Annotated in this window: 43 protein-coding genes and 1 tRNA gene (1 of these 44 cut by a window edge); 12 read left to right on the forward strand and 32 right to left on the reverse strand. The window is 56.1% G+C overall.

Going from position 1 to position 44914, the window contains the following annotated elements; all coding sequences use genetic code 11:
- Nucleotides 1-511, forward strand: partial view of a D-lactate dehydrogenase gene (gene dld / locus HUO07_RS04920; RefSeq protein ID WP_176302629.1) — the 3' portion only. It extends 1175 nt beyond the left edge of the window; the window shows 511 of its 1686 coding nt (coding positions 1176-1686); its start codon lies off the left edge, out of view; the stop codon is at nt 509-511.
- Nucleotides 512-751: 240 nt separating this feature from the next.
- Here the strand turns inward: dld and HUO07_RS04925 are convergent, their stop codons facing one another.
- From HUO07_RS04925 to trmJ, 17 genes are all read right to left on the reverse strand, one after another.
- Entirely contained in the window at nt 752-1012 is a 261-nt protein-coding gene (locus tag HUO07_RS04925) for a hypothetical protein (protein WP_176302630.1), read from the reverse strand.
- A 17-nt stretch (nt 1013-1029) separates the two neighbouring features.
- Nucleotides 1030-1833, reverse strand: a complete 804-nt coding sequence (locus HUO07_RS04930) for a M48 family metallopeptidase (RefSeq protein ID WP_176302631.1) — start codon at nt 1831-1833, stop codon at nt 1030-1032.
- 123 nt (nt 1834-1956) lie between these two features.
- On the reverse strand, nt 1957-2565 hold the full coding sequence (locus HUO07_RS04935; protein WP_176302632.1) for a hypothetical protein: 609 nt from the start codon (nt 2563-2565) through the stop codon (nt 1957-1959).
- A 239-nt stretch (nt 2566-2804) separates the two neighbouring features.
- A complete protein-coding gene (gene der, locus HUO07_RS04940) occupies nt 2805-4208 on the reverse strand; it encodes a ribosome biogenesis GTPase Der (protein WP_035564598.1) in 1404 nt (467 codons plus the stop codon).
- Nucleotides 4205-5389: an outer membrane protein assembly factor BamB gene (gene bamB / locus HUO07_RS04945; RefSeq protein WP_176302633.1), complete on the reverse strand. Its 1185-nt coding sequence runs from the start codon at nt 5387-5389 to the stop codon at nt 4205-4207. The genes der and bamB overlap by 4 nt, the downstream gene beginning before the upstream one ends.
- The gene (locus HUO07_RS04950; protein WP_101147317.1) at nt 5386-6042 is read right to left on the reverse strand and encodes a YfgM family protein; all 657 of its coding nucleotides are present in this window, start codon (nt 6040-6042) and stop codon (nt 5386-5388) included. The genes bamB and HUO07_RS04950 overlap by 4 nt, the downstream gene beginning before the upstream one ends.
- Nucleotides 6043-6143: 101 nt before the next feature.
- Nucleotides 6144-7445 carry a histidine--tRNA ligase gene (gene hisS, locus HUO07_RS04955; RefSeq protein ID WP_101147316.1) on the reverse strand — a complete coding sequence of 434 codons (1302 nt, stop codon included), beginning with the start codon at nt 7443-7445 and terminating at the stop codon, nt 6144-6146.
- Between the two features lie 61 nt (nt 7446-7506).
- A complete protein-coding gene (gene ispG, locus HUO07_RS04960) occupies nt 7507-8622 on the reverse strand; it encodes a flavodoxin-dependent (E)-4-hydroxy-3-methylbut-2-enyl-diphosphate synthase (protein ID WP_101147315.1) in 1116 nt (371 codons plus the stop codon).
- A gap of 8 nt (nt 8623-8630) precedes the next feature.
- The gene (locus HUO07_RS04965; protein ID WP_176302634.1) at nt 8631-9695 is read right to left on the reverse strand and encodes a RodZ domain-containing protein; all 1065 of its coding nucleotides are present in this window, start codon (nt 9693-9695) and stop codon (nt 8631-8633) included.
- Nucleotides 9696-9742: 47 nt separating this feature from the next.
- On the reverse strand, nt 9743-10477 hold the full coding sequence (gene pilW / locus HUO07_RS04970) for a type IV pilus biogenesis/stability protein PilW (protein WP_101147313.1): 735 nt from the start codon (nt 10475-10477) through the stop codon (nt 9743-9745).
- Nucleotides 10478-10584: 107 nt separating this feature from the next.
- A complete protein-coding gene (gene rlmN / locus HUO07_RS04975) occupies nt 10585-11784 on the reverse strand; it encodes a dual-specificity RNA methyltransferase RlmN (protein ID WP_101147312.1) in 1200 nt (399 codons plus the stop codon).
- 89 nt (nt 11785-11873) lie between these two features.
- Complete coding sequence (gene ndk / locus HUO07_RS04980) at nt 11874-12299, reverse strand: nucleoside-diphosphate kinase (RefSeq protein WP_008959763.1); 426 nt, start codon at nt 12297-12299, stop codon at nt 11874-11876.
- A gap of 213 nt (nt 12300-12512) precedes the next feature.
- Nucleotides 12513-12839 carry a HesB/IscA family protein gene (locus HUO07_RS04985; RefSeq protein WP_176302635.1) on the reverse strand — a complete coding sequence of 109 codons (327 nt, stop codon included), beginning with the start codon at nt 12837-12839 and terminating at the stop codon, nt 12513-12515.
- A gap of 30 nt (nt 12840-12869) precedes the next feature.
- A complete protein-coding gene (locus tag HUO07_RS04990) occupies nt 12870-14036 on the reverse strand; it encodes an aminotransferase class V-fold PLP-dependent enzyme (protein WP_176302636.1) in 1167 nt (388 codons plus the stop codon).
- 39 nt (nt 14037-14075) lie between these two features.
- Nucleotides 14076-14543 (reverse strand): Fe-S cluster assembly transcriptional regulator IscR, encoded by a 468-nt coding sequence (iscR, locus tag HUO07_RS04995; RefSeq protein ID WP_035564577.1) that lies wholly within the window; start codon nt 14541-14543, stop codon nt 14076-14078.
- 78 nt (nt 14544-14621) lie between these two features.
- Entirely contained in the window at nt 14622-15509 is an 888-nt protein-coding gene (gene cysE / locus HUO07_RS05000; protein ID WP_176302637.1) for a serine O-acetyltransferase, read from the reverse strand.
- Nucleotides 15510-15638: 129 nt separating this feature from the next.
- Entirely contained in the window at nt 15639-16391 is a 753-nt protein-coding gene (trmJ, locus tag HUO07_RS05005; protein ID WP_176302638.1) for a tRNA (cytosine(32)/uridine(32)-2'-O)-methyltransferase TrmJ, read from the reverse strand.
- Nucleotides 16392-16589: 198 nt separating this feature from the next.
- Here trmJ and HUO07_RS05010 point away from each other — a divergent pair, with 198 nt between their 5' ends.
- Nucleotides 16590-17384 (forward strand): inositol monophosphatase family protein, encoded by a 795-nt coding sequence (locus HUO07_RS05010; protein WP_035564573.1) that lies wholly within the window; start codon nt 16590-16592, stop codon nt 17382-17384.
- Nucleotides 17385-17497: 113 nt separating this feature from the next.
- Here the strand turns inward: HUO07_RS05010 and secF are convergent, their stop codons facing one another.
- The 5 genes from secF to queA form a co-directional block, all read right to left on the reverse strand.
- Nucleotides 17498-18424: a protein translocase subunit SecF gene (secF, locus tag HUO07_RS05015; RefSeq protein ID WP_176302639.1), complete on the reverse strand. Its 927-nt coding sequence runs from the start codon at nt 18422-18424 to the stop codon at nt 17498-17500.
- A gap of 34 nt (nt 18425-18458) precedes the next feature.
- On the reverse strand, nt 18459-20312 hold the full coding sequence (gene secD / locus HUO07_RS05020; protein ID WP_176302640.1) for a protein translocase subunit SecD: 1854 nt from the start codon (nt 20310-20312) through the stop codon (nt 18459-18461).
- A 132-nt stretch (nt 20313-20444) separates the two neighbouring features.
- Nucleotides 20445-20771 (reverse strand): preprotein translocase subunit YajC, encoded by a 327-nt coding sequence (gene yajC, locus HUO07_RS05025; RefSeq protein WP_071695382.1) that lies wholly within the window; start codon nt 20769-20771, stop codon nt 20445-20447.
- Between the two features lie 143 nt (nt 20772-20914).
- On the reverse strand, nt 20915-22033 hold the full coding sequence (tgt, locus tag HUO07_RS05030) for a tRNA guanosine(34) transglycosylase Tgt (protein WP_101147437.1): 1119 nt from the start codon (nt 22031-22033) through the stop codon (nt 20915-20917).
- A gap of 93 nt (nt 22034-22126) precedes the next feature.
- Nucleotides 22127-23158 carry a tRNA preQ1(34) S-adenosylmethionine ribosyltransferase-isomerase QueA gene (gene queA, locus HUO07_RS05035; protein ID WP_176302642.1) on the reverse strand — a complete coding sequence of 344 codons (1032 nt, stop codon included), beginning with the start codon at nt 23156-23158 and terminating at the stop codon, nt 22127-22129.
- Nucleotides 23159-23272: 114 nt separating this feature from the next.
- Between queA and HUO07_RS05040 the strand changes: the two genes are divergently transcribed.
- Nucleotides 23273-23359, forward strand: a tRNA-Leu gene (locus tag HUO07_RS05040).
- A 115-nt stretch (nt 23360-23474) separates the two neighbouring features.
- Here the strand turns inward: HUO07_RS05040 and HUO07_RS05045 are convergent.
- Nucleotides 23475-24815, reverse strand: a complete 1341-nt coding sequence (locus HUO07_RS05045) for a glycosyltransferase (RefSeq protein ID WP_176302643.1) — start codon at nt 24813-24815, stop codon at nt 23475-23477.
- A 197-nt stretch (nt 24816-25012) separates the two neighbouring features.
- Between HUO07_RS05045 and HUO07_RS05050 the strand changes: the two genes are divergently transcribed.
- The 6 genes from HUO07_RS05050 to HUO07_RS05075 all read left to right on the forward strand — a co-directional run bounded on the left by HUO07_RS05050 (nt 25013) and on the right by HUO07_RS05075 (nt 30361).
- Nucleotides 25013-25780, forward strand: a complete 768-nt coding sequence (locus HUO07_RS05050; protein ID WP_176302644.1) for a helix-turn-helix transcriptional regulator — start codon at nt 25013-25015, stop codon at nt 25778-25780.
- 166 nt (nt 25781-25946) lie between these two features.
- Complete coding sequence (locus HUO07_RS05055; protein ID WP_176302645.1) at nt 25947-26303, forward strand: RidA family protein; 357 nt, start codon at nt 25947-25949, stop codon at nt 26301-26303.
- 1 nt (nt 26304) lies between these two features.
- Entirely contained in the window at nt 26305-27252 is a 948-nt protein-coding gene (lhpI, locus tag HUO07_RS05060) for a bifunctional Delta(1)-pyrroline-2-carboxylate/Delta(1)-piperideine-2-carboxylate reductase (RefSeq protein WP_176302646.1), read from the forward strand.
- Between the two features lie 21 nt (nt 27253-27273).
- On the forward strand, nt 27274-28305 hold the full coding sequence (locus HUO07_RS05065; protein ID WP_176302647.1) for a histone deacetylase family protein: 1032 nt from the start codon (nt 27274-27276) through the stop codon (nt 28303-28305).
- Complete coding sequence (locus tag HUO07_RS05070) at nt 28302-29408, forward strand: class II histone deacetylase (protein ID WP_176302648.1); 1107 nt, start codon at nt 28302-28304, stop codon at nt 29406-29408. The genes HUO07_RS05065 and HUO07_RS05070 overlap by 4 nt, the downstream gene beginning before the upstream one ends.
- Nucleotides 29405-30361: a branched-chain amino acid transaminase gene (locus HUO07_RS05075; RefSeq protein WP_176302649.1), complete on the forward strand. Its 957-nt coding sequence runs from the start codon at nt 29405-29407 to the stop codon at nt 30359-30361. Before HUO07_RS05070 ends, HUO07_RS05075 begins: the two co-directional genes overlap by 4 nt.
- Here HUO07_RS05075 and HUO07_RS05080 read toward each other — a convergent pair.
- The 6 genes from HUO07_RS05080 to HUO07_RS05105 form a co-directional block, all read right to left on the reverse strand.
- On the reverse strand, nt 30358-31476 hold the full coding sequence (locus tag HUO07_RS05080) for a pyridoxal phosphate-dependent aminotransferase (RefSeq protein ID WP_176302650.1): 1119 nt from the start codon (nt 31474-31476) through the stop codon (nt 30358-30360). The genes HUO07_RS05075 and HUO07_RS05080 overlap by 4 nt on opposite strands.
- A gap of 72 nt (nt 31477-31548) precedes the next feature.
- Nucleotides 31549-32928, reverse strand: coding sequence for an FAD-binding oxidoreductase (locus tag HUO07_RS05085; RefSeq protein WP_176302651.1), 1380 nt, complete (start codon nt 32926-32928; stop codon nt 31549-31551).
- A 27-nt stretch (nt 32929-32955) separates the two neighbouring features.
- Nucleotides 32956-34596 carry an ABC transporter ATP-binding protein gene (locus tag HUO07_RS05090; RefSeq protein ID WP_176302652.1) on the reverse strand — a complete coding sequence of 547 codons (1641 nt, stop codon included), beginning with the start codon at nt 34594-34596 and terminating at the stop codon, nt 32956-32958.
- 9 nt (nt 34597-34605) lie between these two features.
- Nucleotides 34606-35439 (reverse strand): ABC transporter permease, encoded by an 834-nt coding sequence (locus HUO07_RS05095; protein ID WP_113268633.1) that lies wholly within the window; start codon nt 35437-35439, stop codon nt 34606-34608.
- Complete coding sequence (locus HUO07_RS05100) at nt 35436-36416, reverse strand: ABC transporter permease (RefSeq protein ID WP_176302653.1); 981 nt, start codon at nt 36414-36416, stop codon at nt 35436-35438. The genes HUO07_RS05095 and HUO07_RS05100 overlap by 4 nt, the downstream gene beginning before the upstream one ends.
- Nucleotides 36417-36492: 76 nt before the next feature.
- Complete coding sequence (locus HUO07_RS05105) at nt 36493-38049, reverse strand: ABC transporter substrate-binding protein (RefSeq protein ID WP_176302654.1); 1557 nt, start codon at nt 38047-38049, stop codon at nt 36493-36495.
- Between the two features lie 227 nt (nt 38050-38276).
- Between HUO07_RS05105 and HUO07_RS05110 the strand changes: the two genes are divergently transcribed.
- From HUO07_RS05110 to HUO07_RS05120, 3 genes are all read left to right on the forward strand, one after another.
- Nucleotides 38277-38975: a GntR family transcriptional regulator gene (locus HUO07_RS05110; protein ID WP_176302655.1), complete on the forward strand. Its 699-nt coding sequence runs from the start codon at nt 38277-38279 to the stop codon at nt 38973-38975.
- 20 nt (nt 38976-38995) lie between these two features.
- A complete protein-coding gene (locus tag HUO07_RS05115) occupies nt 38996-40033 on the forward strand; it encodes a histone deacetylase family protein (protein ID WP_176302656.1) in 1038 nt (345 codons plus the stop codon).
- A gap of 537 nt (nt 40034-40570) precedes the next feature.
- Entirely contained in the window at nt 40571-41500 is a 930-nt protein-coding gene (locus HUO07_RS05120; protein WP_176302657.1) for a LysR family transcriptional regulator, read from the forward strand.
- 162 nt (nt 41501-41662) lie between these two features.
- Here the strand turns inward: HUO07_RS05120 and HUO07_RS05125 are convergent, their stop codons facing one another.
- The 3 genes from HUO07_RS05125 to HUO07_RS05135 form a co-directional block, all read right to left on the reverse strand.
- Nucleotides 41663-43087 (reverse strand): amidase, encoded by a 1425-nt coding sequence (locus HUO07_RS05125; protein WP_176302658.1) that lies wholly within the window; start codon nt 43085-43087, stop codon nt 41663-41665.
- A 66-nt stretch (nt 43088-43153) separates the two neighbouring features.
- Nucleotides 43154-43855: a cyclase family protein gene (locus tag HUO07_RS05130; RefSeq protein ID WP_176302659.1), complete on the reverse strand. Its 702-nt coding sequence runs from the start codon at nt 43853-43855 to the stop codon at nt 43154-43156.
- A 49-nt stretch (nt 43856-43904) separates the two neighbouring features.
- Complete coding sequence (locus HUO07_RS05135; RefSeq protein WP_340162489.1) at nt 43905-44819, reverse strand: TRAP transporter large permease subunit; 915 nt, start codon at nt 44817-44819, stop codon at nt 43905-43907.
- Nucleotides 44820-44914: the final 95 nt, after the last annotated feature.

Raw genomic sequence — 44914 nt, forward strand, 5'->3', positions numbered from 1 at the left:
GTGTATCGAGGAAATGCGCGCCTATCTGGCGGAGCGTTTCCCAGCCGAGCACGGTGACTTCTTCGAGTGCACCGATGAGGAGGGCAGTGCCGCGTTTCTCAATCGCTTTGCCTCAGGGGGGGCCGTGGTGCGCTTCCGAGCCGTTCACACCCGTACGGTCGAGGACATTGTGGCCCTCGACGTGGCATTGCCGCGGGATGCGCTCGACTGGTTCGAGACCTTGCCGCCTGAGATCGAGGCGCGGATCGAGCGCAAGTTCTATGTCGGCCACTTTCTCTGTCATGTACTGCATCAGGAGTATCTGGTGAAAAAAGGCGTGGATTGTCACACCTTGGAGCAGGAAATTTGCGCGCTGCTCGATGCCCGGGGAGCCGAATATCCAGCCGAGCACAATGTGGGGCACCTGTATCATGCCAAGCCAGCGCTACGTGATTTCTATCAGAAACTTGACCCCACTAACCAGTTCAACCCCGGTATCGGTAAAACATCAAAACAGCGTGATTGGCGGTAAAGCGAGCCTGCAAAAGAGCATCGTGGGGATGGCTCTGTGTCTTAGGAGCTAACATACCCTGCTACAGACCTAAGTCCTGAACATGCCACTCTATCCGTTAGGCCTACGCCTAATGCGCCTCGTCAAGTGGCGGAGGTTTTGTCGTTTCGTTATTGGCATGAAACTCGTATAGCTCGACTAAAAAAGCGGGGGCGGATACAGTATCCGCCCCCGTTGTTTAGTGACACTGCTAAATACGCTTCACTTAGCGCGCTTAACGTACAACCCCACCGTGCACATCGCCAGCCCCACTACTGAAAGCAGCATGCCGCCATTGACTAACAGCGGCGAGCGCTGAAGCCAGGAGACAAACGGCTGTGGCGTGTCGCGACAGACCCTCTCGAGATAGTCCCAATGGCCGCCATCAAGCTGGCACGCTCGCACGTCGTTGAGCTCCCAAAAGTAGACGCCCATCAGCACAAACAGCGGCAGTACCAGCAGCAGTAAACCCAGCTTAATCATTTAAACCTCAAGCGTCGTTAAGGACGTGGGCAGTTGGGAGTGCGACCACTGCTGCGCGCCTGTTCATAGCGGGCCAGGGCACGATCCATGTTGGCTTGCAGGCCTTCAATGCGTTGGCCTTGGCCTGGGTGGGTCGACATCCACTCGGGCGGCGCACCGCCGCCTGTGGCTGCCTGCATATTTTCCCACAGGGTGACGCTCTCACTTGGGTTGAAGCCGGCCTGTGCCATTAGGTCCAGACCAATGACATCGGCCTCGCTTTCATGCGCCCGCGAGAACGGCAGCACAATGCCATACTGCGCGCCCATACCGAGCAAGCCCATGAGCTGCTGGCCACCAGCGGACTGCATGCTAGAAGTGCTGGAAATCACTGACAGGCCCAATGAGGTAGCGCTCTCGGTAGAAGCGCGTTCATTCGCGTGGTTCGCCAGCACGTGACCAATCTCATGGCCGATGACGGAAGCCAGCTGATCCTGTGTGGTCGCGATATCCAGCATGCCAGTGTTGACGCCCATATAGCCGCCGGGTAAGGCGAAGGCATTGGGCTGTTCCGATTCAAATGCACGAATCTGCCAATCTAGCTGCTGCTGCTCGGCGGGCAATTCCGCGACGATGGCATCGGCAATGCACTGTACATAGCGCTGGCTAGCCTGGTTGGCAGTAGGAAGCTCCTGCTGATATTGAGAAAATGCCTGCCGTCCCATCTCATTAAGCTCACCATCAGAAAGCAGCAATAGCTGCGAACGTCCGGTGGGAGACGTGGTACAAGCGGCGATAGAAGCGCATAGCGCGGTAACGGCGATAGGGCGAAGCCAGCGCATGAGACGGTTTCCTTATAGACGAGTGGGTTTCTTGCTCACAAGATAACCGCTGATAACAGTAAATCAATCCCTCCCATCATAACCTACCTGGTGGGTGAGATTGGAGGTTGAACTGTGCAACCCTCAGCGCTGAGGGACTAGCTGCCCATCGGCACCCACGTTTAGGCGAATTGTGGGCGTCAACAAACCTGCAGGGAGCCGCATACCTAAACCGCGCAGATCCCCTGGCGTAATCGCCAGTTGGCTACCGGGCGGTAGCTCGCCTTGAGACGCCAGCTGACTGGCAAGCTCAGGCATCGGCGCCATTTTTTGGGTGTCGGTTCCCAGCACATCGAAGACAACCGGCAGACGTAAATTAGCATCGTCGCCGGAGGTCAGCGTGACATTCTGCTCATAGTTACCCTGCACAGGATCAACGCCCGGCATATCCAGCGACCAGCGAAAGCCTGACATCTCAACCGGCGGCATGCCAGCGGGTAAGCCAAGGCCCATGGCAATGGTAGCTTGTATGGGCAGGCTGCCCGCGCCCAGGCTGGAAGCAATCAGGCTGGTTAGGTCACTCGTATCCAATCCAGCATTAATGCTGTAAGGGCCAATGCGTACATCTTCGACCCCCAGGGAGGTCACCGCCAAACGAAACGCAAAGAGGCCAGTTTGGGGTAGGGCTAGACAGCCCGTTAACAGGCTGATTAAGCCCAATAGAATTAACCAGCGGCGAGCAGCATAAAGCATAACGTTCTCCCCCTACGCAGCGCAAAAGCAGCATACAAGTAGGGCAGCAAGGGTGGTGATGGGGGTGGGTGATATGGAGTGGGCATGAATGACAGCCCAGTAAAATCGCGGCTATTTGAGGGCTGAAAGCGGGCGCTGTCAAGCGAAACTATTATCGTGAGTGTTACTTGGAAAAGGGGTTAACCAAAACGCCCGCTTGACGGTGCAAACGGGCGAATTTAAATAACCAAGATAGCGAATTAACGACGGCTCTTGCGGGCTTCTTTAGTGCGGTTCAGCTCGCGCTTTTTGGCTTTCTCTTTGTCGCTGGCGCCCGCCATGGTGTCAAACGGGTTGCTGCCCGAGCGAAACTCAAAGCGAATAGGCGTGCCGCGTACCTTCAATACCTTGCGGAACGTATTGGTGAGATAACGACGGTACGCTTCAGGCAATGACTCTGTTTGGTTACCGTGGACGACGATAATCGGCGGGTTGCTGCCACCCTGGTGAGCCATGCGCAGCTTGATCCGTCGGCCTTGTACCATCGGCGGCGGATTCTGGCTGACGGCATCCTGCAGCAGGGTGGTTAAACGGTTGGTCGACCAGTGAGCGTTAGCGGCATCAAAGGCGCGGTCAATCGACGGGTAAAGATCACCCACTGCCGTGCCGTGCAGCGCGGAGATAAAGTGAAGCTCGGCGTAATCGGCAAAGCCCAGGCGGCGCTTCACTTCGGTGCGCATCTTGTCCTTGGCTTCGCTCTCCAGGCCGTCCCACTTATTCACTGCCAGCACCAGCGCGCGCCCGGTGGTTAACACGTAGTCGAGCAGGTGCAAATCCTGCTCCACCAAGCCGCTGGAACCATCCAGCACCATGATCACTACATGCGACTCTTTAATCGCATCCAGCGTTTTGATGATGGAGAACTTCTCGGCGATTTCGCTCACGTTCTTACGCCGCCGGATACCCGCGGTGTCAATCAGTACGTAAGGCTTGCCGCGGCGCTCGAAGGGGATCTCGATAGCATCACGGGTCGTGCCCGCCTCATCAAAGACCACCACACGGTCTTCGCCCAGCAGGCGATTGACCAGGGTCGATTTCCCGACGTTGGGGCGACCAATCACGCCGATACGAACGCCTTTGCTGCCGGTGTCGGCAGGGATGCTGGCATCGCGTTCGGGAAACGGTTCAAGTACCACGTCCATCAGGGTAGAAACATTGCGCCCGTGGGCAGCGGCAATCGGCCAGGGGTCGCCTAAGCCCAGCGACCAGAAGTCGCCCATCGCCGAGTGCTCTTCCAGCCCGTCGGTTTTATTCACCACCAGCCAGGTTTTTTTCTGATTAACCCGCAGGTGGTTGGCAATCGCCTGGTCTGCGGCGATAAGGCCGGCGCGAGCGTCGACCATAAACAGGACGATATCGGCTTCATCAATGGCAGCAAGCGACTGCTCGGCCATGGCGGCGTCGATACCCTCTTCGTCACCGCTGATACCGCCGGTGTCGATAACCGTATAGACCTTATCGCCCAGCATGCCATTGCCGTACTTGCGGTCGCGGGTGAGGCCGGGAAAGTCGGCCACCAGTGCATCACGCGAGCGCGTTAGGCGGTTAAACAACGTCGATTTGCCCACATTGGGGCGACCGACTAAAGCAATGACGGGTGTCATGGAGTTACTTCCAGGGTTTCCAGGCGACCATTGTTGGCCTGGACATGAATGGTGCTGCCTTCAGTGACCGGGCGAACGGTGATGCCCGAGCTGTGCACGCGAGTGCGTCCTACAATATTGCCTTCACGAGCGTCAATCAGGTGAAGATAACCGTCAAAATCGCCCACGACCAAGCGGCCATCGGCAAAGGCGGGCGCGGTCAACCAGCGGTCTTGCAGGTCGTCATTACGCCAGATTTCACGGCCACTGTTAGCATCTAACGCGACTACTTGGCTGTTATCGGTAACCACAAACAGTAAATCGCCGACCAGGATGGGCGTATGGCGGCTAGACAGGTTCGCTTCCCAGAGTAGATCGCCTTGGGTAGCTTCAAGCGCTACAACGCGACCGTTGTAGCTGGTCACAAACAGGCGGCCATCGGGGCTGATGATCGGCTGGCCGGAAAGATCAACCAGGCGCTCAACTTCGCTACGCCCCTGCGGCGTGGCAATCTGCATATCCCATAGCGGTTGGCCACTGCGGTTATCCAGCGTGGCAAGACGGCCATTGGCCAGGCCAACAAAACTAACCGGGTCAATTACCATCGGCGTGCCTGTACCGCGCAGGGTGAGTGAAGGCTGTGAGCTGGTGTATACCCAGCGCTCTTCACCAGTGGCGCGATCCAAGGCAGTGACACGGCCATCGACACTTTGCACGACCAGCAGTTGCTGGTTGGCCTGGGGCGCGGCAAGCACTTCACTAGAGACCCGTGACCGCCAGCTTTCGCTGCCATCATTTTGATCCAGCGCAATGACCTCGCCGTTACCGGTCGCCAGGTAAACCTGACCGGCAATCGCCGTTAACGCGCTGGAGATGGTGGTATTGAGATCGATTTCCCACTCAACATCGCCACTGTTGGCATTCATGGCCATCACCACGCCTTCAACGTCGGCGGCAAATACGGTGTCGCCTTCACGGGAGGGTGCAATGGGGTAGCGAGCGTGGCCTAAGCCATCGCCTACAGTACGTTTCCATTGGGTGTTTAGCGAGGAGGTCTCGTCGAAGCTACGCAGCTCTTTGGGCGTAAAAGCGGGGTCGACTTTGCTGGCGCAACCGGCCAACAGTGCCAGCGTTAGTGCACCCACGCTTACTCGTGCCAGCTGTTTGGAAATACCCCGATTAATTACAGTGCTAATAGTCATTGTGTCGCCTCCTCAGCGCCGAGATCATCAAGCTTGAACTGCACGCCGTAAAGCGGCTGGTCTTGGGTTTGAGACACTTCTAAAGCGGTTTCCCATGCCTCTCGAGCCGCCTCAGTATCGCCTTGGGCAGCAAAGGCATCGCCGCGCACGTTCGCCCGTTGGGCCGCCAGTGCGTCGCTGATCGGTTCGTCCAGCAGCGCATGCGCCTGGGTGGGGTTGCCGTCAGCGAGTTCGACCCGAGCTAGGCGCAGCCACGCCAGGCTCTGCACATAACGCCGCGATGAATCGGCAGCGCTTTCCAGCGCAGTACGCGCACCTTCCAGGTCGCCTTGCTGTACCGCCAGGCGCGCATCAAGCAGCAGGGCGAGTTCGGCATACAGCGTGTCGCCATGCTCTTCGGTCAGTTCGACGACCATTTCACGTGCGCTTGCCAGTTGGTCGTCTTCAAGCTCGTTACCAGCGGTCATGTTGACCAACTGCTGATAACGCATGGAGGCGGCTTCAGCTTGACCCTGCTGATAGTTCTGCCAAGCATTCCAGCCGAATACCCCCGCCGCCGCCAGGACAGCGCCTGCAATCAACGACATGCCGTTCTCTTTCCACCAGCGCTTTACCGCGTCTAGCTGCTCTTCTTCGCTTCTCAGCTCCACCACGGGCGGGCTCCTATTTCTCAATTGTCGTAGGCACAAACAGTAGGCAAAAACAGTCGTATGTAGCAGGCACGGCGCCTGCAGGGGTTACGCGAGACGTGGGCTTAAGCGCCAGGGGCTAATAGCTCACGCAGCGTGGACCCTAGTTGGGCTAACGGTACACGCTGCTGTTCGCGGTCATCACGTAAAAACTTGAGCGTTGCCGACTGCTGTGCAATCTCATCTTCGCCGAGTAGGATCGCCATGGAGGCGGTACTCTTATCGGCTTTTTTGATCCGGCTTTTAAAGCTGCCGCCCCCGCAGTGAAGTTGCAGTTGCAGTTCAGGCAGTTCACCGCGCAAATTCTCAGCCAGCGTGATTGCCGCCGTGGTAGCGTTATCGTCCATCGGGAGCACATACACATCGCAGCCGCCGAGCGCATCCTGAGGAATCAGTTCCAGGGTGTCGAGCAGCAGAATTAGCCGCTCAATGCCCATGGCAAAGCCAACCGCCGGGGTAGGTTTGCCGCCCAGCTGTTCGACCAAACCGTCGTAGCGGCCACCGGCGCAAACAGTGCCTTGGCTGCCCAGTGCGGTGGTGGTCCACTCGAACACGGTGCGGCAGTAGTAATCGAGCCCACGCACTAGGCGGGGATTGATTACATAATCTATACCTGCCGCTTCAAGCATCTTGGTGAGCTGCTCGAAGTGTTCGCGGGATTCCACGTCCAAGTGATCCATCAACTGCGGCGCGGCATCCAGCATCTCGGCCATGGCCGGATTTTTGGAGTCAAGAATGCGCAGCGGGTTGCTGGTCAAACGGCGTTTGGAGTCTTCATCGAGGACGTCATGATGCTGCTCAAAATAGGCCACCAGCGTGTCGCGATAGGCCGCACGCGCTTCAGATGAGCCCAACGAATTAAGCTCAAGGGTAACGTGCTCCATTAGCCCCAGCTCTTTCCAAAGCCGCGCTGAAAGCAGAATCACCTCAGCGTCGATATCCGGGCCATCAAAACCGAAGGCCTCGACACCAATTTGATGAAACTGGCGGTAGCGGCCTTTTTGCGGGCGCTCATAACGGAACATGGGGCCCTGGTACCACAACCGCTGGGTTTGGTTGTACAGCAGGCCGTGTTCCATTGCCGCGCGCACGCAGCTGGCGGTGCCCTCAGGGCGCAGCGTCAAACTTTCGCTGTTGCGATCGTCGAAGGTGTACATCTCTTTTTCGACGATATCGGTCACTTCACCGATAGAGCGCGCAAACAGCGCGGTTTGCTCAACAATCGGCGTGCGAATTTCATTGAAACCGTAGCGCAGCATGAGCTGGCGTACTTTGGCTTCAAAAAATTGCCAGCGCGGGCTGTCGCTGGGCAATAAGTCGTTCATACCACGGATGGCTTGAATCTTTTTAACGGCGGACTTGCTCAATGAAAACTCCTTATTCTGCCGTTTAGCGCTGGTTGCCCAGGCTGGCAGCTAACCCCAGCGGTTAAACGCTGCGGGCGATCATAGCGTCTTGCTGCTGCTGTTTTTCGCGCACTTTCTCACGAATCAGCTGCTCCAGGTCGTCGACCAAGTGGTCGTTACGTAGCTTGCTGGCCGGTTTGCCATCGATATAGACCAGGTTGGCGGGGCTGCCGCCGGTTAGGCCGATGTCGGTCTCTTTGGCTTCGCCGGGGCCATTAACCACGCAGCCAATTACCGAGACGTTCAGCGGCGTCATCACGTCTTCTAACCGCTCTTCGAGCTGGTTCATGGTGCTGATAACATCAAAATTCTGGCGTGAGCAGCTAGGGCAGGCAATAAAGTTAATCCCTTTAGAGCGCAGCTTGAGGCTTCGCAGCATATCGAAGCCGACTTTAATCTCTTCCACTGGGTCAGCGGCAAGCGACACACGGATCGTGTCGCCGATTCCGTCCATCAGTAGCATGCCCAGGCCAATCGATGATTTCACCGTGCCTGAGCGCAGTCCACCGGCTTCGGTAATGCCCAGGTGCAGCGGCTGTTCAATGCGCTCGGCAAGGTCGCGGTAGGCGGCGACCGCCATAAACACGTCTGAGGCTTTTACGCTGACCTTAAAGTCTTGGAAATCGAGGCGATCAAGGTAGTCAATATGGCGCATGGCAGATTCCACCAGCGCGGCAGGCGTTGGCTCGCCGTATTTCTTTTGCAGGTCTTTTTCAAGCGACCCAGCGTTGACGCCGATGCGAATCGGAATCCCATGGTCACGGGCCGCACTCACCACCGCGCGTACTCGGTCTTCGCGGCCGATGTTGCCTGGGTTGATGCGCAGGCAGTCGACGCCCAGCTCAGCAACACGCAAGGCAATCTTGTAATCGAAGTGAATGTCGGCAACGAGGGGGACATTGACCAGTTTTTTGATTTGGCCAAAGGTTTCGGCGGCGTCCATGTCGGGGACAGAGACGCGCACGATATCCGCACCGGCTTTTTCCAACTGCTGAATTTGCGCTACGGTCGCGGCCACGTCCAGGGTGTTGGTGTTGGTCATGCTTTGTACGGCAATGGGCGCATCACCGCCCACGGCTACATTTCCAACCTGAATCTGACGGGAATGGCGGCGTTTTATCGGAGAAGGGGCGTGCATAGGACGGGTCACTCTCCCAAGGTGAATCGGGCAACATTGTTGGCGCCTGCGCGGGCGGGAAGATCAACTACCTCGCCTTGGTAGCGCAGTTCAACGCCGGTGGCATTACCCACGGTTAAACGAAAAGGGGGTTCACCTTCGACACTTGTCGAGGTGCCGGGCGTTTGTAAGCCAACGAAAATGCGCTGGTTGGTGGCATCAAAAATTTCAGTCCACGACTGCTCGTTAAACGTCAGCTCAAGCACATTGGCATTGGTGGCTGGCTCTGCAGCGGCGGTTTGCTCGCTGTCAGCGTTACTCTCTTGTTCGGTTGCGAGATCTGCACTGTCATTCTGCTCGGTACTGTTCGCTTCATCGCTTTCTGCGGCAGTGCTGGACGTGCCGCTGTCACTATCCAGGATTGATTCGTTAAGACCCGCAACGGCGTCAGCGTCATCCTGCGCGCTGGGGGCTTGATCCTGGGCAACTGACGACGAAGACGACACGTTAGTGGCATTGCTCGGCAGCGTTGCGTTCTCATCGCCACTGGTGAAGCTTGAGCCAGCCGTGGAGTTTTCTGCTTCAGCTGGCTCATTAGCTGGCTCCGCCGAGGCATTGGCGGTTTCTTCCGTGGAAGTTGAGCCAAAGCCCGGTGGCTCGTTGCCGCCTCGGCTTTGCCACCACATCACGGTCACGGCAATAAGGCCAGCGATTACTAGTAAAGTAACCAGCTTAAATAGCCAAGCGCCAACGCGGGAGGGCGGCCTGGCGGTGGAGACCGGCGTCACTTTGTGTTCGGTGTCGGTGCCGCCACTACGGGCTTGGTATGCCTCAAGCACCAGCCGGTCATCCATTCCCAGGTATTTGGCGTAAGAACGCAGATAGCCGCGCCGATAAGCGGCGACGGGGATTTCCTGATAATCATCCTGCTCAAGCCCTTCCACCACAGCGGGGCGCAGATTCAGCGCCCGGGCCGCATCGGTGAGTGGAATGCCGAGCTGCTCGCGTTGGCGAGCAAGAAGTTCGCCAGGCGAGGCGCTACCAGTAGTGTTAGGACTATCGATAATATTATCTTGTGACTGTGTATCGCTCATGGCTGAGCATCCTTCATTAAATAAGCGGTGATCCGGGCGTCAATCAGTCAGTCGTTGCCTAGCAAGCGCTGGTATTCGGCGGCAACATCATGCTCGCCGCGTGCGTGGGCGATATCAACCGCCATTCTTAGCGCTGCTTGGTTGGGCTCGGCGAGCTGTAAATAGGTTTGCAGCGGCGCCCAGGCCTGAGTGTAATGGCCCTGCGAATATTCGAGTTCAGCTAACATTAAATAACCGCGTGAATTACGCGGATCAATACTCTGCGCGCGCTCCAACCGAGCACGTGCTTTATCAAATTCTTCCAGTGCCAGATAACACTGCCCTAAATTGGTAAATAGCTGGGCACGGTTGGCGTACTGGGCATCCTCGGATGCGGTCTCTAACTGTTCACAGGCAGCGTTGAACTGGCCCTGCCCGTATAAAAACGCCGCATAGTTGTTGCGGGCGCGTGTGTAATCCGGCTCAGCGTTAACCGCCTGTTGAAAATAGTCGTTGGCAAGCGCGCGCTCGCCCTGGCGTTGGTAAACCAGCGCTAGTGCTTGCAGTGCTTCTGCATGGCGTGGGGCAATCTCTAGTGCCCGGTCCAGTGCATTGAGTGCGCGAGGAAGGTTATTACGTTCCAGGTAAGCAACGCCTAACTGCGTGTAGGCGTCAGCCGCTTCTGGATTGGCTTGAGGTGTCTGAGTACTGGACGAAGCACAGCCGGCTAGCCACAAGCTGCCGATAAGAACGGCTAGCATGGGCACCCGTGATGGGTGTAGGCGCCTGCGGTGAGCGATCATGTAAATCCTCTTGTGGTGAACGTCCAACAACTAACCTGATGCTACATAAAAACCGTGACCATCAAAGCGCCGTGCTAGGCGGAAGTCAAGATAAGCCCTGTTTACGTTTAGTCAGCATCAAGCTGTACCGACTGAATATAGCGTTCGCTGCGCTTGGTACGGTCTTTCACGCGACCAACGAGTTGACCACAGGCGGCGTCGATATCTTCACCGCGGGTCGTTCTGACCGTAGCGTTGTAATTCAAGTCATACAACCACTGCTGAAAACGCATGACTTGGTTGCGCGATGGCTTTTCGTACCCTGAGTTGGGGAACGGATTAAACGGGATCAAGTTAATCTTGCACGGCAGCTCTTTAAGCAGTGCCGCGAGCTGCTCGGCGTGTTCCTGCTGATCATTGATGTCTTTGATCAGCGTATATTCGATCGTGACCTGACGATTGTCCGGGCACTTGGCAAGGTAGCGGTGGCACGCATCCAGCAGCGCACGGATATTATATTTGCGGTTGATGGGCACCAGCTCGTTGCGCAACTCGTCAGTGGAGGCGTGCAGCGAAATCGCCAAGCTAACGTCCATTTCATCGCCAAGCTTGTCGATCATCGGCACCACACCGGAGGTCGACAGCGTCACGCGGCGCTTGGACAAACCATAGCCGTTGTCGTCAAGCATCAGCTTCATGGCGGGGACGACGTTGTCGAAGTTGAGCAACGGTTCACCCATTCCCATCATTACCACGTTGGTGACCGGGCGGTTGGCCGTATCGCGACGCGGGCCAACGCTACGCTGGGCGACCCACACCTGGCCGATAATTTCAGCGGCGGTCAAATTGCGCTGAAACCCTTGCTTGCCGGTCGAGCAAAAACTGCAATCAAGCGAGCAGCCCACCTGTGAAGAGACACACAGCGTACGGCGTTTACCATTTTCGGCCGGAATCAACACCGTTTCGACGTAGCTGCCATCTTCTACTTCGAGCACCCACTTGCGCGTGCCATCGCTAGAGGTGCCTTCGTAGATCACCGCTGGGCCACGAATTTCAGCTACCCGCGCCAGTTTTTCACGCAGCGGCTTGGAGAGATTCGTCATGGCAGCAAAGTCATCACTGCCTTCCTGGTGAATCCACTTCATCAGCTGCGCAGCACGGAATTTCTTTTCGCCGATGGACAAAAAGAAGTCTTCCATCTGCTCGCGGGACATGCCAAGCAGGTTGTGACGTTCAGGCGTCGCTTTGGCAGCAGGCGTGCTGGCGGCGTCTGAGCTATCAGCGTCAGTACGGGGGGCGGGCGTATGTTGGGCTACAGTGGTGGTCATGGCGGTCAGCGTTTTAGAAAGGGGCGGGGGCGAGGCCCCCGCAAAATGGCCGGCAACGGAAGTAGATGCGGCGGCGCTACCTGAAAGGCTTAGCGCGGGCAGATTTCGTCGTTGCCAAAGAAGTAGCTAATTTCGCGCTCAGCGCTTTCCGGAGAATCAGAACCATGGACAGCGTTCGCATCGATTGTTTCCGCGAAATCAGCGCGAATAGTGCCAGGTGCGGCTTCTTTCGGGTTGGTTGCGCCCATCAGATCACGGTTTTTAGCGATGGCGCCTTCACCTTCAAGCACTTGTACAACGACCGGGCCAGAGGTCATGAAACCGACCAGGTCTTTAAAGAAAGGACGCTCTTTGTGCTCTGCGTAGAAACCGCCAGCCTTCTCTTCAGAGAGGTGAACCATCTTCGCGGCAACAACGTTCAGGCCGGCTTTTTCAAAGCGGGCGATGATTTCACCGATCGCATTTTTAGCAACGGCATCAGGCTTGATAATAGAAAGAGTGCGTTCAGTAGCCATGTAAATGGTCTCCATAAATGGGGGCTAAGCAAAATTGCCGCCCCAGTAAAGCCGGGGCGGCCTAGAAAATAATTCGGCTAATAGCGTTTCAGCAGCTAGCGTTTTACAAGCGCACGGGAGTACCCGGCTGCCTGATGTTAGGTATTCAGGGGCGCGATTATAACGCTTAAGCCGGGGAATGAATACCGGCGATGAGAGCTGTCCGCGCAAAGGCTAAACAGTAAAGCTTTCGCCGCAACCGCATTCGTCTTTGACGTTAGGGTTGTTGAAGCGGAAAAAGCGGTTTAAACCTTCGCTGACATAATCCACTTCGCTGCCATTGAGCATCTCGACCGCATCGGGGGAGACATAAACGCTAGCCCCGTGCTCTTCAAAATGGACTTCTTCTTCGCTAACGGTGTCGGCGAAATCGAGTACGTAGCTGTAGCCGGAGCAGCCGCTTGGCTTGACCGAAACGCGCAGGCCTAGGCCTTGTCCACGCTCATCAAGCACGTGACGAATCTGTTGTGCGGCAGCCGGGGTAATGTTGAGTGTTGCCATGAGGCGTTCTCCTTAAAAATAGTCAGCCGCTTAACCGGGCGGTGTACGTAAACCGCTCACCGCGTGGCGTATGAGCGTTAGCGCATGATCGATTTCTGCTTCGGTAGTAAAACGCCCGAAGCTAAAGCGCAGCGACGAGAGCGCCAGCGAGCGGGGCGTGCCGATGCCAAGCAGTACATAAGAAGGGTCAACGCTTGCCGAGTTGCACGCGGAGCCAGTAGAGACCGCTACATCGCGCAGCGCCATCAGTAATGACTCACCGTCGACGCCTTCAAACGCCAGGTTGAGAATATTGGGAACCGCATTATCTAGCGGTGTGTTAGCAAAAACACCTTCAACGCCTTCAAGTCCGCGCAAAAAACGCTGCTGCAAACGGCTAATGTGAGCGTTGTCGTCATCGTACTGCTGTTGCATTAGCGCGAAAGCTTCGCCCATGCCTGCAATTTGGTGCGTTGGTAGCGTGCCGGAACGCATGCCACGTTCGTGACCGCCGCCATGAATTAACGCCTCTACGCGGATATCCGGGTGGCGCTTCACATATAGCGCGCCGACGCCTTTAGGGCCGTAGGTTTTATGGCCGGACAGCGACATCAGGTCGATCTGCTGGGCCGCTACGTCTAAGGGAATACGCCCCACCGCCTGGGCAGCATCGGTATGAAAGGCCGCCCCAAACTCATGAGCAACGGCCGCCAAAGCGGCAATATCGTTGATGCTGCCCAGCTCATTATTAACCGCCATGAGTGAGACCAGTGCAGTATCGTCGCGCATGGCTTCGCGCAGCTTTTCAGGCTGAATACAGCCGTCACGCCCAGGCGTGAGCCACGTTACCTCAAACCCCTCTTTCTCCAGCGCATGGGCCGTGTCTACGATGGCTTTATGCTCAATCGTCGAGGTCACCAAGTGTAGGCCACGCTCGCGGTTAGCGCGCATAAAGCCGATCAGCGCCAGGTTGTCCGCTTCGGTGGCACCGCTGGTCCAGACAATTTCTCGTGGGTCAGCGCCAATCGCGTCGGCCACTTGGCGGCGGGCCTGCTCAACCACCTGTTCTGCCTGCCAACCTAACATATGGCTGCGCGAAGCCGGGTTGGCGAACAGTTGGTCAACCGTTAGGTAGCGCTGCATAACCTCAACCACGCGGGCATCCGCCGGCGCAGTGGCGGCGTAATCTAGGTAAATGGGCAGCGTGGGTGTGGTCATCGTTATGTTCCAGCAGTTTGTCGGTCAGGGAGCGTTGGGTCAGGGTGAGGAGGCAAGAATACCCGCCTCGGCACGCTGTTTCTGTCGCGATGCAATACGTATGACATCAGGGCGCAGCATCAGTTGTGCCAGCGTCATCTCGTCAAAGAAATGGCGTATCTGAACGGAAAGCTCGCACCACAAGTGGTGTGTCAGGCAGGTGTCGCCCTGCTGGCAATCGGAAAGCCCCTGGCAGCGCGTGGCATCAACGCTTTCATTCACCGCGTCAATCACCTTGGAAACGCTAATCTCTTCCGCAGGTTGTGACAGCAGATACCCGCCGCCTGGGCCGCGTACGCTGTTGACCAAGCCTGCACGGCGCAGGCGAGCAAAAAGCTGCTCTAAATAGGAGAGCGATATCTCTTGGCGCTGGGAGATATCGCTTAGGCTGGTCGGGCCGTTGTGGGCATGCAAGGCTAAATCGAGCATGGCGGTAACGGCGTAACGGCCTTTGGTGGTCAAGCGCATGGCAAGCCCCTCGACGCTGAACGCTCAGCGCACTGACGGCAAATGTGTTGCCATTATGGGAAAACCTGAGTGCTTTGGTCAACCATTACGCGGCGGCAGTGCTTCTTGCTCGGTCTCTTGCCCAGCCTCTTGCTTAGCTGATGGCGGTGTGGCCGAGCGTTTGCCAACGCCTGGGCAGCCGGTGTCGTGCTCATCCAGAATGCCGGCAAAATCTTCTTCGCGTAGCGCCGGTAGCTGGCCGTCACGGTAGTTGTCATCAAGCTTGCGCAGGGTCGAACACATGCGCTCAATTCGTTCATCCACGGCGTGCATATGGTCGAGCATGGCCTGCATCGAGCGGGCTACGGGGTCGGGCATATCCTGGCTGACACCATAAGCATCAAAGCCAAATTTCTGGCAGATAGCCTCGCGACGGGCGGGGTCGACATCCAGCGCCTCTTCCACATCAGGGTCGGTGCGTTTGACAATTTTGCCGGGAATGCCAACCACCGTGGCCCCCGGCGGTACTTCTTTCGTGACCACCGCGTTAGAGCCAATTTTGGCTCCCGCACCCACGGTAAAGGGGCCTAGTATCTTGGCGCCCGCGCCGACAATCACCCCATCGCCCAACGTTGGGTGGCGCTTGCCTTTGTTCCAGCTGGTGCCGCCCAGCGTAACTCCCTGGTACAGCGTGACGTTATCGCCGACCTGAGCCGTTTCACCAATCACCACGCCCATGCCGTGGTCGATGAAAAAGCGCCGTCCGATGGTGGCGCCCGGGTGGATCTCGATGCCGGTCAGCCAGCGTGAAAACGTCGATAGCGTCCGCGCTAGCCATTTGAGGTTTTTTTTCCACAGCCAGTGGCCGCAGCGATGCAGCAGTAGAGCGTGCAGGCCGGGGTAGTTGGTCAGCACCTCAAGAAAGTTACGTGCGGCTGGGTCGCGGTCAAATACGCTGTTGATGTCTTCACGTAGACGTTGAAACATGAGGTGATCCTTGGGCGGTAGAGGTGCAGTCACTCAACTGAAAGTGCATCGCATGAAGATAACTAAACAGACCTTCAACGTGGGGGCGTTAGGTAACGTCTTCAAGTCAGCATCTTCAAGCCTAATAAATTATGACTTGGTTTGCTTGGTGTTGGCGGCCTTCTCGGTGGCCGACAGTATGCCACGCAATATATTCATTTCCATTCGCTCCGGGCGGGCGCGCAGATAGAGCCGGCGCAGTCTCGCCATCAGTTGCCGCGGCTGGTCAGGGTCGTGAAAATCAATACCGATCAGCGTACGCTCAAGGTGCTCGAAGTAACGCTCAAGCTCCGCGTGGGTAGCCAGTTCAGCGTCATCGCTCGGCGTCGCTGAAGGCGCATCTTCCTGGCTTAGCCAAGCCATCCGACACTCATAGGCTAGCACCTGCACTGCTGCGGCCAAATTGAGCGAGCTGAAATCGGCATTAGTCGGAATATGCACGTGGGCATGGCAGCGCTGTAGCTCAGCATTGGTCAGGCCGCTGTCCTCGCGGCCAAACACTAGCGCCACGCGTGACTCAGCCGCTTGGCACTCGGCGGGCAGCCGGTCGGCTAATTCCCTGGGCGAGAGCATTGGCCAGGGCAGGGTGCGTGAGCGCGCACTGGCACCCACGGCCAGGGTGCAATCAGCCACTGCGTCTTCAAGAGTAGCGTGCACACTGGCTTGATGAAGCAGGTGGTCAGCGCCGGAGGCGCGGGAAATACTGTCCTGGGTAATGACCTCGCAGCGGGGGGCAACAAGGGCTAAATCTGCCAAGCCCATATTGTGCATGGCGCGTGCCACGCCGCCGATATTGCCAGGGTGGCTAGTGCCGATAAGAACAATGCGAATGCGCTCAAGCATGAATAAGGCTCGGTGAATAAAAAGGCTCGGTGAATAAAGAGGGTGATGATTATCGCGTAAAACGCGCAGTCTAGCATGAGTCGATGGCATGCCCGAGAGTGGTCTGCTAGAATTGCGCGCCAAAGGCGGCACCTGCGCCTACTTAATGCTCTATTGTTAGCATCACGTTCTTTAACATCACTGTCACAAGGCCCAACCATGAATCCGATGGTCCAATTTACGCTGCGCGCTGCGCGTGGCGCTGTTGAACACTTCCTGCGCGTACGCGAACGTATTGAAAACGCTCACGATGAATTTAACCTTGACCGCCTGCTCGATGAGACAGCGCGCAAGGCCGAAGCGACGATTGTTCAGCAGTTGGAACGCGGTTATCCCCAGCACGGTGTTACCGGTCGCTTTACGCCGCACCGCGCGGGTGAAGGCGAAGGCGCGGATACCGTCTGGAAAATTGAACCGATGCACGGTTACTCCAATTTAGCCGTTGCTGGTAAGGGCTTTGCACTCTCAGTGGTGTGTCTTATCAAAGGTCGTCCCGAGCACGCAGTGATTATCTGCCCGTTCGCCGACGACGAATATATCGCCAGCCGCGGTCGCGGTGCCCAGCACAATGACAAGCGCATGCGTGTGAGCAAACCTACCGCCATTAGCGGTACGCGCATGGCCATGAGCCTGCCGGAAGTTTGGCTGCGCCCCCGCAATTTGCCTGCCTATCTAACCGTTTCACAGCAGCTTGCCCCACAGGTAGAAAACCTGCTGGCAACAGGCTGTGGACTGCTGGATTTGTGTGAGTTGGCCACTGGGCGAGTAGACAGCGCTTTTGTGCTCGGCTTGGAAGAGCAGGACATGCTGGTAGGCACGCTGTTCCTGAAAGAGTCGGGCGCCTTGATGGGAACGCCAGACGGCCAGCCCACGGTGAAAGTGGAAGGACAGCTAATGGCCGCCGGACCGCGTCTTTACAAGGCACTGATCAAGCAGCTAACGCCGCACTTTTAAGCAGCAATGCTGAGCTTTTAAAGATAAAAGCTGTAAAGATGAAAAAAGCCCCTGCTGGGTTACCAGCAGGGGCTTTTTTGTCGGCTAAAGAAGCCATCTAAATGGAGGAGCCGTTAAGGCAACTCCTCCTCTTCTTCATCAAGCTCTTTCTTGGTGGGAATCAAATCTTCCCGCGACAGCTTCAGCGGTAGCAGCAGCGCCGCGGCAATATAGATAGAAGAGAACGTACCCACCACGATGCCGACCAGCAGCGCAATGGCAAAGTTTTCAATCATATCCCCGCCCAACAGCAGTAGCGCGAGCAGCACTAGTACGGTCGTGCCCGAGGTTGCCAATGTACGCGAGAGCGTAGCGTTGATCGCTTCGTTGAAGATCTGTGGCATGTCGTCGATACGCGAGGTGCGGATGGCTTCGCGAACGCGATCGTAAACCACGATGGTATCGTTCAAGGAGTAGCCGATCACCGCCAGGATGGCCGCCAGTACCGTGAGGTCGAAATCGAGCTGAAATAGCGCGAAAACGCCGACCACGATCACGACGTCGTGCAGCAACGCCAGCAGTGCGCCAATCGCAAACTTGTACTGAAAGCGAAAGGCCACGTAGAGCATCACCACGCCAAGGGCCACCAGCAGGCCAAGGCCGCTCTGATCGCGCAGCTGGTCACCGACTTGGGAACCAACGAACTCAGAGCGCACTAGGTTGACCGTATCGCCATCAGCGCGCAGCAAATTGACGACTTCGCCACCAACATCGGCATCAAATGCTTGCTGTAAGCGGATCAATACTTCTGTTGATGCACCGAAAGTTTGCACGGAGACATCTTGGAAGCCGCTCTCTTCAAGCAGCACACGAATAGCATCAAGTGAGGGCGATGCGCCGTAGCGCACCTCAATTAGCGTGCCGCCGGTGAAATCCAGGCCCAGGTTGAGCTGCTGGAACAGGATGGCGCCAATCGACACGATCAATAGCAAGGCGGAGACGGCAAACGCGAATTTGCGCCGTCCCATAAAGTCGATTCGCAGGTGTGATAGGGGTTTCATTACCACCTCTTAAGTTCTGGGCTAAGCATGCGGATTAGATCCACAGCTTTTTGACGGGTTTGCTGCCATAGGCCAGATTGACCATGGCGCGAGTCACCATCAGAGCGGTGAACAGCGACGTCAAAATGCCGATAGAGAGCGTGACGGCAAACCCTTTCACCGGGCCGGAGCCAATCGAGAACAGGATAACGGCCACCAGCAGCGTGGTGATATTGGCGTCGACGATGGAGGTAAAGGCGCGCTCGTAACCGGCTTGAATCGCCTGTTGCACCGACATGCCGTTGCGCAGCTCTTCGCGTATTCGCTCAAAGATCAGCACGTTGGCATCGACCGCCATACCCAGTGTCAACACGATACCGGCAATACCCGGCAGCGTCAGCGTGGCGCCCAGCATCGACATTACCGCGACCAGCAGCGTTAAGTTCAGCGCCAGGGCGATGTTGGCAAACACCCCAAACACCTTGTAACGCACCAGCATGAACAGCACGACCAGCAGCAGACCGATCTGCACCGAGAGCAAACCGCGCTCAATGTTTTCAGCGCCCAGGCTTGGCCCAATGGTACGTTCCTGCACAAAGTAGATGGGGGCAGCGAGTGAGCCTGAACGCAGCAGCAGCGCCAGTTCAGCGGCTTCTGTCGGCGAGTCCAGACCGGTGATCCGGAAGCTGTTACCCAAAGCGCTTTGAATCGTTGCCAAGCTAATCAGGCCGCGCTCAACATAGGGCTCGCGCTCAATGGTTTCTTCACCCGTTTCCGGGTCGGTCACCACGGTATCTTCGCTCTTGTGCTCAATGAACAGCACCGCCATGTTGCGACCAATGTTGGTGCGCGTGGCGCGGTTCATCAGCGTGCCGCCGGTGCCATCCAGGTCAATATTGACCTGAGGGCGGCCATTTTCATCGAAACTGTTGCTGGCGCTGGAAACGCTATCACCGGTAATGATCACATCGCGCATTAGCTCAGCAGTGCGCCCAGGCTCGTTACGAAACGTCAGGGTTTCTGTTTCGTTTTCCGGGGTGTCAGGGCGGGCTTCCAGACGGAATTCCAGGTTGGCGGTGGCACCCACGATCCGCTTGGCGGCCACGGTGTCTTGAATGCCGGGCAGTTCAACCACGATTTGGTTGGGGCCCTGGCGCTGCACCATGGGCTCCGCGACACCCAGTTCGTTGACCCGGTTGCGTAAGGTGGTCAAGTTCTGGTTGATCGCGTAATCCTGAATTTCGTTCACCGACTGATCGCTAAGCGTCATGATCAGCGTGGAAGCGCGGCCATCGCCTTCACTGCTGTACTCAAACTCAGGGAAGTCACGGCTAATCAGGCTACGTGCCGTATCACGATCTTCTGCACTGGCGAAATCGATCGACAGCGAGCGCTCTTCGACTTCAGTATTGCGGTAGCGGATACGCTCATCGCGCAGTAGCTCACGCATGGCACTGCCGTTGACTTCAAGGCGCTGGGTTAACGCGGCATCCATATCCACTTCCAGCAGGAAGTGCACGCCACCGCGCAAATCAAGGCCTAGCGTCATGGGGGAAGCAGAAAAGGCCTGTAGCCACTCCGGCGTTGCTTCAGCAAGGTTTAGCGCTACCGTTGCCTCATCGCCCAATAGGTCGGCGGCAATGTCGCGTGCGGGGAGTTGATCATCGTCTTGGCGCAAACGAATGAGCCACTGACCGTTCTCTTCTTCGAGTGCTTTGATCGCAATACCGTTTTCGCTGAGCGCGGTTTCAACACGGTCTATCTGTTGCTCATTCAGCGAATCGCCTTGGGCGCTGCTGATTTGAATAGCGGGATCTTCGGGGAACAGATTGGGAAGCGAGTAGATAAGGCCAACCACCAGGACGACCAGTATCAGCAGATACTTCCACAGGGGGTAACGGTTGAGCATGCAAGCCCTGCCTTCAATTACAAACGGAATGCTGTGCACGGACTCGCCGTGCACAGCAAAGTTCACCATCATTTATACCATGTCACCCCTGCCGGGGTGGCTGGCACTGGCTCGGCAGGGGTACTACAAGGTTTAGATGGACTTGATGGTGCCTTTAGGCAGTACGGCGGCAACGGCGTTCTTCTGCACGTTAACTTCGGTGCCTTCAGAGATCTCGATGGTCAGGAATTCGTCGCTCACTTTAGTGATACGACCCACCAAACCGCCGCCAATGACGATCTCATCGCCTTTGTCCAGGTTGCTGACCAGTTGCTTGTGCTGCTTAGCGCGCTTGGCTTGCGGGCGCCACAACAGGAAGTAGAAAATCAGCACGAAGCCGACCAGCATGACGATTTGCGCAATACCACCGCCAGCGGCGGCTTCTTGGGCATGGGCTGGTGAGATGAAGAAATCCAGCATTGTAGAGAGCTCCTGAGTTAGAAAAAGCTTAGGTTTTTAGATGCCTGGTTTTGAAAGGCTTAGTTTTTAAAAGCTTGGTTTTTAAATATGACCAAACAGTTTAAACCACCCGCCATGGCGCGTGGCGATTAATTCGCTAGGTTTTAGGTAGCAAGGGGAGGCACCGGCAGGCCGCGCCGTGCATAGAAGCCTTCCACAAAGGTCGTCAATGTACCCGCTTCAATTGCCGCGCGCAAATCAGCCATCACACGCTGGTAGTAACGTAAGTTGTGGATGGTGTTGAGCATTGAGCCAAGCATTTCATTGCAGCGGTCTAAGTGGTGCAGGTAGCCCCGCGAGAAACGCTTGCAGGTATGGCAATCGCACTCTTCGTCAAGCGGGCGGGTGTCAAAACGGTGCTTGGCGTTACGAATTTTGACCGTGCCTTCCGAGGTGAACAGGTGGCCGTTACGCGCGTTGCGGGTGGGCATCACGCAATCGAACATATCCACACCGCGACGAACGCCTTCCACCAGGTCTTCGGGTTTGCCGACACCCATTAGGTAGCGCGGCATCTCATCCGGCATCCAGGTGGGCAGGTAGTCGAGCACCTTGATCATCTCTTCTTTCGGTTCGCCGACAGAAAGCCCGCCAATCGCCAAACCATCAAAGCCGATCTCCAGCAGCCCTTTGAGCGAGCGTTCGCGCAGCTCAGGGTGCATGCCGCCCTGAATAATACCGAACAGCGCGGAAGGGGAGTCGCCGTGGGCATCCCGCGAGCGTTTGGCCCAGCGCAGCGACAGCTCCATGGATTTCTCGGCTTCCTCAAAGGTGGCCGGGTAGGGCGTGCACTCATCAAAGATCATGACCACATCGGAGCCCAGCGAACGTTGAACCGCCATGGACTCTTCCGGGCCCATAAAGACTTTGCTGCCATCCACCGGCGAGCGGAAGTGCACGCCCTGCTCGGTGATTTTGCGCGTTTCGCCCAGGGAAAAGACCTGAAAGCCGCCGGAGTCGGTCAGAATCGGTTTATCCCACTGGGCGAAGTCGTGCAGGTCGCCGTGAGCTTCAATCACCTCGGTGCCGGGGCGCAGCCATAGGTGAAAGGTATTGCCCAGGATGATCTCGGCGCCGATCTCTTTGACCGAATCCGGCGTCATGCCTTTTACCGTGCCGTACGTGCCCACTGGCATAAAGGCTGGGGTTTCGACCGTGCCACGGGGAAAGTGGAGGCGGCCACGGCGGGCGCGGCCATCGTCGGCCAAGCGCTCAAAGCGCATAAAGCATTCGTTTCGCATAAAGGTAACTCGTTAATCTCGTTCGTTTGGCGCGACTGGAGCAGGGCAAGCGGGGCAACAATCAGCAGTCAGTAACTAGCGGGTCAGCAGCATGGCGTCGCCATAGCTAAAAAACGCATAGCGCTCGGCCACTGCCCGTTGGTAGGCGTGCATGGTGGTGTCGTAGCCCACAAAGGAGGACACCAGCATCAACAGGGTCGATTCAGGCAGATGGAAGTTGGTAATTAAAGCATCCACGCAGCGCCACTGGTAACCGGGATAGATAAAAATATCGGTATCGCCACTATAAGGCGCGATCTGGCCATCGCTACTTTTCATGCAGGCGCTTTCCAGGCAGCGCACGCTGGTGGTGCCTACAGCGATCACTCGCTTGCCGGCTGCCAGGGTCTCGCGCACTTGCTGGCAGGTGGCTTCCGTGACCTCAATCCATTCGCTGTGCATGTGGTGTTCAAGGATGTTGTCGACGCGCACCGGCTGAAAAGTGCCCGCGCCCACGTGCAGCGTCACAAAGGCACGGTTAATGCCTTTATCTGCCAGCGCATCCAGCAGCGGCTGATCAAAATGCAGCCCAGCGGTCGGCGCCGCAACGGCACCGTCACGCCGAGCGTAAACCGTTTGGTAGCGCTCACGGTCGCTAAGCTCGTCTTTGCGGGTGATATACGGCGGCAGCGGCATATGGCCGTGTTTTTCAAGCAGCGCAATCATCGGCGTATCGCCTAAAAATCGCAGCTCGAACAGCGCGTCACGGCGGCCTTCTACGATGGCGTGAACGTCACCCTCGAAAATCAGCTCCGTGCCGGGCTTGGGCGATTTACTCGAGCGAATATGCGCCAAGCCGCGGTGGGCATCCAGCGGGCGCTCCAGCAGCATTTCCACCTTACCGCCACTGGCCTTATGGCCGTGCAGGCGCGCCGGAATCACGCGGGTGTCGTTAAACACCAGTAGGTCGCCCGGCTCTAAAAGCTCAAGCAAATCAGGAAAGCGGCGGTGCTCAAGCGCGCCGCTCTGACCATCCACGCACAGCAAACGGCAGTCGCTACGCTGTTCAGAAGGGTAGCGAGCAATTAATTCGTCGGGTAGTTCGTAATGAAAATCCGCGCGCTGCATGGCGTATAACTCTTAACGTTGATCAAACAGGCGGCATAGGATAGCGCTTTGGCTGCATAAAGTCAGTCAATGTGATTGACCTACCTAGAAATTTACGTATACTACGCACGCATTGCCGGTATGGCGGAATTGGTAGACGCAGCGGATTCAAAATCCGCCGCCTTTACGGGTGTGCCAGTTCGAGTCTGGCTACCGGCACCAAATATTAAAAATCAGGCGCTTAGGCGCCTTTTTTTGTGCCTGCAATTTGTGTTTTACCTTCCTGAATCCCTGAATGTGTCCACACAAATTTTAGCGCTTACTTTCTCGCATTAACTCAACGCTCAGCCGCAAGCTTTCGATAAAGATGAACAAGCTCCGCGCTCTTCGCATCTTCGTGCCAGCTAGCGGCGTAGGTCTGAGCGCTTTCGGCAAGCTGTTGGCGCAGGGTTTCATCGCTTAATAGCCGGTTAACCTTGCTGGCGAAGTCGTCATGGGTATCCTCGGCGATCAGGCAGCCTTCTCCCTCTTTTAATATATCCAGCGTGCCCATCATGGCGGTGGAAACCACCGGCGTGCCGAGTGCCATCGCTTCCAGCAGGACTAGCCCCTGGGTTTCCGTTCGTGATGCAAACACAAAAACGTCGGCGGCGCGGTAGGCGGCTTGCAGCGGGCCGTTGCGGTCGAGATAGCCGAGGAACAGTACAGCGTCTGCCACGCCCATTTCTTGGGCGCGTTTGACGAGTGTTTCTTGGGCGGGGCCTTCGCCGGTAATGATTAGCCGGGTGGTGGGGTGCTTATCCAATACCTTGGGCAGCATATCGATCAGAAAATCGATGTTCTTCTCAAAGGCGGCGCGGCCGACATAGAGCAGCAGCCTCGCTTCTTGCGGCAGGTCGTAGTGAGCACGAAAGTCGCTAGCCTCCTGGGCTCCTTGGGGGTGGCAAAACGCCTCCAGCGCTAAACCCGTAGCAATGACCGTGATAGGCGTCGTCACGCCGTAGTGGGTGAGTGCCTGCTGCATTGCCCGTGAAGGAGCGACCAAGGCGTCGAGCTGCTGGCACTGGTGCACCGAAAGCCGGCGTGCCGCAAAACGCAGCCAGCGCCGCGGAAGCCAGCGGATATAGTGATGAATGTACTCCTCAAAAAGCGTGTGATAGGTCGCCACCACCGGTATCCCAAGCCGACGCCCCAGCGCTACACCAGCATAGTGGGCGGTAAAAGGCGTATGCACATGAATCAGATCAAAGGCCTCATCTGCCAGCGAAGGTGCCAGGGCGAGCAGATCACGGTAGCGCATCATGCGATCTTCAGGGTCGCCGGGTACGCCGCGGGAAGGAATACGCAGCACACCAGGCTCATCCACTTGGCCCACCGGGTAGTCGGGGCAGATCAGCGTGACCGAGTGGCCCAAACGTTCCAGGGCACCGCGAAAGCTAGCGATGGAAGTGGACACGCCATTAACGCGAGGAAAGTAAACATCCGAAATCATGAGCACTTTGATGCCTCCCAGCGGCATCGCAGTTGCGGATGCCGTTGAGTGAAACAGCGTTAATGCTGATGCCAGTCGCGCTTCACGCTCTGCTTCGCGCTGCTGGATTATGGCGTTGCCATGGGCTAGCTGTGTGAGCGCCGCGATTTCTGATTCGTTAAGAGGATAGCGTCTGCGCTGTGACATGTTGTTTAGACTCTTATAGCAGCTTACGAACACGCTATCTTGAGTCCATGACTGGCGGATGACAGCCAGCGCCTTAACACCTGCCCGTCCACCTTTCCGGAAGAGCGTTAACGCACAGTTGGCCGCTTCCTCGCTTTTTGTTGCTGGGCCGTTTTATAGTGCTGAAATAGCATTCGACGTACAGACGGTACCCCTCTATGGCCCTTTTTGAGCTACATAGCCGCAATTTAGCCCATGAGCAGGTGGCCCATACCCACGACTTCCATCAACTGATTCTGGCCACTTGTGGCGTGACAGAGCTTTCGATGGAAGGCCAGGGGGAGCGGGTTACCGCTCGTCGCGGGTGTTTGATTCCTTCGTCGCGCCATCACGAGTACCAGGGCGATGGCAGTAACCGCACCTTGGTTTTAGATATTCCCGTTGCGCATTTGGCGTCGCTTGAAAAGGGCAGTGAGATTGAGCGCCTGTTTGATAAGCCACGCTTTTTCAGCGTACCTCCCGCGCTAAACCAGCTGACCCACGCCCTGGCGAATCAGCTTGAGCAGTGCCCCGCGCTGCAGAATGAAATCGCGATTCTGTTGTTACGGGCGCTGACCATGTACCTGCATGATGCTTCTCCTACAGCGGTTGGGCAGTTGGGACAACACTGTATTAGCGAACGCCTGGATCTTGCTCGTTTGGATGTCTGGTTGGATCAGCATCTTGCCGATGAGATCCGTGTGGAGCAGTTAGCTGCTTTGTGTGCCTTGAGCCCTGGGCATTTTCACAGCTGCTTTCGCGAGCTGACCGGCGTAACGCCGCTGGCCTATGTGCAGCGCAGGCGCTTGGAGCATGCCCGCACCTTGGTTCGCCACAGCACGCTCAGCTTAGGGCATATCGCCATGCTGGTCGGCTTTCGCGATCAAGGCAGTTTTTCCCGCGCCTATCGGCGTTATTTTGAGCTTTCCCCTTCTTCAGATCGCTAGTCCCTCGTCTGACCGTTAGTGATAAGATTTTCCTGCCTGCATGACTTGCGGGCAAAACTACCTCAGCTTCGGGCAAGTAATTTGTCTGCTAGCGCTTTAGTCTTTGAGTAATCCATTTATATCAGCACCCTTTACATCAGCAGCACCGCTTTCAAGGAGCAACACCATGAGCGTTACCTATCAAGACAGCAATGCACGCATGAGCCAAGTGGCGATTCACAACGGCACCGTTTATCTCGCAGGCCAGGTTCCACCTGATGCCACAGCGGATATGCGCGGCCAAACCGAGCAGGTGCTGGCGCGTATCGATCAACTACTAGCCCAAGCGGGTACCTCGAAAGAGCACCTGATTTCAGCGCAAATCTGGGTCACCAGCATGGCGGAATTCGATCAAATGAACGCTGCCTGGGATGCCTGGGTCGTGCCCGGTCGCCCGCCGGTGCGTGCAGCGCTTGAAGCCCAGCTAGCCAAGCCTGAGTGGAAAGTGGAGATCATGGTGGTAGCCGCGCTGCCGGAGGCCTGATATGCGGGTTGTTTCTGCCGAAGAGGTCTCTCGCCACCTAACGTGGGATGGTTTGATCAAGCGGCTACACACAACGTTCGTGAACGGCGTGGAGTCACCTCCGCGCCATCACCACGCGATGCACCGGCCAGATGGCGAAGCCACCATGCTGCTCATGCCCGCCTGGGAAGCGGCGGGCTATATCGGCGTGAAAATGGTCAACGTGTTTCCGCAAAACGCCGACCACTGTATCCCGGCGATCTCTGGGCTCTATTTGCTCAGCGAAGGTAAGCACGGCCAGCCGTTGGCCTGTATTGATGGCAGCGAGTTAACCCGGCGCCGCACCGCGGCTGCTTCGGCGCTGGCCGCCCAAGCGCTGGCGAATGAGAACGCAGAAACGCTGCTAGTGGTGGGTACCGGTAAGTTGGCGCCCATGGTGATCGAGGCCCACGCCAGCGTGCGCCCCATCAAGCGCGTGCTGATCTGGGGGCGTAATCCCGGTAAAGCAGCCGCCATCGCCGATGAATACGCCGAACGCTTTGAGACCCACGTGGTGGAAGATCTGGCGGCTGCTGTGGCGGACGCGGATATCGTCAGTTGTGTGACGCTCTCTACCCAGCCGCTGATCAAGGGCGAGTGGCTGACGCCTGGCACTCACCTGGATTTGATCGGCGCATTTCGGCCACAGATGCGCGAAACCGATGCGCTGTGCCTGCGTCGCTCAGAGGTGTTTGTAGACACCTACGCCGGCGCCAAAGGCGAAGCGGGCGATGTTCTGCAAGCCATTGAAGAGGGCGAATTTCAGTTCGACCAGATTCAAGCGGAGCTTGCAGAGGTACTAGCAGGGACGAGATCGGGTCGCTCTGGGCCGGAGGCCATCACGCTATTCAAATCGGTAGGCGCTTCGCTGGAAGATCTGGCTGCTGCCATTGAAGTGTGGGAGTCATTGCCTGAATCTACTGCATCATAGCTTCGCTAAGGAATGCGTACCATGAAATGCTTTTACCATCCCGACCAAGCGTACCACGCGCCGCCGACCTTCCTGCTGCGCGGTCAGCCCGTGCCCTCGCCGGAGGGCCCGGTGCGCGCTGAATTGCTTACTCAAGGCTTGGCGCGTGCAGGGCTTACCTTGACCGCGCCTAGCAAGGCCGATTCGCCTACGCTGCGCAAGCGCCTGGAACAGATTCATACGCCGCGCTACCTCACGTTTTTGGACACTATTTACGCCCGCTGGCAGGCGCTGCCTAACGCGTCGGAGTTTGTGGCACCCAATATCCACCCCTGCGGCGGTGGCCACCACTACCCGCGCCACCCCATTGGGCAAGCGGGCTGGCACCTGCACGATATGGCCTGCCCGCTGAGTGCGACGAGCTTTCAAGGCGCGCTGGCCTCGGCGGCAACGGCGGAAGCGGCCGCAGAAGAAGTGCTTAATGGCGCCCCAACGGCCTACGCGCTGTGTCGCCCGCCGGGTCACCATGCTGGGCCGGAACGCGCCGGCGGTTTTTGCCTGCTGAACAATTCCGCACTGGCAGCCACCGTGCTGCGTGAGCGCTACGGTAAAGTTGCGATCATCGATGTGGATCTGCATCACGGCAACGGCACCCAGGATATTTTTTATTATCGTAGCGATGTGTGGACCGGCTCACTGCACGCTGATCCTAGCGACTTTTACCCATTTTTCTGGGGCGGTGCAGAGGAAGAGGGCAGCGATGAAGGCGTTGGAACCAATGTGAATCTGCCCCTGCCGGTGGGCGGTGATGGCGACGTTTATCTCGATGCCCTGGCGATCCTGATTGATCACCTGCAACGTTATGAGCCGGGTGCCGTGGTGGTGGCGCTGGGGTTGGATGCCCATAAGGATGATCCGTTGGCGGGTCTAAAGGTGGAAACCGAGGCGTTCATTGAAGTAGGTAAACGCCTGGCGGCGCTTTCGCTGCCCATGGTGATTGTCCAAGAAGGCGGTTACCCCACTGAACACCTAAGCGCCAACCTGACCGCCTTTATGCAGGGTTTTACGGCATGAGCAAAACTGGTTTCTACTGGCACGAGCGCTGCTTTTGGCACGACCAGGGTGCAATTGGGGTGTTCTCCGCACCGGGCGAATTCCTACAGCCCCAGGCCGCTTCGGAAAGCCCAGAAAGCAAACGACGTCTGAAAAACATTCTCGAAGTCAGCGGGCTGATCGATGAGCTTCACGTGGTGAAGCCAGCCGCCGCTTCACTTACTGACCTGCTGCGTTTTCACACGCCGCGTTACCTGGATGAGCTGCAGGCGGGAGATAAAGCGCGGGGTGGCAATGGTGGCGACTGCGCCCCTTACATGCCCGGCAGTTGGGCAGCCGCCACGCAGTCCGCAGGGCTTGCCGTCGCCGCAGTCGAAGCCGTGGCGTTGGGCGAGGTAAGCAATGCTTATGCCCTGTGTCGCCCACCGGGGCATCATGCCGAAGCCGATCAAGGCCGCGGGTTCTGCCTGCTGGGCAATATCCCCGTGGCGGTGATGCGCGCCCGGGCCTTGGGGCAGGCTAACCGCGTGGCGATACTCGATTGGGATGTTCACCACGGCAACGGTCAGCAGGCAGCGTTTTATAACGAGCCTGAGGTTTTTACCGTTTCGATGCATCAAGCGGCCAACTACCCGCTGGAAACCGGTGGCTTTGACGAGCAGGGCGAAGGCGCAGGCCTGGGTTCCAATCTCAACCTGCCGCTTCCACCGGGCTGCGGCCTGGGCGCCTACGCCTATGCCATGGAAAAACTGGTGTTGCCCGCGCTCGAGGCGTTCAAACCTGACCTGATCGTGGTGGCGTGCGGTTACGATGCCTGCGCCAAAGACCCATTAGGCAAGATGTTGCTCAACAGCCAAGCGTTCGCCACCATGACCGCCCAGCTAAAAGCCCTGGCCGAGCGCTGCTGCGAGGGCAAGCTGGTGTTCGTCCATGAAGGCGGTTATTCAGAAGGCTATGTGCCGCTCTGCGGCCACGCGGTGATCCAGACGCTGGCAGGTAGTCAGATTGCCGTGCCCGACCCGCAAAACGATGAAATTGCCGCTTGGGGCTATCAGGCCCTGCAACCGCACCAGCAGTCGTTGATAGACGACTGGTGCCAACAGTGGGAGCAACGCAAACAATGACACCGCTTTATGATCGCGATGGCTGGATTTGGCACGATGGCGAATGGCTGGAGTGGCGCGAGGCCAAGGTGCATGTCTTCACCCACACGCTGCACTACGGCATGGGCTGTTTTGAGGGCGTACGCGCTTACGCTGGCCCTTCGGGCACGCATCTATTTCGTGCTGCTGAACATACCCGTCGCTTGGCAGAAAGTGCTCATTCGCTGGATATGCCGCTGCCGTTTAGTGAAGCGGAGTTGATCAATGCCCAGCGCGAGTGCCTGACCAAAAACGACCTGAGCAATGCCTATCTGAAACCTACCGTGTTTTTTGGTGCAGAAGGTTTAGGACTTCGTGCCCAAGGATTAACCACTCACGTAATGGTCGCCGCCTGGGATCTAGGCCCCTACATTTCGTCCCAGGCCGCTACCCACGGCCTGCGCGCGCTGACGTCATCTTGGGCGCGCCACCACGTCAATATCAGCCTGTGTCGTGCGAAAACCAATGGCCACTACGTCAACTCGATACTGGCGCTGAATACCGCGATCAAGGCCGGGTTCGATGAAACCATCATGCTCGACCCAGAAGGCTATGTTGCCGAGGCCTCGGCGGCGAACGTCTTTTTGTTGCGGGATGGCGTGCTGCATACCCCCGAAGTGACCTCCTGCCTGCAAGGCATCACCCGGGATAGCGTGATTCAACTGGCGCAAAAGGTGTTGGGTATTGAAGTTCGCGAGCGGCGGATTACTCGTGATGAACTCTATACCGCCGATGAGGCATTTTTAACCGGCACCGCCGCCGAAATACTCCCGCTTCGCGAGCTGGATGGCCGCCACATTGGCGGGCGCGCTGGCGCACCACCCGTCAACGAGCCCATCAGCCCAGATAGCGTGACGGCTCAGCTGCAGGGTTTATATCGCCAGGCGGTACGCGGCGAGCTGGACGATTTCAGGCATTGGTTAACGCAGGCTTAAGCCTTAATCGCCTGTTCTAGCGCCGCCAACCTTCCCGGCTCCAGCGCTGCTTGTACCGCCGTAATACGTATCACATTGGCAAGCTCGGGATGTGTCAGACGGGTGACTAATACGCCTTCGTCGAGCAACTGCTTATGTACCTCGGCGGCGAGTTCGGCGCTGGGCAGGCGAATGCCGATGAAGTTGGTGGCGCTGGGGAGCACGTCGGCACCCAGTGCGCGAAAGTGCTCAGCCAGCTGCTCACGACGGGCTTTTACGTCGGAAACGTGTTGTTGCACTTCGTCAGGGTGATCGAGCACCACTTCCGCAGCGGCCAGAGTCAGTGACGAGACCGCGTAGTGAATACGCACCTTCATCATCATTGCCAGCACTTCAGGGTCGGCGATGGCATAGCCAATGCGCAGGCCCGCTAGACCGTGAGCCTTGGAGAGCGTGCGCAGGCGAATCACTCCCGGTATGGCTTTGGCAGCGAAATCGCTACCCGCGTCATCACGGAAATCCCCATAGGCTTCGTCTAACAATAGCCAGCAGGTGTCAGGCAGCGCCTCGCGCAGCTTGAGGATGGCGCTGTCGCTGTGCAAATGGCCGCTGGGGTTATCCGGGTTGGCCAGATACACCAGCCGCGCGTTCTCCTGATGTGCCGCTGCGATAAGTGCTTCCAGATCGGGGGCCAGCACACCGGGCGCCTCAAAATAGCTGGGCTCGATCAAACGGCAGCCCTGGCCTTTGGCAAAATAGCCCAAGGTGGGGTAGGTGCCGGCGGTGCTCACCACGGTGTCGCCCGGTTCGCAGGTGGTGCGCAGCGCCAGGGCGATTAAGCTATCGGCACCGGCATCCACCAGCATCGTTTCCAGCGCAATCCCCTGCTGCGCGCTCAGGCGTTGGCGCACCCCTAGCGCTTCGGAATCTCCGTAGCAGTAAACGTGTTCAGCCAGGGCATCGCCAAAGTGGTCGCGCAGGGCAAGGTGAGGCATGTCCAGACCTTCGTTTGAGCCCAGCCGATGGGGGATCTCTCGGCCAAGTCGACGCTCCAGCACCTTAATGCCCGGAAACGGATTAACAGGGCCTTCACTCAGTAAGTGGTTGGGATAAGGGGGCGTGCTTTGAGAAGGCATAACGATTCCTAAAAACGATTTTCAAATCAGTAGTAACGATTAACGTAGCGCGTTTATTTAACGCACTCTTATTTAAAGTACTTTACCGGGATTTAACAGATTAAGCGGATCGAGCGCCTGCTTGAGCGACAGCATCAGCGCGATTTCGGCGCTGGAGCGACAGGTGCTCAGCCATGGCCGCTTCTCCAGGCCAATGCCGTGCTCGGCGGAAACTGAACCGCCCAGTGCGGCCAGCGGTTGATAGACCATCGCTTCCACTTCACGGCGCACCTCTATTTCAGCGCTGCCCACGCTAACGGAAATATGCAGATTGCCATCGCCCAGGTGACCAAATACTACCAAGCGCGCCTCTTCCCAGCGCTGGTTTAGCTGCGCTTCCAGGGCATCGGTGTAGCGCTGCATATCGGCAATCGGCAGGCTGACATCGAAGGTAAGCACCGGTGCCATGCCCTTGACCAGCCCTTCGATATCCTCACGAATCGCCCAAAGCCCATCGCGCTGGGTCGTCGACTGCGCAATCACCGCATCGACAATCAGCTCGCTCTCTAATGCACTTTCTAATGCTTCGCTGAACTGCGTGGCATTGCGCTCTGCGTCGCTGCCCAGCGACTCGATAATTACATAAAACGGATGCTCGGTGGCAATCGGCGGAGTGTGGCGGTCCAGGGTTTCAGTGAGCAACCGGTAGTGATTTTGCCACATCACTTCAAACGCACCCAGGCTGCCGCCGAGCGCTTTGCCCATATGGCTGAGTAGCCCGGTTAACGCCTCAAACGAAGGGCAGGCTACCAGCGCCGTTTGCTCGCTGGGCGTCGGCGGCTGCAGGCGTAGCACCGCGCGGGTCACGATGCCCAGGGTGCCTTCGCTGCCGATGAATAGCTGCTTTAAATCAAAACCGGCGTTGTTTTTCAGCATGCGGTTCAGGGAACTGACCACCCGGCCATCGGCCATCACGGCCTCCAGGCCAAGTACCTGCTGGCGCATCATGCCGTAGCGAATTACCCGAACGCCACCGGCGTTGGTGGCGATATTGCCGCCAATCGTGCAACTGCCCCGAGCACCTAGATCCAGCGGGAACTGCAGGCCGACCTCTTTCGCGGCTTCCTGAACCCGTTGCAACGGTGCCCCGGCCTGCACGGTGAGGGTGCCGCCTACTTGATCGATCTCTTCGATGGCGGTCATGCGTTCCAGGGAAATCACCAGCTCATTCGGGCTCGCTTCTGCACCGTGAACCAGGCCGGTGAGGCCGCCGTGAGTCACTACCGGCTGTTGCACCTCATGGCAGGCACGCATCACCGCGGCGACTTGTTCGGTATCCGCCGGGCGAACAATCGCACCGGCCTGGCAGGGCGCGCCGGTCATCCAGTCCACGCGACGGCTATGCACATCGTCGCCGGTCAATACGTGGGCCGGGCCTACAATAGCGCGCAGCGCTTCCAGGGTTATCTGCATTGAGTATCCTTTTTTACCATTAATAATTTACGCAGTGGCCGCTACGGGGGCTTCGCGGCCGGGAATCGCCTTGAGCAGATCCTGGGTATACGCCTCTTTTGGGGCGAGGAAAATCTGCTCGGCGCTGCCTTGCTCAACGATGCGGCCGTGCTGCATCACCACGATGCGGTCACAGATATGCGCGGCGACGCGCAGGTCGTGGGTGATAAACAGCAGCGATAACGAAAGCCGCTGTTTAAGCTCCTCCAGCAGTTCCAACACCTGGGCCTGAATCGACACGTCCAAGGCTGATACGGCCTCATCCGCCACAATCAGTTCAGGGTTAAGCGCCAACGCTCGGGCAATGCCGATACGCTGGCGCTGGCCGCCAGAAAACTCGTGAGGAAAGCGTTCCACGGCGCTGGCGCCCAAACCGACCATATCGAGCAGCTCACCTGCCTGTTTAAGCGCCGCGGCTTTGGGCGTGCCGTTGGCAATCGGCCCCTGGGCAATCGCCATGCCTACTTTGGTGCGTGGGTTGAGCGATGCGTAGGGGTCTTGGAATATCATCTGCACCCGGTGGCGTTCCCGTCGCAGCGCATCGCCTTTGAGCTGGGAAAGGTTCACCCCATCGAGCAGCAACTCGCCGCTATCGGGGTGCTCCAAACGCACCACACAGCGCCCAAGCGTGGATTTGCCCGAACCTGACTCACCTACGATCCCCACCGTTTCACCCCGCGCCAAGGTGAGCGAGACATCCTCAAGGGCACGCACTTCGCGGGAAGGTTTAAGGAACCCGCCCCGGGAGCGAAAGACCTTATTGAGCTGCTTGATCTCCAGCAGCGGGGCGACCTGGCTGGTCTCCCGGTGGGGCGGCACCGCATTGCTGGGAATCGCGGCAATCAACGCTTGGGTATAGGCGTCTTGAGGTTTCTCAAGCACCGACTTGGCGTCACCCAGTTCAACGATCTTGCCATGACGCATCACACAAACGCGGTTGGCGATTTCGGCTACCACGCCAAAGTCGTGGGTGATAAACATCACCGACATGCCGCGCCGCTGTTGCAGATCGCGAATAAGCTCAAGGATCTGCGCTTGCGTGGTGACATCCAGCGCCGTGGTGGGCTCATCGGCAATCAGCAGAATGGGCTCCAGCGCCAGCGCCATGGCGATCATCACCCGCTGTCGCTGGCCGCCAGAGAGCTCAAACGGGTAGGCGCGAATGGCCTTCTCCGGCTGGGGAATGCCCACTTCGATCAACAACTCCAGCGCGCGGGCCTGGCGCTCTTTGGGAGTGAACTGACCGTGAGCTTCGAACACCTCGGCAATTTGCGCGCCTACCCGCATCAGGGGGTTAAGGGCGGTCATTGGCTCCTGGAAGATCATGCCAATTTTTAGCCCGCGCAGGGCGCGGTGCTGCTTTTCGGTCAGGGCGAGCAGGTCCTGCCCCTCGAAGAGTATCTCGCCATGGGTGGCGTTCACGCCCTTGGGCAGCAGCCCCATCACGGCGTTGGCGGCCATTGATTTACCGGAACCGGATTCGCCCACCACGCACATGATTTCGCCGCGCTTCACCTCGTAGCTCACGTCCTCCACCGCCAGGGCGCGATCCGCCCCTTTGGGCAGCGCAATGTTAAGATCGCGAATGCTGAGGACGGTGTCAGCCGATGGATTCTCTGTAATAGGCATATAAAGTCCTTAGCGCTCGCGTGATAGTTTGGGGTTCAGTGCGTCGTCTAACCCTTCACCCACTAGGTTTAACGCTAAAACGGTGAGCAGAATCGCCACGCCAGGGAAGAAACTCAGCCACCAAGCCTGACGAATCACCGTGCGCGCAGCGCCAATCATATAGCCCCAGGACATCACGTTAGGGTCGCCCAAACCGAGGAACGACAACGCCGACTCCAGCAAAATCGCGGTGGCCACCATGAGCGATGCCAGCACGATAATCGGCGACAGCGTATTGGGCAGAATCTGACGCAGAATAATCGTAGTGTTGGACTGGCCCACCAAGCGCGCGGCTTCCACGTATTCCCGGTTGCGCAGCGACATAAACTCGGCGCGCACCAAACGAGCCACCGGCGGCCAGCTGACAATCGCAATCGCCAGCACGATGGAGGTGATGCTGGGCTGCATAATCGCCACCAGCACGATCGCCAGCGCGAAGTTGGGAATGGTCTGGAAGAACTCGGTAAAGCGCATCAATATGTCGTCAATGATGCCGCCGTAGTAGCCTGCAATCGCTCCCAAGGGAACGCCAATCAGCAGCGCCACGCTGGTGGATACCAGCCCGATTAATAGCGATACCCAGGCGCCGTGCATTAAGCCTGAGGCCACGTTGCGACCCATGGTGTCGGTGCCCAGGGGAAAGCCATCTTGCGAGAGCGGCGGTAAAAAGGGTCGCTGCACCATGCGCCAGGGCGATTCAGGAAACAGCAGTGGGGCGAGTATCGCCATGGCGATAATCAGCAGCAGAATAATCAGCCCGACGAGGGCGCCACGGTTTTGCGCAAAGCGTGCGAAAAAGCTCATGCGGCCCCCTTCTTGATGCGTGGATCAGCCAGGCTGTAGACCAGATCAGTGATGATATTGAAGACAATGACCAAGGCCGCCGAGAAGAAGAAAATGCCCAGCAGCAGGTTGTAGTCACGCTGCTGTAGCGCTTCGAACATCAGCCGCCCGATGCCGGGCCAGGCAAACACGGTTTCGGTCAGGATTGCCCCGCCGACCATCTGCCCCGCCTGCAGGCCCGCTAACGTGATGATCGGCAGCAGGGCGTTACGCAACACATGGCGGCGCTGAATAATGCCTGGCTTCAAGCCCTTGGCGCGGGCGGTTTTGACGTAATCCTGCTGCGCGGCATCGAGCATCGACGTGCGCGTCATGCGGGTGTAAATCGCCATAAAGAACAGCGCCAGCGTGGTGGCGGGCAATACCAAGTGCTTGGCCACGTCGAGCACCAGCGCCAACCCCGTATGGCCCGCCCCCACGGTGTAAAGCCCGTAGGCGGGCAGCCAGCCTAAGTAGACGGAAAAGACCACCACCGACATCAGTGCGACCCAGAACAGCGGCGTGGCGTAGAACACCAGCGCCAGCGCCATGATCAGTGAGCCAGAGGGCTTCTTGACCCGCGCGGCGGCCATGGAGCCTGCCACAATGCCCAGTACCAGTGAGAGCACAAAGGCAGTGCCGGTGAGCAGTAGGGTGGCGGGCAGGCGATCCATAATCAGATCAAACACCGGCACGCCCAGTCGGTAGGAGTAGCCGAAATCGAGCATGGCGATACCCGACACGTAATGCCACAGCTGTACATACATCGGCTGGTCGAGCCCAAAGCGCTCGCGCAACTGATCGAGAAACTCCTGGTCGGCGGCACCCGCTTCGCCAGCCAGAATGGCGGCCGGGTCACCGGGGGCCAACTGAATCAGCAAGAAGTTAAAAATAACGATTAAAAACAGCACAATCACGGCCTTGAACAGCCGCATTAGGATTAGGCGCGCGTAAACCATAAGTAGTTTCCTGACTAATACCTTCAAGACATAGCTGGAAAACCCAGGTAGCTCGCGCTACCTGGGTGGCTTGGGTTTAGCGGTCTAGCCAGGCATCTTTAAAGCCGTCGTTAACACCTACGCCGGAGGTGACTAGGTTTTTCACATCACAGCGGTAAAGAGTCGGGAAGCCCAGCTCCATCAGCCAGCCAACGGGCACATCTTCGTGCAGGATTTCCTGAACTTCACGGTAAAGCGCTTCGCGCTCTTCGTCGGGGAAAGCCGTAGCGGCCTCGTTGAACAGCTCGTCGACACGCTCGTTTTCGTAGCCTTCGACGTTATTCCAGGGTGAGCCCTTGGCAATGTTGTCGGAAAGGTAGGTGCGTGAAATACCTAGTGCCGGGTCGCCATACTGGTAGAGGTAGGTAAAGGCGAGGTCGTAATCCCAATCGCCCAGGCGCTGGTTCCAGCCGCCCACATCGGTAGCTTGGGTTTCAACGTTAATGCCTACTTCACGCAGGTTCTGCTGCACGGCCTCGGCCCAGCGGGTCCAGGTTTCGCCGTAGGGCAGCGGCAGAATCGTGATCTCTTCACCGTCGTAGCCCATTTCATCCAGCAACTCGCGGGCGCGGTCTGGGTTGTAGTCGTAGGGTTCTAGGTCATCATTCTGGAAGCGCGCATTGGAGCCAAAGGCGGAGAGCGGCACATTGCCTAGACCGTTCCACAGCACATCTTTGGCGAACTCGCGATCCATGGCGTACATCACCGCCTGGCGGAAGCGTTTATCCGCGGTGGGGCCTTCGCGATTGTTCATCCACAGCATAGCAAAGGGGCTGAAGTATTCGTGGCCCTCTTCGGTCATGCAAACGTTATCCATCTCGGCCAGGCGGGGAATATCGAAGTTCTCGACGGTACCGCTGGGCAGCACATCGATGGTCTCGTTCTCGAAGGCTACCGCACGGGAGGCGCCATCGGGAATGATGTGCCAGTTCACGCCATCCAGGTAGGGCAACCCCTCTTCGTAATACTCTTCGTTCTTGACCAGTTCGATCACCGTGCCGCGCTCCCAATTGGAGAACTTGAACGGGCCAGTGCCGATGGGGTGGTCGTTGTGCTCGTTATTGCGGAAGTCGGTACCTGCGTAGAGGTGCTCAGGCACCATAGTAAAGGTACCCGCCTCGAAGGAGATCAGGAACGGGCCGAAAGGCTGCTTCAGGGTAAATACGACGGTGTGGTCGTCGGTGGCTTCGATGCTCTCTACATGCTGCAGCACGGCGCGGGCACTGGGGTTCAACTCACGGTGGAAGACATCGGCGGAGAACACCACGTCATCGGCGGTAAAGGCTTCGCCGTCATGCCAGGTAACGCCTTCACGCAGGTGGAAGGTGTAGGTGCGGCCATCGTCGCTGACCTCCCACGACTCCGCCAACTGCGGCATGGGTTCCAGGTCGGTGGAGTAGCGCAACAGGCCTTCGTAGATATTGCCCGAGACGGTACGTGTAGGGGCGTTCTGAACCATGCCCAGCACCAAGCCCGGCGGCTCCGGCTGGATAATGGTGTTAACCACACCGCCCTCTTTGGGGTCATCAGCCAGGGCGGCGGAGGTGAAAGCGAGTGCTGCAGCGGAAATAGCCAAAGCTAAAGGTTTTTTCATGTTTCCTGCTCCTCGGTTATTAGCACGTAATGGGTTTACGTAGTCGTTAGGCGAGCGAGGCGTGGCGTGTTAGGCCCAGTTGTGTGGGTTATTGGGGGCCTTTTTGAACCTTGCACTTTGAACTTAGCAGCATGCGGTAAAACTGTCGACAGTCGGCAATCGTTCGTCGACAAAAAGCTATTTTTCGTCATACTGAGAAAACGCGCCACACCCCACGAGTAAATTTTATGGCCTTATCAACGGCGGCTCCCAGGCCCTTTATCCAGCAGCAAAACCTCGTCGAACAGGTGGCTGACTATTTGACCCAAGCGATTATTCAGCAACACTTTTTACCCGGCGAACGGCTTTCCGAAGTACAGCTTTCCCGTGACTTGGGCGTTAGCCGCGCACCGGTTCGTGAGGCCGCGCGCTTGCTGGAAAGCCGTGGTTTATTGATCTCCAAACCTCGCCGCGGCTTCTTTGTCCGCGCGTTGAATGCCGTTGAACTCGAAGATGTGTTTGATTTGCGGCTATGCCTTGAGAGGCATGCGATTCATCGCTTGGCAGAGCGCTACACGCCGGAAGCCCAGCGCGCGCTCAAGCAGCAGGTAGAGGTGCTCTGTGAAGCGGCCGCCAGTAACGATGGCACTCGTCGAATTGAAGAGGATCTGCAGTTTCACCGCCTGATGCTGCACTACGCAGGCAACGAGCGGCTGCTGCGCGCCTTTGACGACCTCACTCATGAACTGCGCCTCTGCATCACGCTAATTACCAAAACCCATGAAGCCCCCGACACCATCGCCACTAGTCACTATAAATTGCTCGACGCGCTGGATAGCGGCAGCGCGGCCGCCTGTCGTGAGGCGATTGACTACCACATAGGCGTTGCCCGCAAATTTGTAGTGAAGGGTGTGGGCGAAACCGTAGATAGTTCTGATGAAGGATAGTTCTGATGAAGAGAGTGCCGATGAAGACCTTCTTTCACGATGATCAATTGCTTCATCAGCCGCAAACCTACTTCTCTCGCGGGAAAATGCGCACCCCCCAGGAAGTGCCGGAGCGCGCGACTCAACTGCTGGCGGCGGCCAATCAGCTAGGGTTTGATATCCAAGCACCCGTGGATCATGGGGTAGCGCCAATAAGGGCGGTGCATTCGTTGCCCTATCTGCGCTTTCTCGAAAGTGCCCATCGTCGCTGGCATGCCCTTGACGAAGACTGGGGAGAAGAAGTGATCTCCAACATCTTCGTGCGTTCGCCCAACGCTCTGCGCGGCATCTTAGCGGAAGCCGGACGCTACCTGGCTGATGGCAGCGCGCCAGTAGGGCAGCACACCTGGCAGTCGGCTTACTGGTCCGCGCAAAGCGCGGTCGCCGGTGCGGAGGCTCTGATAGCCGGTGATCGATTCGCCTATGCGCTATCGCGCCCGCCGGGCCACCACGCGGGCATCGATTCCGCCGGTGGCTTCTGCTTTCTCAATAACGCCGCCATAGCCGCAGAGCACCTCACTTCGCGCTACCCGCGCATCGTCGTGCTCGATCCCGACATGCACCACGGCCAGGGCATTCAAGAAATTTTCTACCAGCGCGATGATGTGCTGTATATCTCGATCCACGGCGATACCACCAACTTCTACCCGGCGGTCACCGGCTTCGAAGATGAGCGCGGGCAGGGGGCCGGGCTGGGCTATAACCTCAACCTGCCAATGCCTCATGGCTCAGAGGCGTCGGTGTTCTTTGACCGCCTAGAAGAAGCCTGCCAGGCCATCCGCCTGTTCGAACCGGACGCCATCGTGCTGGCGCTTGGGTTCGATATCTACGAGCTTGACCCCCAAGCCAAGGTCGCCGTTTCCACCGCGGGTTTTGCGGAACTTGGCCGCAGGGTAGCGGGCCTGAACGTACCCACGCTGGTGGTGCAGGAAGGCGGTTACTATCTGGAAGGACTGGAAGCCAACGCGGTGAGTTTCTTCGAGGGGCTGCTGAGCAGAGTAGAAAGAACTAATGATTGAGCCATTATCCTTGACTCATTTCTGCAATCATATTCAGCAGTTTCAGCGAAGGGGCACTGAGGCCAGCTAAAGCTTATGCCCCTTTATGTGACAGAAGTCGCAAGTATTAACATAAGGCATTTAGGATTTAGGCATTGAGATGCTTTGAGTTTTTTGTGCCTAAATCTTTACAGGCTCGTGTCCATCTGCAATTAGCTTCCTAAACTGCTTCCGTCAAGCATTCAGCTGATATAAGATTCATTATTAAGCTATTTTATATTAGCTAAGTCATCCCACTCTGCGGGTAACTGATATCAGTTTAATCACGACAAAGTCATGCTCAAAGATTTCGAATCTAGTGGGGCGAGGTCACCCCTTGAATGAGCAATACTACTATTTAAGCGATTAAGTGGGCATGTCTTGTTATAGATAAGTCTTTATAGCGATAAATAAAATAATAATTTATAGGTCATGTAGTAAATTAAGGTAATGTATTAAATGTATTTTGCAATTTTTTAAATAAAAATTTAATTTAATTTTTGGAGTGAAATGCTCACTATGAATCTTAAGCAAATACGCTATTTTATTGCCATTTCAGAGCTGCAAAGTTTATCAAAAGCATCTGCAAAACTTAATATAGCTCAGCCTGCTCTTAGTTCGCAGCTTAAAAATTTAGAAGAGGAACTAGGTGTTAAGCTGTTAGATAGGCATTCCAGAGGTGTTTCGCCCAATGATTTGGGCTTAATGGTGTTGCATCACTTTAAAAATATTGTACGTGAGGTAGATCGTACAGAATCACTAATTTTCGATTATACGATGAATCCCGTTGGGGATGTGCATATTGGTGTAACTACCACGGCGGCAAGGGCGGTCGTTTCCACACTCGTCAGTCGGGCCAAGAAACGTCTTCCTAAAATTAATTTGCATTTGCTCGAAGCAATGAGTGGTACGTTAAACGAGCAGCTTCGTAAGGGAAACCTAGACATTGCCATTCTGTATAATTTTGACAGTTATGAAGCTGACCATAATTTGATTGATAACGCCGTTGCCTACGAAAACCTTTTTCTGTTGACTAATAACCGTGATGATTATAATCGTTTAGGTACCATAAAGTTTTCTAAAATAAAGGATTTTCCTTTGGCGTTGCCCAGTCACCCGCATACGTTGAACGTGTTATTGAGTGAAATGAGTCTTCGCCAAGGGGTTAAGCTAAACATGGCTGCAGAGGTTAATTCCTTTACGGGCATGGTAGAGCTAGCGAAGGCCGGATTTTATACAATTGCGCCTATTGTAAGTGTGAAACCCGAAATAGAAAGAGGCGAGCTTTTCGCTATTCCTATTACTCAGCCGGTGTTACAGTGGACAGTCCATATAGTAGCGGGCCGTGAAGGTGTCAGTTCCCGGGCGGTAAGGGCCGTACATAAATTAATTACAGAAGTAATGAAGGATCTAATTGAAAGTGGTGAATGGGAAGCTACGCTTATCTAATAAAATATGTGATTTGAGCATTTATATAACGATTTATATTTTTCTTTTCGTTGATGAATTTAACCGCTACCAAGTAGCGGCTATCTTTAATGATATGGCTTATTTGCTAGCTATGTTTCATGCTGTTTTTTAGATTGTTTTTAAATTGTTCTATAATCTCAATTATAAGCTGCTCGGGGTGAGGTGCTGCCAAGGTTGGGCTTTTTCAAAATTAGCGGCAACATTAAAGAGGGTATGCTCTTCGTTATGTTTGGCGATGATTTGCATACCCACAGGTAAACCTGCTTGTGTAAATCCAACAGGGATTGATACGGCAGGTTGTCCGGTTAAATTAAACGGGTAGGTATAATAAACCCAGGAAACAATACTGCGATGGCTGAGTGAGGGCGGCTGATTAAGCCCTACATCGAATGCCTCAGTTGGAACCGTCGGAGTAATTAACAGGTCGTAGTCTTCAAAAAAACTACGCATTTGTTCACGAAAAGCATAGCGTTGAAATACGCTTTTATAGTAATCGCCCATTGATTGTGATACAGCTTGTTCTAGCACATCTGCTACTGCGGGGTCGATTTCATCTCGCCGCGTGGCAAGGGCATCAGAAAGCTTTGTCCCCACGCCTGCGTAAAATTCCGCTACCCACATATCAATGGGGTCATGAGACATCACGCGTTCCACGGTTTCTACCATGCACCCCATGCTGGCTAACGTACTTACCGCTTTTTGACAAAGATCGACAATTTCGGCTGAAGGCGAGGCATACCCCAGGGTTGGGCTCCAGGCTATACGTAGTGGCCTAAGAGGCTTTTTACAAGCGCCTATATAGTCAGGAATAGGGCCTGCCACTGAATACGGATCACGTGTATCGTAACCTGAAATCACCGACATCATTATGGCAGCATCAGTGACAGTCCGGCTAAGTGGACCAACATGTGCAAGCGTGGGTGTTGCCGACACGGGAAAGACAGGTACTCTGCCAAATTGGCCTTTAACGCCAAACAGCCCCGAAAGGGCAGCGGGAATGCGGATTGAGCCTCCGCCGTCGGTACCAATCGCCACTGGTGAAACCCCAGAAGCAACTAGTGCGGCGGCACCACAGCTTGAACCGCCAGGGGTTTTATTAACGTTCCATGGATTGCGGGTAATTCCTGTTAGGGGGCTATCGCCGACAGCTTTACAGCCAAATTCACTGGTGGTCGTTTTACCAAGTATGATGCCTCCGGCCTGTTTGATTCGCTTAACCGCTGGTGCATCAATGGCTACAATGTTCTCCTTCATAAGGATTGAGCCAAACTGTGTAGGGTAGGCGCTGGTGGCAATTAGGTCTTTTATGGAAATAGGTATACCGGAAAGTACACCGCTGTTTAAGCCATTTGCTTCTACATTTTGTTGCGCTATACGCGCATCGTTCATGACTTTTTCGCCATCGAAACTTGAGAAAAAATTGTAAGTAGGGTTGAGTTGATTAATATTATTAATAGTGGCTTCTGCGAGTTCTATGGGTGATGTATCTCCACGAGACAGCGATTTAATCATGTCTTCGAGAGTAGTGAATCTAAACTCGTTGGTTGTCAGTGGTTTGTCGCTCATTGAGACCTCACTAGATATTCCCAGCCAAAGTTAGCCGCTGCATCAGAGTGCAGCGGCGTTGTTACATTATTCTTCTACTATAGCGAAGGCACGGACGGGCGAGCCTGAACCACCTTTAAACTTGATAGGTACGCCCTGAAATTGGAACTCACCTTTGCCTATTAATTGATCTAAGTTAACCAGCCATTCGTAGTGAGTAACCCCAAGGTCTCGGCAGGCACGGTGCTGAGCAAAAATATTGTCAGTGGGTTTATCTGTACTTGGCCCTTCTACACCGTGTAGCTTTGAGTTTCTTGCGGCTAACCATTCGGTGGCGTCGACTGTTAAACCTGGGTTTTTCCAGCATACTTCAATATTAGGGTAGTGCCTTTCTGTTAAGCCGGTACATAATAAAACGATATGGCCATCAACGGTGACGCCTGCTGCTTTTTCTGCTTTTTCCATTTCAGCGGCATCAATATCACCTAAATCAGGTATATGTCGCATATCAAAGCAGACCGCTTTACCCATAAACATTTCTAGCGGCATTTCATCTATGGAAGCGCCATTGGGATTTACATGTAAAAAAGCATCAACGTGTGTACCTACATGATCCAGCATACCAATATAATTAGTCTGAAAGGTCATCGGGTCTTCAGGTACGCCAAGGTTAAGTGCCTTGGTGCTTTCATGGTCAAGATGCTTTAAATAAATAGGGCTTTGAAAAAGCTTGTGTGAAGGCATGTTATCTTCAATATGCATTGACAAATCGATGATTTTTTTAGTCATCTTTATTCTCCATCAGTTATCTATTGTGTTGATATTAACTACGCTATTTTCATAGCATCTTGGCGGGTAACCAACTTGCTATTGTGGGAAATATAGCGACGATTAACACGAGTGAGAGCAACATAATCCAATATGGGATCGCACCCGTGAAAATTTTGGCTAGTGTTGCTTCAGGGTCAGTAACAGCGCCTTTAACAGTGTATACACACATGCCAAAGGGTGGGGTTAATAGACCTGCTTCGATAGCGAGTATGCCAATAATGGCAAAAGCTAAGGGATCAATACCAGCTGAAAGGGCTATGGGTGAAAAAATAGGTACTGTTAGTAATATTATGGATACGCTATCTAAGAACATTCCAAGAAGAAGCCATATAACGACCATAATAGCTAATACGAGATATGGGCTTTCGCTAATGCCAAAGAAAAGTTGTCCAATTACGTCAATAATGCCGCCGTTGGCTAATAACCGTGAATACATTTGAGCAGTTATAAGTAGAAAAAGCAGAGGAGCGGATACACGACCAGTATTGAGTACTGCGGCTGCAAAGTCTTTTAATGACATTCTTTTGACTAAGCCGACAATAATCGCTAGGAGTACACCTACTCCTGCTGCTTCCGTAGGCGTGAAGAACCCACTCCAAATACCTCCCAATACTAAAATAATGAGAATAATAAGGCCTGAGGCACCAGTAATTTCATGTCTGGTTATGGGGTTCTTTACCTGTGCAGCGCTGCCCTTTTCACTATCGCCAAATTTTTCAGGTTTGAGGTAGGCATAGATAAGCAGGAAGAGAAAAAACATACAGGCAAGCATTAAACCTGGGACTACGCCTGCAACAAAAAGTCTGCCAATAGACTCTCCTGCGATAACACCCCATACAATTAATAAAATACTGGGAGGGATCAGCATACCTAATGCTGCGCTACCGGCGATCGACCCTAACCCGGATTTCTCACAGGGTATAAAAGAAAGCGGCTGAAAGTGCTATGATTTCAAGAACCTAACCAATCCATCAAGCACCAACAGCCGCTTCCAAAATGGTACCTGAAAAGCTGACC

The sequence above is a fragment of the Vreelandella maris genome (assembly GCF_013371085.1).
GTDB lineage: Bacteria > Pseudomonadota > Gammaproteobacteria > Pseudomonadales > Halomonadaceae > Vreelandella > Vreelandella maris.

Coding starts and splice junctions, on each gene's coding strand:
- HUO07_RS04985 (WP_176302635.1), bottom strand. CDS start 12,839: ATGGCAACACTCAACATTACCCCGGCTGCCGCACAACAGATTCGTCAC.
- HUO07_RS05100 (WP_176302653.1), bottom strand. CDS start 36,416: ATGGTTTACGCGCGCCTAATCCTAATGCGGCTGTTCAAGGCCGTGATT.
- HUO07_RS05080 (WP_176302650.1), bottom strand. CDS start 31,476: ATGCCTTCTCAAAGCACGCCCCCTTATCCCAACCACTTACTGAGTGAA.
- HUO07_RS04965 (WP_176302634.1), bottom strand. CDS start 9,695: ATGAGCGATACACAGTCACAAGATAATATTATCGATAGTCCTAACACT.
- secD (WP_176302640.1), bottom strand. CDS start 20,312: ATGCTCAACCGTTACCCCCTGTGGAAGTATCTGCTGATACTGGTCGTC.
- queA (WP_176302642.1), bottom strand. CDS start 23,158: ATGCAGCGCGCGGATTTTCATTACGAACTACCCGACGAATTAATTGCT.
- trmJ (WP_176302638.1), bottom strand. CDS start 16,391: ATGCTTGAGCGCATTCGCATTGTTCTTATCGGCACTAGCCACCCTGGC.
- pilW (WP_101147313.1), bottom strand. CDS start 10,477: ATGATCGCTCACCGCAGGCGCCTACACCCATCACGGGTGCCCATGCTA.
- HUO07_RS05075 (WP_176302649.1), top strand. CDS start 29,405: ATGACACCGCTTTATGATCGCGATGGCTGGATTTGGCACGATGGCGAA.
- lhpI (WP_176302646.1), top strand. CDS start 26,305: ATGCGGGTTGTTTCTGCCGAAGAGGTCTCTCGCCACCTAACGTGGGAT.
- HUO07_RS05010 (WP_035564573.1), top strand. CDS start 16,590: ATGAATCCGATGGTCCAATTTACGCTGCGCGCTGCGCGTGGCGCTGTT.
- HUO07_RS05090 (WP_176302652.1), bottom strand. CDS start 34,596: ATGCCTATTACAGAGAATCCATCGGCTGACACCGTCCTCAGCATTCGC.
- ndk (WP_008959763.1), bottom strand. CDS start 12,299: ATGGCTACTGAACGCACTCTTTCTATTATCAAGCCTGATGCCGTTGCT.
- HUO07_RS05120 (WP_176302657.1), top strand. CDS start 40,571: ATGAATCTTAAGCAAATACGCTATTTTATTGCCATTTCAGAGCTGCAA.
- bamB (WP_176302633.1), bottom strand. CDS start 5,389: ATGACTATTAGCACTGTAATTAATCGGGGTATTTCCAAACAGCTGGCA.
- HUO07_RS05045 (WP_176302643.1), bottom strand. CDS start 24,815: ATGTCACAGCGCAGACGCTATCCTCTTAACGAATCAGAAATCGCGGCG.
- ispG (WP_101147315.1), bottom strand. CDS start 8,622: ATGCACGCCCCTTCTCCGATAAAACGCCGCCATTCCCGTCAGATTCAG.
- tgt (WP_101147437.1), bottom strand. CDS start 22,033: ATGCGCTTTGAGCGCTTGGCCGACGATGGCCGCGCCCGCCGTGGCCGC.
- HUO07_RS04935 (WP_176302632.1), bottom strand. CDS start 2,565: ATGCTTTATGCTGCTCGCCGCTGGTTAATTCTATTGGGCTTAATCAGC.
- HUO07_RS05115 (WP_176302656.1), top strand. CDS start 38,996: ATGAAGACCTTCTTTCACGATGATCAATTGCTTCATCAGCCGCAAACC.
- HUO07_RS05050 (WP_176302644.1), top strand. CDS start 25,013: ATGGCCCTTTTTGAGCTACATAGCCGCAATTTAGCCCATGAGCAGGTG.
- HUO07_RS05065 (WP_176302647.1), top strand. CDS start 27,274: ATGAAATGCTTTTACCATCCCGACCAAGCGTACCACGCGCCGCCGACC.
- iscR (WP_035564577.1), bottom strand. CDS start 14,543: ATGCGCTTGACCACCAAAGGCCGTTACGCCGTTACCGCCATGCTCGAT.
- HUO07_RS05105 (WP_176302654.1), bottom strand. CDS start 38,049: ATGAAAAAACCTTTAGCTTTGGCTATTTCCGCTGCAGCACTCGCTTTC.
- HUO07_RS05070 (WP_176302648.1), top strand. CDS start 28,302: ATGAGCAAAACTGGTTTCTACTGGCACGAGCGCTGCTTTTGGCACGAC.
- der (WP_035564598.1), bottom strand. CDS start 4,208: ATGACACCCGTCATTGCTTTAGTCGGTCGCCCCAATGTGGGCAAATCG.
- HUO07_RS04990 (WP_176302636.1), bottom strand. CDS start 14,036: ATGACCACACCCACGCTGCCCATTTACCTAGATTACGCCGCCACTGCG.
- HUO07_RS05130 (WP_176302659.1), bottom strand. CDS start 43,855: ATGACTAAAAAAATCATCGATTTGTCAATGCATATTGAAGATAACATG.
- HUO07_RS05055 (WP_176302645.1), top strand. CDS start 25,947: ATGAGCGTTACCTATCAAGACAGCAATGCACGCATGAGCCAAGTGGCG.
- HUO07_RS05085 (WP_176302651.1), bottom strand. CDS start 32,928: ATGCAGATAACCCTGGAAGCGCTGCGCGCTATTGTAGGCCCGGCCCAC.
- HUO07_RS05125 (WP_176302658.1), bottom strand. CDS start 43,087: ATGAGCGACAAACCACTGACAACCAACGAGTTTAGATTCACTACTCTC.
- cysE (WP_176302637.1), bottom strand. CDS start 15,509: ATGTTTCAACGTCTACGTGAAGACATCAACAGCGTATTTGACCGCGAC.
- HUO07_RS05110 (WP_176302655.1), top strand. CDS start 38,277: ATGGCCTTATCAACGGCGGCTCCCAGGCCCTTTATCCAGCAGCAAAAC.
- rlmN (WP_101147312.1), bottom strand. CDS start 11,784: ATGACCACCACTGTAGCCCAACATACGCCCGCCCCCCGTACTGACGCT.
- HUO07_RS05095 (WP_113268633.1), bottom strand. CDS start 35,439: ATGAGCTTTTTCGCACGCTTTGCGCAAAACCGTGGCGCCCTCGTCGGG.
- HUO07_RS04930 (WP_176302631.1), bottom strand. CDS start 1,833: ATGCGCTGGCTTCGCCCTATCGCCGTTACCGCGCTATGCGCTTCTATC.
- yajC (WP_071695382.1), bottom strand. CDS start 20,771: ATGCTGGATTTCTTCATCTCACCAGCCCATGCCCAAGAAGCCGCCGCT.
- HUO07_RS04925 (WP_176302630.1), bottom strand. CDS start 1,012: ATGATTAAGCTGGGTTTACTGCTGCTGGTACTGCCGCTGTTTGTGCTG.
- secF (WP_176302639.1), bottom strand. CDS start 18,424: ATGAAACCCCTATCACACCTGCGAATCGACTTTATGGGACGGCGCAAA.